Origin of the sequence: Mycobacterium colombiense, assembly GCF_001665835.1 — a bacterium.
Taxonomy (GTDB): domain Bacteria; phylum Actinomycetota; class Actinomycetes; order Mycobacteriales; family Mycobacteriaceae; genus Mycobacterium; species Mycobacterium colombiense_A.
Genome location: NZ_LZSX01000008.1, coordinates 1 through 56507, shown reverse-complemented (window position 1 = coordinate 56507; position 56507 = coordinate 1). Strand labels below are relative to the sequence as shown.

Genomic DNA, 56507 nt, shown 5'->3' with positions numbered 1-56507 from the left:
GTTTTCGGAATGTGGCCGCGGACTGGTCGTTGATCAGGTGGACAGCGACATGCTCGCTGTGCTGCGCCGGGCGGTTCCCGCCACCACGGGCCGAACCTGCCGACTGGCGTCGTTGGGACCGTTGCTGAACGGTATGCAGGCCCGCATTGTTGATGAGGACGGCGTCGTCCAGCCGATCCGCGGAGTGGGACTCATTGAGTTGCGCGGAGATCCGGTGACATCCGGATATATCACCACGGCCGGTTTTGTCACGGCCCAAGACGATCAGGGCTGGTTGAACACCGGGGACCTGGGCTATCTCACCGAGCAGGGCCACGTCGTGGTCTGCGGCCGGGCCAAGGACGTCATCATCATGGCCGGACGCAACATCTACCCCGCGGATGTTGAACGTGCTGCCGGACGGGTCGCCGGAGTGCGCCCCGGGTGTGTGGCAGCCGTGCGCCTCGATGCCGGCCGTTCGCGAGAATCGTTTGCCGTTGCTGTGGAGTCGAACAACGCCGACGACCCCGCGCAGGTGCGGCGCATCAAACACGAGGTTGCGCACGAAGTCGTCACCGAAGTCGCGGCGCGGCCATGCAACGTGGTGGTGCTGGCCCCGGGTGCGATTCCCAAAACGCCGTCGGGCAAGCTGCGCCGCGGCTACGCGCTGTCGCTGGTCACCTGACCGCTTCGGTGTCGAGTCCAACACGCCCCGTCGATGCCGCCACCCAACTGTCGTCCCACAAGGGGCGGCCGAGATTGGCCGTCAGCTGGTCTGGCTGGCGACGTAGACGGCGACGTACCCGATCGGGATGCCGGTCCAGGTCGCGATGCATTCGCGTGCCGCCAGCTCCACGGTGGCCCGGCTGCCGGCGCGGGTGGCCTTGCCGATCTCGGGGATCCGGATCATCCATCCGTCCGAGTCGCGAGTGATTTCGACATCGAAGCACTGGCCGACCATCGGATACTTCACGCGGGGAGCGACCCGCTGACGGCGGGCGCTGCGCAACGATTGACGGCGCAGCAGAGTGGGCTGAACAGACATGGCTGCTTTCCTGAGTCGCGAACGAACCGCGGGCAGACTAACTCCGCTTCGAGGCGAAAACCTAATCGGCGGTCTCAGCCGGATAACGGTGAACTGTCGCTCACCGCGGGCGGCGTCTCGCTACCCGCCGCGGGGCTCGACTTCCTTGTTGCGCCGCACCTCCCGATGATGGCGCGGGCCGAGGGCGCTCGGGTCAATCTTGCGCGGCTCGAACCGATTTCGGCGGTTGGATTTGGAGAGATAGACGGCGTGAGCGGGATGCTTCACCAACCCGCCGATGGGTCATTCGCAGTGCCGATCGCGTAGCCGACAGGGCAAGTGACCGTTATCGAACGTTCGCCGAATTGGGCGGAGAGATTCGCCTGCGTCGCTGAACGCGCTCGGGCATGGCGGGCCACGTCCTCCGATTCAGCGTCGAAACGGCTACCGGCTGGCATAATGTGATGTAGACCACATATAGGCATGGCATGTTGCGGGCGTCACACCGAAGGAGATTTCATGGTTGGCGTGGATCGCTCCAGAAAGGCCGTCATCGCGCCCCGTACCGGCGCGGCGGTCAATTCACATCGTCTGCTCGTCGCCTTCCTGACTGTCACGGTGTTTATCTGCGCGATCGTGGGCGTCATCGCGGCCGCGCTGATGGGACAAACCACCGCCGCGCTCCTCATCGCGCTCGTGGCCGGTGGGTGGTTCTCGGCCGCCGTCTTCTGCTGACCACGAGCATTGCGGAAGCCGGCGCAGTGCGCCGGGATCGCTGTGCACCCGCAGGCGGCGTCGTCCGTCCTCTTCGGTGTCAAGGCCGACGGGTAGCTCGTCGCCGCGCGCGCCGGCCGGATCGACGAGAAGCTGCAGTTCGTTGGAGTCGACGAACAACACGGCATCATCTTCCGACAGCCTCCACGGGTGGCCATCGGTGGGCCATCGGCCACCGATGACCCGAATGCCGTCGCCATCACCTTCCTCACCGGCGTCCGCATCGGCCATGACGCAATCAATCCACAACTTCGCCGGCACCGGACGGAAGTACACGGCGAGGCGTTGGCGGTTGAGGTCCAGGTGGACCGGCATACCGATCGGAGGAAGCGATGTGCCCTCGGGTTGGTCGTTCAGCGATTTCTTGACCTGACGAGAACCGATGCCGGTGCCGAACCAGTCGACGGTCAGGACGGTGGTGATGTACTGCGCGATCGCGAGGGTCAACAATCCGCCCGCCCCGGCGGCTCCCACCCCGGCAGCTCCCGCTACCCAGGTCACCGGTAGCGCAAGCAGACCGACGACAGCCGCCGCACCTGCAGCTGTGGCCACTTTGCCGGCGGCGGTCAGGCTGAAGTCCGCATTCACGTCCGGCTCAGAGTTCTGCGCCGGGCGCACCCCCACGGTTCGCGGTAGCCGATCGAATCGCTCGCTCACTCGCTTGACTTCCGCCTCGTATTCCTCGGTGCTGAGGTGACCGGCGCGCTTCTTCTGACCGGCCAGGCTCAGCGTCTGTTCGAGGAGTTCGATGCTGTCTACGTCCTCTCGCAGCAACTCCTTGCCCTTCGGGTCGCGCGGGATCCCACCGAGGCCCATTTCGTACGTCACCTTGAAGGTGGCCTTGAAATCGTAGAGCGTGGTGTCGGCGCTCACGGTGCCGTCGACGACCAATCGGCCGTCCTCGGTCCGCGGCACAATATCGGCGTCGAGAGCGTCGAGACTGCGGTCCTGGCCGCCGATGCTGATGGTCTTCGGGCCCGCCAACGCGCACGGCGCATCAGGGTCGAAGTCGCTCTCGTCGAGATCGAAACTGCTCATCACGGTGTCACGGACCTGCCGCAGAATACTCCACCCGGTGACGGCCAAAGCTGCTCTCTCACGAGGGTTTTCGGCGAGGACGGATGCCGGTAGTTCCTCCCCTGGTGGCAATTCGCGCAGTGTCTGCAGCTGCACCACCATGGACTCCTCAGTGGCCTCGCCGATCTCGAAGCGCTGCACGACGGCGTCGAGTTCCTTGACCGTGCTGTCGTCTCGGGCCTCGGGATCGACGTCCACCGGAGACGGAAGCAGCGCCTGAATCCCGTTTTCTCCCATCGCCTCCAGCTGCGGGCGGACCGCATCGGCGATTTGGGCGGCAAGCGAGTCGAGCACCCTGGTCCTGACTTCCTCGTCGGGCAGGCTGGGGTGCTGCAATTTCTCCAGGTTCACCATCAGCTCCCCGGCGATGCTGTGGGTTATCCAGTACGCCTCGGCATAATCGAGTTCCCAGCTGATCCGCGGGTCTTGGCCGCTAAGAACCGTGATCCCGTCCTCACGACGCTGGATGTGCGGACCGAACAGCCACCCGGCCTGCTGGTCCGCCAACGGCGTGGCCACCAGTGCGGGAGCATCCTGGGAGGTGAAGTTCAGTGCGATCGTCTGCTTGCCCGGCTCGATCTGGTGCGGCTCGAGCTGGTCGTGAATTGTCAACCGTCCGAACAAGGGAATCTCGTTGTACGCAATCTCGCGCGATTCTCCGGCACGCGGACCATCCGGGATCGTGATGGTCGCCGGGGGCAACGAGACCAACGGGATGCAGGTAACCGAATCGATAACGATCTTGGAATCGAAAATCACCAGGTCTATTGCGAAGTGCCGCAGCGGTTCCCGACGTTCACCGTCGGCTTCCTCCTGCCACAGCCGCTGATGCGAGTCGAGGATGAACCAGACGCGATCCAGGGTGAGGTCAAGGGCCGCCGTTGCGGAATAGCCGGTGCCGTCGACGGACTGCGTGTACTTGTCGCCGCTGAACATCCCGACCGTCTGATCCTGCACGCGTTCGCGATGAATTTCGATGATCGTGTCGGGGCGATGCATGTGGATGCTGTACCCAAAAAGGCGTGTCTTGAGTCGAGTCCGCCTTCGCTAATCCGGTCGGCTCGGTGGGAATTCGGCGCGCTTCTCGATGGCCTCCCGATAGGCATGGACCCGGCCCGGGATCGTACCGAGCACCGCGATGGTGCGGCCGCCCCGCCCGTAAGCGCCGATGAACCCCCCGGCGTCCGGATTGCCTTCGATGATCTCGACGGCATCGTAATCCGTTGGCACACCAAGCATCTGCAACTTGACATCGTATTGGTCGGACCAGAAATACGGCACCGCGTCGAAGGCCTCGGCGTGCTCGGGCCCGGCCAGCAGTGTGCGGGCCGCGGCCTCGCCCTGACGTGCCGCGTCGTCCCAGTGTTCGGTACGCAGATGGCGCTCGTACAGCGGGTGCCACCAGCGCGCCACATCCCCGGCGGCGACCACATTGCCGTCGCCGGTGTTGCCCTCGGCGGCGCCGGTGGCATCACAGACCACCCCGTCATCCAGATGCAGACCCGAGCCCTCCAGCCAGGCGGTGGCAGGAGTAACACCGAGCCCGACGATGACGACATCAGCCGGCACCTGCGAACCGTCGGTGAGTCGAACCGCTTCCACCCGCCCATTGCCGACGAACCCGTCGACACCCACGCCGACGCGCAGGTCCACACCATGTTCGCGATGCAACGTCGCCCAACAATGCGCCAGCTCCGCACCTAACGCCTGAACCAGCGGCCCGGCGGCCTTCTCCACGAGCGTCACATCCAGCCCGAGCAATCGGCAGGTCGCAGCCACCTCGCTGCCGATGAACCCGCCCCCTACCACGAGGACACGAGGACGCGAACCGAGTCGCTTTCGAATCGCCATGCAGTCATCGACCGTCCGCAGCAGCAGCACCCCGTCTAAAGTCGGTCCGCCCGGCCATTCGCGCGGTTCAGCGCCACTGGCGATGACAAGCCCGTCGAAGCCTAAGGACAGGTTCTGGCCGTCGTCGCGGACCTGGACGGTACGTGCGGACATGTCGAGGCTGACCGCAGAAGCCCCTCTGAGCACCCGCGCATCCATGTCGAACTGCGGCGCCATGTCAACGCCTGCCCGGTGCACCTGACCGCTGAGCAGCTTCTTCGACAGAGGTGGCCGATGGTAGGGGGCCTGCCGTTCGGCTCCAACGATGGTGAGGGCACCGTCGTAGCCGTCCTGTCGCAGCGCCTCCGCCGCCCGCGTTCCTGCCACCCCGGCACCAACCACGACGACCTGCTGTAACTGACGATTCGGGCGCATTCGCGTTAATCCTCCACCACAATCGCCTGGGTCGGGCAGGACACTTCGGCGGCCCTCAACGGCCCGCGCAACTCTCGCGGCGGTTGCTCATCGAGCAGGTGCAGTCCGTCTTCTCGTAGGTCAAAAACCTCACGGCACAGGCTCATACACACACCGTTGCCGTCGCAGGTGTCAAGATCGACTGAGACTTTCATCGGACTGCGGCCTTCCGGTCTTGCTGAGCTCGTTCGCGGGCGGCCTTGGCAGCGGGCGACTTTTTGATGTACTCGACCGCCATCTCCGTGACCGCTTCGGGACCCGGATGATGATGGGGCCGCATATACCTGGCGGGTTGGGTCACCATGAGCTGCCAGGGACCGGGCAACTTGTACTCGCGCGCCGCACGCAGCCAATCCCGCCAGCGCCATTTCTGATCGATGGTCGGGTCGTGGGCCATGAGGTATTTCGCTCCGGCGATCCACCACCCATAAAACAGCGGGGTGGTCATCAACATCGAGAAGGCTCTGATGAAGTAGTTGCCGCACACGTGCTGGTAGACGTCGAACACCAGTGAGCGGTGCTCGACCTCCTCGGCGCCGTGCCAGCGCAGTAGATCCAGCATTGTCGGGTCGGTGCCGGCGTAATCCAGACCGCGGTTCTGCAGCACCCATTGGCCCAACATTGCGGTGTAATGTTCCAGCGCTGCCACGTCGGCCAGGCGCCGATAGAGCCACCACCGCTTCATCGGCGGCGGAAACCACTTGGGCGGATCACCCAGCGCCACCGACAGCATCTTCCGGAGTCGCGAGGTGTACGGCTTGGTGTCGATGCCTTGTTCGGCCAAATGGTCGAGCACCACCTGATGCGCCCAGGCATGCCAGGACTCCTGCTGGATGAACGGCTTGATCGACGCCTCCAGCTCCGGGTCATCGACCAGCGACGACGCCTCGAGAACAGCCTTGATGAAGTGCCGCTCCCCTTCGGGTAGCAGCAGATGCAAGACGTTCATCATGTGCGTTGAAAACGGGTCGTCGGGCACCCAGTGCAGCGGCGTCTCGGACCAGTCGAATCGGACCATCCGCCGATAGCGCGGGTGTCCCTCGTGGTGAAGTTGGATCTCCGGCATCAGAAGCTCCTCCCGCAGACCGTTGCTTAGTCGGTCGATCCTCTGTTCTTCGAAGGAAACGAGCCGACCCGCAACCAACCGGAATGCAGGACGCCGTTTCACTGCGAACAACCGTTCACCCAGCCGCGTACCCGCGCAGGTGGCCGGTCATGCGTGCCAGCGGTACCAGGAAGCTGAGAATTCTCTGCTGTGGTCTGAACACGCGAGACGATGCGCGGCCCTCACGCCGGAATACGGGTGGAAACCCTGATGCGGGACCCGAACTGCGTCTAAAGAGTGGAGCTAAGGGGACTCGAACCCTGCCTCGACCAGGCAATATACGGATTCGCTACGTCTTGTTCCAATTCGTTCCCGCTTACGCGCCACGGTCAAACAAGGTTGCGGGCTGGCGAAAATCGCTCAAGCTGGGCGGGCGGCCCGCCTGCTAGCAGCGGTGGCATGAGTCGAGCGACACCGTCGATCACGCTAGTGACCGCCCGGCTTTCACGATCAAAGTTCAGGGTGCCGTGTTGAAAGTTCTGGACGACCCACTTGGGCTCCTGGATTTCGGCGCTGGTCGGCAACCCCAGCGCACTGTGCTCGTAGCCGAGAGTGCCCCACGCGGTGTAGATGGCACCGGTGACGGGCTGGGCCCCGCTGGCCGGTGACCAGTACATCGCTCCCTTCTCGAAGATGACGTATCGGATGGCTCCCGCTCCTTGCGATTCCGGCGATGTCGGTGCGCCCAGTGCGCTGTTGATGCCGCCCATCGCCTGCCACCGGTCATAGATAGCACTACCTTGTAGCGACTGCGCTAGATCCTGGGCGCTGGGGCGTTTGTTGAACCGCGCGGCAATGTCGCGAATCTGGTTCATCAAGGCATATCCAAGGTGGCCGGGGCAATCCGTATCGCTGACGTCGCGGTGGGCGAAAATGCACGGCAGGTTCACGGCGGCGCCGTGGGGGACCCGCGTGTAGGGGCCCCCGTCCGAGGTCAACGCGACACTGCCCTGCGGGTCGACGCCGTCCATGGCCAGCCGCCACCCGAGCAAGCGCCCGACGGTGCGCACCTGAACCGGGGTGGGGCCCACCGCGTCAAACTCGCCGATCATGCACACCGCCCACGTGTTGCGGTTGAACCCGCCCGTATGGGTGCCCTGAACCGATCTGGTCATCCCGCCGAATCGGCCCTCGAATACCTGACCGTACTTGTCGACCAGGGCGTTGTAAGCGATGTCCGGCCACCCCAGGGTGCGGGTGTGGTAGCCATAGATCGACCGCACAATCGCCGCCGAATCCTGCTGCGCGTAGTCATTTACGCCGGCAGTATGGTGCACGACGCCCGCCCTGATTCCGTTGTCATACACCGGTGCTCGGCTACGAATCGACTCGTCAGCGCCCCACTGGGCACGACTGATGATATTGGGCGACTGCCCGGGCGCTTCGACCGCCGCAACCAAGACCGGATCCGCGCCCGCACTCGGGGGTTGGGCCAGCCCTGATGCGGCGGTGCCCAAACCCAGCACGATCGGCGCGGCCGCAACGTATTTCAGGACATCACGGCGCGAAACAGACGGTGACGCTGAGCAGCCGCACCAATCACGCACGGCAACACGGTAACCCGCGGCAACAACATTCGTGATGCGACCCGCCGCAGCCGAATACGGTTGAACGCGGCGGGTTCGCAACCCTGCCAACAGGGGTCCAGCACACACAAATCAACGCGCGTCTGTGGCCGGGCAGCCGGGACCGCGATGACCCAGCGTCGATTCGACCGCGGCGGTTGCCAATATATATCGTATTTGTTTGTCCACCAACCGATTACGTTGCTCGGTGGCCTTCGGCGCGATGCGGGTGGACGGTGCCGTCGAATCGACCGGGTCAGCGAACAGCATCGCCACTGCGAATTTCGCCGCTACAGGAGGGTGGCGACAATTCCCAGTTCTCATGAGGACCACCCTCGACCACCCATCCACAACGGCGCCTCCTGGCCGTTGTACATGCTCTTGGGCCGCCATCGGTGTCTGCGCAACTGCCGACCGGCGTGGTGTTCGGCGACGCCCTTCAAGTACTCGACGTCGTCGTTCCGGGCCCAGGTCCTCTCAGGCCCCTTTCCAAACTCGCCGACGGGCCAGCCGTCGGAGACAGCCGTCGATGGCGGCGCGAGAAGGGCTGGAGTAATCCGGCCGGAAGCGGGTAGCCCTGCCACAGAACCTGCTACTCAGGCGGGAGGCCGCGGATGCCTGTTACGGCCGGCCACGTTCCCGGCTTGACATCGGGATTACGCAGAATCCCCATGGATCCCGTGCGTTTCCATAGCGGGCGCTGGTTCCTGCTGGCCGAGGGCGTGCTGGTGAGCACGTTCGGCATTGCCGGGTTGATCTCCGCCGCCCTGCACCCGCATGCCGGGCCCACCGGCGCCCCAGTTCTCGGCCTGGCGACGACTCCGGCCCACAGTGCGATCCTGCTGGCATTCGGCGTGGCGGGCATTGCTGCTATCGGCACCCGTCGCGCAGCAATAACCGTTACCGCACTGAGTGCGATCGCCTACTTCATGTTGTTGTTTTTCAGCAGTGTCGCCACGGCACGCGCAAAACCGACGCCGCTGGGTTTTCACGCTGCTGACATCGTGCTGCACGGTGTGCTTGGGGTAGTCAACCTCGCGCTGCTGATGTGGCTGATTCCCGACGAATTGGGAGACGAGGCTTGGGGGCCACGACGGGGCCGCAGCCGCAATCGGCGGCAGCTTTCGGCCTTCGAAGCGGTCACCGAGCCGGCGGCCGGATCCATGAGCGCGGCTTCTGCGACGAAACCGGGACCACCATCCGCAGCAGCAGCAGCGTCCGCTCAGGAGTCGGGCGCTCACGGGCGCCCACCCCCACATCAAGTGGTTGAACAGCCGCGGCAGCGTGGGCCCACCAAGCCACCGGTCAGCATTCGGCCCGCACAGCTCACCGTTCTCGAGCAGTCGACGAGTTACGAAGCGAACGAGCCCTCGACCCACAACGTCGAGAACTCAACGCAGCCGAAGCACTCCGCCACCCGGACGGCAGATGCGGTGCTATCACACGCTTTCGCGCCTGTGGCCGTGGCTGTCGTGGCAGCTGTCGTCATCGTCATCTGGATGCGCCGCCGTCGCTGACACTGCCAGATCTTCCGAAGTTCGCCTTCCTAATCAGCGTTCACCGGTGTATGGGTCCACATCTGTTGTGTCGCATGCAGATATGACGGGCGATCGTTTAAGAGGAGCGGCTTTGTTGGTCTTGCGTACGTGGATGACGGCCGTCTAGGTGCTGGGCGTAAACGTGTAGGTCTCGCCATGAGCGAGGTACACAAATTTTGTATTAGTGGTCGAGGACTCAGCGGCCTTCTTGAAATCGCCGAGTCCGGACATAAATACCGAAAAGTCGTTGTAGTGGATCGGGATCGCGGTGCGAGGTTTGGTGATCTCAACAGCTCTGACTGCTTGCTCGCCCGTCATCGTGACAACCGTGACAAGGAAAGTCGTGCCGCCGGCGTGGATCAGACCGAGGTCGATGTCGGGGTAGCGACGGGGAATGTCCTCGAGGCTATCGACCAGCATCGTGTCCCCAGTGATGTAAAGCCGGTATTGCTGCTCGCCGTTCCGGATGAAGTCGAGCAAGTGCCCGTTGACGGGCATGAGGAGCTCGTTGACCGCGTCGTCGGTGGCGTGCTTGGCCGGCATCGCGGTGATCTTCAGCGTCGCGTCACCTTTGTGGACCTCGAGAGATTCCCAGGTGTCCAAGGGGTGGCCCCGGTCGAAGCCCAGAACGCTGAGCTTGTCCACCGCATCAGCCGTCGAGACGATCGGCAGTTCCTTGTCGAGCTGTTGGGCGGCGACATCATCGAAATGGTCGCCGTGGTAATGCGACAGGATGATCAGATCTATCGGCGGCAGGTCAGCGATCTGGCACGCCGGCTCGACCTCGCGCCGCGCCCAAATCCCATGACCCAAAAAGACGTGCTCACCCTTGTGCAGGAAGGCGGGATCCGTCAGGATTGTCAGTCCGCCGAACCGGACCAAGGTGGTGGCGTTACCAATAAAATAGAGCTCGCCCTGGCTGAAATCCGCAGTGTCACTGCTAGTTAGATCCAACGACCTCATCGCGGTTCCTCTCCTTTAGGTCCAGCACGGTCACTGCGCTTGCGGCGGTAACGCCGCAGCGGCGTGTGGCGCGCGCGGGTTTTCAGTTGCCATGGCCGCGACCGCCTCGGCCGTAGATGGAACGGCATGTGCGAGGAATGCGTAGTTGACCAAGGCGGCCCGGTAGCCGTCTCCACGGGTCGGGTGCCGGGGGCCGGCTGTAGCATCGCGGACCACGGCTACTTCGAATCCTTGCTCAAGTAAATCCCGCAAGTGCGACTCCACACAGATGTTGGCGAGCATGCCGCACAGGACCACCTTGGTGATCCGCCGCTTGCGCAGTTGCAGCACCAAGTCGTTGGTCTGCGGTCCCCATACTTTGTGCGGGCTGGCGACGACGGTCGCCGGGTCCGCGATGAACGGCTTCAACTCGTCAAGCCAATCAGCACCAGAGTCAGCGAAGCCGTCAAGGCTGAGGGGGCCAACGCGTGCAAACGTGTTGGTGCGCAGTTCATCCGCCTCCAGCGGCCCATTGAACAACCAACGGTGGTCGGTTGGGTAGAAGTAGTGCGGAGAGATAAACACCGCATAGCCGCCCGCCGCGGCGGCTGTGAAGATTTGGACGAGGTTCTCGACTGTCCTGTTCTCAGTCACACTTGCGCTTAAAACATCCCAGCTCCTGCCCGAAGGAGAAAGAACGTCGTTCTGCGGGTCGATGACGACGACTGCGGTGTCGGCGGGGTCGTACTTCACGGTATGGCTCCTAGGGTGGTGGGCTTTCAGTAGGAAAAACCCATGCGGACGGTTGTGCAGCTTCCTTCGTCGCGCTGAAAAACCATTGAGTACAGAATGCGGTGCCGCGCCGATCGGATAAAGAGCCAATGTCGGATTGCTGTGATCGTCGCCGCCGACTAATCGGGGCCGTTCGCTTCCGGCGTAGTTAGTGTTGCGGATGTCGACTACGCCGCCGCAGCTGACTAACGTACTCTCACGCGATCTACGCCTACGGGAGGCGGCTCCTGACCGGTGATGCGGTTGATCTTGCCCAGGGCCAGGTGCTCGATCGATGTAAGCCTGTGCCTTGCAATTATTCGGTGGAGCTAAGGGGACCGAACCCCTGCGTTGAGCAGGGGAACGTGGCCTTAGCTGCACGTTCACTCCGTCTCGTTCCGATTCAGTCCCGTTCGTTACGTGCGGTTTTGTTTTCGCGTCTTGACGGCGTCAAGATAGGTTCCAGCCCTCTCCGCCCATGAGACCGCAAATCCCCGCCATGAGACCGCAAATCGACTTGCACGTTTGGCCGCCTGGGCCGGCGGCGATATCGGACGACGAGTCGTCACCGCCGACCGTTGGTGGACCATTTACGGCTGAGATTTTGGTGACGTGGAGGACCGCTCGTGGGAGCGCCAGCGTGGGGCGTAGATCATCATGCCGGTTGGGTCTCCGTGGACTGCTGGTGCGACGGTTGTGGCCATGGTTGGGGAAGGGGTCGGGGACGTACGCGGTTTGGCCACCAGAACCAACGCCCCAGTAGGGCCGCCAGAGACGGTGTCATCAACGAGCGCACCACCAGGGTGTCGAATAGCAGGCCTAAACCGATTGTGGTGCCGACTTGGCCGATCACGATCAGTTTGCTGACCGCCATGGACATCATGGTGAAGGCGAACACCAGTCCGGCGGAGGTGACCACGGAGCCGGTGCCGACCATGGCGCGGATGGTGCCGGTATTCAGCCCGGCGTGGATCTCCTCTTTCATCCGCGATACCAACAGCAAGTTGTAGTCCGATCCGACCGCCAACAAGATGATGACCGACATCGGCAGCACCATCCAGTGCAGCGGGATCCCGATGATGTGTTGCCAGAGCAGCACTGAGAGCCCGAAGGAGGCCGACAGGCTGAGCACCACCGTTCCCACGATGACCGCTGCGGCCGCTACCGCCCGGGTCAGGACCACCATGATGATGAAGATCAAGATGAGTGCGGCGACCGCGACGATCAATAGGTCGTAGTTAGCGCCTTGCTGCATGTCGGTGTACATGGCCGCGCTGCCACCAAGGTAGAGGGTCGATCCCTCGAGCGGTGTTCCTTTGACGGCGTCTGTGGCCGCGACTTTGAGCGGCTCGGTGCGTGATGTGCCTTCCTGTGTTAGCGGGTCGCCTTGGTGAAAGATGGTGAACCGCACGGCATGGCCGTCGGGGGACAAGAACAACTTGATGCCGCGTTTGAAATCGGCGTTGTTGAAGGCTTCCGGGGGCAGGTAGAACGAGTCGTCGTTTTTGGCCTCGTCGAATGCTTGGCCCATCGCCGTGGCGTTGTCCTGCAGGGCCATGGTTTGGTCTTGCTGTGCTTTTTGGGCCTGATACTGGTTGAGCATCATTTGTTTTTGGTTTTTCATCGATTCGATCATCGGTGGCATCAGGGCGACCATCTGCGGCATCAGCGCGGCCATGCGATCGAGGTCTGGCACCAGATCGCTGAGGTCATCACTCATGGTGGAGATGCCGTCCAGGGCGTCGAACACCGAACGCAACGCCCAGCACACCGGGATATCGAAGCAGTGTTTCTCCCAATAGAAGTAGCTGCGGATCGGTCGGAAGAAGTCGTCGAAATCGGCGATGTGGTCGCGCAACTCCTGCACATCCGCGCTGGTTTTGCTCATCTTGGCGGCCATGCTGTGAGTGACCTGGGCCAGCTGCTGGGTGACGTTCTGCATCTTTTCCATCGAGTCGATGGTGACCTGCATGTCGGCGGCCTGTTGCAGCGTGTTTTTCAACATTGTCTGCTGGTAGTCGTTGTTCATCACCTGGCCGGTGCTGTTCTGGCTGATGTTGTAGGGGATCGAGGTGTGTTGGATCGGATGTCCCTCTGGCCGGGTAATGGTCTGCACTTGGGCGATGCCATGCACGTGGACAAGGGCTTTGGCGATTTTGTCGATTACCAGGAAATCGGCGGGGTTGCGCAGATCGTGATCGGCTTCGACCATCAACAAATCGGGATTCATTTTCGCTTGGGAGAAATGCCGATCGGCTGCGGCGTAGCCGACGTTCGCTGCGACGTCGGCGGGTAGATAAATGCGGTCGTTGTAGGTGGTGTGGTAGCCGGGCAGGGTCAACATGCCGACCAGGGCCACCAGGATCGCGGAGACCAGGATCGCGCCGGGCCAGCGCACGGTGGCGGCGCCGATGCGGCCCCATCCGCGCGGCTGGGTCATACGTTTGGGGTCAAGCACTCGGCCAAAGCGACTGGCGACCGCGATCAGCGCCGGACCTAGGGTCAAGGCCGCAGCGACCACGATCGCCATGCCGACCGCCAAGGGAATTCCCATTGTCTGGAAGTAGGGCAGCCGGGTAAAGCGCAAGCACAAGGATGCCCCGGCGATGGTCAGTCCCGACGCCAGCACGACGTGCGCCGTGCCGTGGAACATGGTGTAGTAGGCAGCTTCTCGGTCTTGGCCCAACCGGCGCGCCTCTTGGTATCGGCCGATCAGGAAGATCGCATAGTCGGTGGCCGCGGCGATCGCCAGCGTCACCACCAAATTCGTTGCGAACGTTGTGAGGCCAAAGACGTTGTGGTAACCGAGGAATGCCACCAGTCCGCGGGCGCCGAGAAGCTCAAGCACCACCATCACCAGCACAACGCACACCGTGACCAGCGATCGGTAGACCAGCAACAGCATCACGATGATGACGGCGAAGGTGAGCAGCTCAATGACCTGCATGCTCTTGTCGCCGGTCTCGCCTTGATCCGCACTGATTGCCGCGGGCCCGGTTACATAGGCTGTGACCCCCGCAGGCGCCGGCACGCTGGCGATGACATGGCGCACCGCCTCCACCGACTCGTTAGCCAGCGTCTCTCCTTGATCACCGGCGATATAAGCCTGGACGTAGGCGGCCTTACCGTCGACGCTTTGTGCCGCCGCTGCGGTCAGCGAATCGCTCCAGAAATCCTGCACATGCTGGATATGCTTTGTGTCACCCTGCAGCTCGTGTACCACGCGGTCATAAAACTGGTGGGCATCTGCACCCAACGGCTGGTTGCCTTCGAGCACGATCATCACCGAGCTACTCGTGTCGTACTCGCGGAACACCTTGCCTACCCGCTTGGTGGCGATCATTGACGGCGCATCGTTGGGACTCATCGACACTGCGCGCATCTTGCCGACCGCTTCCAGTTGCGGCACAACGGTGTTGAGGATCGCGACCACGGCGATCCAACCGAGGATGATCGGCACCGCCAGCGCGCGGATCGTGCGCGGTATCCAGGGGCGGGCCGCGCGCCGGGCAACCGGAATGGGAACGGTCTGGACAGCGTCGTGCACAGTTGCGCTCATGCTGACTTCACCAAGCAGAAGGTCTCGGCATTCACACCGGTGGCAGATCTTTCATCCTTGACCTCGCGGTCGACGGTGATCCGGCAGGCGATGGCCTGACCGTCGCCCTGCGCAAGGATGTTGGGTGTGGCCGCCGGTGCGGTGGTGCGCAGCGTCAACGACCACGGCAATACGGCGTCCGGGGCCCGTTGAGGCTTCCCGTCCAGGTCGAGGTAATTGATGACCGCCCTGGCCGCAGTGCCGAACACCTCATAGGTGACGACCTTGGGGTTGAAGTCCGCCGCGCTGTCAGAACTGTTGGGTGCCACCAAAATGGCATTGGAGCCAAAAACTGCACGCAACTTCATCACCGCGACACCGCCGACCGCGACAGCCACCACGATGAGCAACGGAAGCCACACCCGCCGCACCAGCCCGATCACCCCGGTCATCGCGGCCGCCCAGCGCTAATCGCTTTCGCGTTCGGGTAGTCACACCAATCGTGGCGCATCGAGGCAGGATCCTCGGAGCCAAAGATCCCGTGCAGCCGGTCGACGGCCAACCCGCAGACCGCTAGCACGACCACCGGGACCAAGGGTATCCACCCTCGATTGAGCACATGAGTAATGGGAATCATGCTCGCTTCGAATACCTTTCGCTCACCGGGCCGGGTCGCCCTGCAACACCGAACATCGCTGTCTGGATGGCGTCACTGATGACGTGGGACGCCTGCTGCGGCAGCATGTGTCCGGCGCCAGGAACGTGCACGTGTACGGCGTCGGGAATACAGGCGGCCAGATCGTGGGAATGCGCCGGCGGAGTCAATAGGTCGGCGCCGGCACTGACAACGACGGTGTGGGCGCCGATTTCGCCGAGGGTGCGGTACTGGTTGTAGCTGCTAAATGCGGGCAGGAATCCGACCGCGGTGGAGACCGGGGTGGTTGCCAGCGCCGCGGCGATGACCGCCGTCAGGGTTGCGGGTTGGGGACTGCCGTGGGCGTACCAGTGGCCCAGCGTCGCAGACAGCGGTCGGCTCAACACCCGCAGTGCCTGATCGGGGGTGCGGTTGATCAGCCGGATCAGCGCCGCGATGCGCGGTGTTGCCAACAGCCGGCCCAGACCGCGCTCGGCGATCCGGCCGGCCGCCGTCGCGACCAGCACCAATCCGTCGGGGTCGACCGGGCGATCGGCTGCGGACCGGCCGAGGTAAGCCAACGCCGTCATCCCGCCCATCGAGTGCCCGACCAGAGTGAGTGGGCCGGCTACATCAAGCCCGACAAGCACATCGGCCAAGTCGGCGGCGAGCTGCTCGATCCGGTAGGTGGTCATCGGCGCGCTGCCCGACCTGCCATGACCGCGGTGGTCGTAGCTGATCACCCGGATGCGATCACCGTAACGGCGCAGCAGGTAATCGATTTGGCGCGTCCACGTGTCACCGGTGAGGCAAAACCCATGCAGGAACACGACGGTGCTCTCAGCACGGCGCGCACCACCATCGCGCACCGACAACCGCACACCGTCGCGCGTCATCACGCACAAGTCCCTGCGTCGGCGGTAGACCGGCTGGACTCCGAGCGCAGGAAAGGGGCTGCGTTGTATCACCGGACCACCCAACGGCACTGCGGCGAGCTCGGCTCTCAGACCGGCACTCGTGGTCGACGGCCCAGGTCGACGGTGGGGCACGCGGCTATCGGTCTGCGTAAACATACCGGCCTCCTTGTCATGATGTCACTCTGTAGTGACATGTTGCCACTATAGGATGGCGTAAGTCAACTGTATAGTGACCTTGGATACGGAGGAGCGATGGAAACCGCGAAAGCCGAACAATCAGGTCGCCCGCAACGGAGCGGCTTGCAGCAACGCAAACGTCAACTAACTGTCGATGCCATCGTGCGCGCGGCGCAGCAGGGCATGCGTGAGCATGGCCTTGACGTGACTATGGATACGATCGCGGCGCTGGCGGAGGTGGATCGGCGCACGGTGTTCCGCCACTTCCCCACCCGCGAAGACATCATGAGCACCGCCTTCGTCGCCATGCATGCCGATTACCTGGGCGACGTACCGCCCTACGCCGGTGAGGATTGGCAAAACTGGCTTGTCGAGGTGGCACGCTGGGAGCACCGCACGTCGGCCCAGTTTGGCCGGCTCCTGTTGGACTTCCAGACGCGGCACTTATCGACACGGATGGCCGCGGTCTTCGACAAGGAGCGACAGGCACATAAAGACGCTTGGGCCATGATCACGTCGACCCTGTGGCAGGCAGCCGGTGGCGACGGGCCTTCGCCAGAACTGTTGCGCCAAATCGTGAATACGCACCTCAGTCCTATGTTCACCCAGGCGGTGCTGCGCGACGCAGAAGGAACTGCCGACCTTGCCGCCCAATGGGCGACCACCACGATCGCATCCACGCTGCGTCAGCTCCTCGGGGCCCAGGGTGTGGAGGCATGACTGAGACCGGGATGCGATCCGGCAAGGTCGCGCTCGTCACCGGGGCAAGCGCGGCATCGGGACAGCGGCGGCTCGCCTGTTCGCCAGCGAGGGCGCGACCGTCGTGCTCGCCGCCCGCACCGAGAGCGCGGTGAACGCCGTCACCGCGGACATCCCCGGCGCCTGGTCACCGATCTCGGCGAAGTGGCGAGTATCGAGCGCGCGGTGTCCACCGTTGTTGAGCGGCACGGGTGGCTCGATCTCGCGTTAACAACGGCGCGGTCGCGGTGCCGCCCCACCCGGTCGCGGACTTGCCCGAAGACGACTTCGACTTGGTCATTCAGATCAACCTCAAGGGCGTCTTTTACGCAGTGTCGGCCGCCTGGCCGCTCAGCGATCGCGCGTCGTATGTGACTGGCGTGGCGCTACCGGTCACCGGGGGCGCTGCAGTCTGACCAGTCTGCCGCATACCCCAGCCTGGGGAATCCGACGACGATGTCATCCGAAGTGCGACTGGCAAGATCTACCGGATTACCTGGGCGATTCCGCTCACTGGCACGTTGACTTAGAAAACTGACATCTCAATTTGGAACGGACACTCAGAAACGCGAAAAATGCTGGGAGAGTGGATAGTACGGCGTCTACCGGTAAGGCTGCATATTCGTTTCCGTCGTATTCAGTCAGTGGTACTGGGCGTGCGACGGCAGGAGTCAAGTCCGGAGCACCGTCGACAGCATGGCCGTCTCAGAACTCTGGGGTTTTGCGCGACAACGAAAAGTCCCGTCGCTTATGTCGATACCTCGATGAGTTGTCGGGCGCTGTCGACCGATGTCCGATTGAGGTAGGTCTGAATGTCCAGGGCGGCGAGACCACGCCATGCGCGGATCGCTTGGCGCGTTAGTTCCACGATCGGGGTTGCCGTGGCGCCCTCCGTCGCAAGCACGTGGGCCTGCAGGGCGTTTCCGGTTACAGCATCCAGCGTTGCCCCGCGGCCGGTACTGACAACTGCGGTCGAATGATATGCGGCCCTTAGGGCGTACAGGCCGGCGACGTGTAGGTTCGGTTTGCTGGCGCGGCAGGCGGTGCGAGCGGCCCGATCGGCGGCGTCCCAGGCAGCAATGGGTGGCATGCCGCCGGCGGCGACCGCGCGGTGCAGTTCAGCGATGTTCAGGACCGCCTTGTCCGCACTGCTCTTCGCGTAGCGAGCGGCGCGCTTCGCGTAGCAAACGACGCCCCATGTGGGGCTGGTCAGCAGTTCGGCCACCCAGGCGTGAATGACAGTGTCGTCGACATCGGCGGTTCCCACGGTCTGCCAGCCGAGTTCGAGTGCCAGCAGGCTGTTTTCCGGCGACAAGTAGCCGTCGGGCCCTGCCAGCAGATCGTTACATAGTTGAACGAACGCGGACAGTGGACGAGCCGAACAGTCCGGGAAGTCGCTGATATGGGTGTCGCCGTTGATGTAGGAAATAACGTTCATCGCACACCCTTTACCCGATCCCGGCTGGTGTGATCCTTTGGCCAACCTCAATGGGTGGGTGATCCTGTCGAAGTCCATGTGCGTGTCCTATCTGTAAGCACCGGAACGGTGACGGTGCGGCTCGGGCGGCGCGGCGGCCATAGTGCCACTCATTAGTGACACTATGTCACTGTTGAGTGACATAAGTCAACTGGGTAGTGGCGGTGACAACGGAGGTGCGGGATGCACACCGCGATGGCTCAACAACCAGGCCGCCCGCGACGGAGCGGCCTGCAGCGACGCAAACGTCAACTGGCTATCGATGCCCGCGTCCGCTGCGGCGCAGCAGGGCATGCGTGAGCATGGCCTTGATCCCAGTCAGCGGTAATGTCGACCCGGCCGTGCCGCTTGGGGTATGCGGGTGGTGTTGATCAGTCGTCCGTGTGCGATGAGAGATGCGGATTGCTTGAGGCGTTGCGTGCGAAGCGGATGTCATAGGTCTGGATCAGCGACGGCCACGGCATTGGAGCCAAAGACCGCGCGCAACTTCATCACCGCGACACCACCGATGACAACAGCCACCACGATCAGCAGCGACAGCCACACCCGCCGCACGACCCCCACTATCGCGGTCATCGCGGCCGCCCAGCGCTAATCGATTTAGCGTTCGGGAAGTCACGCCAATCGTGATGCAAGCCAACGACATAGGCCACTCCTGGGCGGCGGCTGCCGGGGTCTAGCTACGTAACCTAGTGGACAAAGTGGATATAGGTAATCCGTTTTTGGCGTGGGCGTCGTTACACTTGGGTTCCGTGAGCGCTTGCAAGACGACACGTCGCCCGCTGCGAAAGGATGCCGAGCGCAATCGGCAGCGGGTCATCGAGGCCGCCCGCGACCTGTTTGCGTCCAGGGGCATGGAGGCCACCCTCAACGACGTAGCCCACCATGCCGGTCTCGGGGTGGGGACCGTTTACCGACGGTTTCCCACGAAAGAAGAACTGCTCGAGGCGGTCTTCGAAGATGGCATGAACGAGCTCACCGGCCTGGCCGAATCGGCGTTGCGCCATAACAACTCGTGGGATGTGTTCGTGTGGTTCGTTGAACAAATGTGTGAAATCACCGCGACCGACCGCGGGATGCGGGAGATCGCCTTCAGCAAGGCCTATGGCGGGGATCGGGTGGATGCCGCCCGCGCACGGCTGGTGCCGGCGCTTTCGAAACTCGTCGAGCGAGCTCAGGATGACGGGTACCTACGCGCGGAACTATCGCCCACCGATATGCCTATCTTCGGGCTGCTGGCGGGAACGGTCAGCGAATACGCCGGGCATGTCGATGGCGATCTGTGGCGGCGCTATGTAGCCATCCTCCTCGACGGAATGTGTTATCGCAGCGACCAGCCACGGTTAAAGGCCAACGCGCTCGACGACGAACAACTCGACGCGGTGATGCAAACCTGGGATCCCGCCGGCCGACACTGACCACACCCGAATCAGAGCCGACTGGGGCGAAACCCCCGCTGCAAGAAGAATTTTCAACCCGCGCCGCAGGACGCACCGTCGCCGACGTTGGGGAGCAGCTCGCCGGGGCGTGGCACGGTCGTAGACCTCTTGGGACTGGATGGCGATGGCGTGCTCGCGAATCGCCTCGAGTGCCTCGGCCCACAGATCGAGGGACTTCGCGTAGTGCAGTTGCAGCGACTCGTGTGGTCATGCCACCGTCCGTGGCGTTCCAGGCCGGCGGAAGGTGAGGGCCAGCGAGCGCATTCGCCTCTTGGGCGTCGGCAGGAACTGGACCCGCATGTGGGGATCGGCGGCCTTTCCCAAACCGGTGAAGGCCGAGGGGCTGTAGGCGCGCAGGGCGCTGATATAAGCGTCGTGCATGACGGCGCCTGCTGCGGCCAGCGGGCGCACCCTCAATGCGATGGTTGGCATGATCAGCGGCAGCAGCGCCAGGACCGGTGAAGGCATGCGCTTGAGGTCGACGATGAGGAAGGTTTTGCCGACCCGGGTGGCGTCGGCGATGGCCTTGACCGCGACGGGTGGCGGGAGGTGATGGAACGCATTGGCGAATACCACCAGGTCGTAGCTGTCGTCTGGATCGTCGATGTTGGTGGCGTCGACGACCTTGGTTCTCACTCGCGGGTGGCGGCCCAGTGGGCCGCTGGCGACGTTGCGCACTGAATGGGGGTCTAAGTCGGAGATGGTGAGCTCGGCGGTGGGGTGCAGGTGCAGGATGTGGTCGGAGAGGCGGCCGTGGCCGGCGCCCAATTCCAGGATGCGGGGGGTGTCGATCCCGGCAACGAGGTCAACAGCGAGTTGAGCGGTGGACGCGTGCGTCCCCTGCCGGGTGCCCATGTTATCGAGTGCGGTGACGACGTATTGCTTGATCTGGTCGGGAATGTCGTAGCGGTCGGTGTACTCGAGGACGTCGGTTTGCAGGCAGCGGCTTAGCCACGACGCATCGTGGCCACCGCGCGGCATCGAGTCAATGGGCGAGGTGTGGGTCGTAGACGTGGTCATCACAAGGCCTTTCTTTCCTGTTGGTCGGATCGTGAGAAGTGGAAGCCGTAGCATCGCGGCGGGGGTGCATCGGTCTGGGTCGCGGCATGCAGTTGTTGCCTCGTCAGTGCCGGCGGTGCGTCGAGGCCGACTGGTAGGTGTGAGTCGTCCGCATGCCACCGATGGTCAGCCGAAACAGGCGCTGCCATAGCTCGGGGTTTTGGCTGCCGACGAAGTCGCTGACGGCACCGATAGCTATCAGGATCAGTGGAAATCGGTGGCCGAGCGTCACGGCGCGGCGACCGCGACGCAACATCGGCTTGGACCGTGATCACGAGCTGGAACTCCTAACCGGATAACTTTTATCCGCTTATGAAGAACCATACGCCCCCAATGTGGACGCCGCCATTCCAGTCAAAGACCGCCGTAATCCCTAGGTGGCAACGCCATGCGCTGCCCCCGACGTGCGGCGGTTTCGACCACAGCGGGCGGGACTGCGGCCGTAGAGGCTAGCGAGCGCCTCGGCCGCCGGTCGAATCCCTGCAGGATTGCGTTGGTGGTCAAGGCTTTTGATGCCGCCAATTCTCTGCGGTGACCCATGTCGGCCGTCAACGCCGACACCCTCGCGTCGACGTCGCCCGGGACTGTGAAGCACCGATCCAGCTAGGACGCTCGATCTCATGTCTGATCCGGAAGCGACCTACACCGACGGCACCAATGAGATCCGCCGGAATCTCAACGAGACTTTCTACCAGCGGATCTTCCTCGACGAACACGGTGTTCAGGCAAGCGACTTGAATCCGCCCTTCGACGAATTCCACCCGGCGCTTGCGATGTCGAGGAAAACCTCAGCGAACGCCACGGCCGTCACAACGAAACAAGGCCCCCTCGCGGGAGCCTCGGATCGAGCAGGTCATTATTCGTCTTCTGGATTGGCTCTTACTCTCGCCGACATCCTTTCGGGCGCGGGTTCGAGTAAGACCTCTTTAGTGGAGCTAAGGGGACTCGAACCCCTGACCCCCACACTGCCAGTGTGGTGCGCTACCAGCTGCGCCATAGCCCCATGAAGTCGTGCCCATCGAAGTTACACCACGGGTAACTGACCTTCAAAGTTGCTGCTCATACCGGCTCGACGTCCGACTCGGATGCGAGCAGATCTGCCTCCAGATCGACCGCCGTCCGCGTCTCCGGCGCCACCACCCAGCCGACGGCGGCGATCAGCAGGACGATCCCGCTGATGACGAAGCCCCACGTGTAGCTGAACTGCTCGGCGGTCCAGCCGACCGCCATCGATCCGACGATGGCACCCAGGTCCGACATCATCTGCACCGTCGCCACCGGTAGGCCCGCGCGGGCTTCATTGCCCAGGATGTCGGCGACGGCGGCCTGCAGCGGCGACATGTAGATCCCCGTCATCGCCCCGACCACGCCGGCCGCCACCATGAACACCGGCAGCGACGACACGAAGCCCAGCCAGACGGTCGCCACCCCGGACGTCACCAGCCCGATGATCAACAAGGTGCGCCGCCCCATCCGGTCCGACAGGTAGCCGCTCGGGATGACGGCCAGCGCATTGCCGCCCGCGAACGCCGCGAGCACCACGCCGATGATGCCGATGCCGCGGCCCATGACGTCGGAGATGAACAGCGGGACCAGGGCGACGCGCAGGCCGAACGCCGACCATCCCGTCGCGAAATTGGACAGCAGCGCCGACCGGTACGCCCGCACCCGCAGCGCCTCGCGCAGCGTCACCGTGGATCGGCTCGGCGGCGGCGGTGCGGCCAGGGCCGAGTTCCGCAGGCTGTAGAACAGCACCACCGCGACACCCAGCATGGCGACGCCGTAGACGACGAATGGTGCGGTCAGTCCCCATCCCGCCGCCAGGCCGCCGACCGCCGGACCGCCGACGGCGCCGACCATGAACGAAGTGGTGAACAGCCCCGCGATCCGCCCGCGCGCGTCGGGAGGGCTGATGTGGATCATCAGTCCCAGCGCCGAGACATAAAACATCGTGGACCCGATGCCGCTGAAGACCCGGAAAAGCATTAACTGCCAGTAAGCCTGGGAAAACGCACACGCGGCGGTCGACACCGCCACGATCAGCAAACCCGCGATATAGATCCGCCGCTCACCCAACCGCTCGGTGAGCAGGCCACTGACCGGTGCGAAACACAACCGGCTCAACGAAAAGACGGTGACCAAGAATGTCACCGCCTTGATGCTGACCCCGAAGGTACGTGCAAAGGTTGGCAGCGCCGGCGAGATCACCCCGTAGCCCAGGGCGATCATGATATTCGCCCAGCTCAGAATCCAGACTTCACGCGGCAGCCGGCCAGAACGGGACGCACGCCCCCCCGAGCGGGCAAGACGGAGGGAAAAAGTCACCCAATGACTTTATTAACTACCTCGCGCGCGGTTTCTTGCACCTCCGCCAAATGCTCAGGCCCGTTGAAGGATTCCGCGTAAATCTTGTACACGTCCTCGGTTCCCGACGGACGCGCGGCAAACCATGCATTGGTCGTCGTCACCTTCAATCCGCCCAGTGGTGCGCCATTGCCCGGCGCCGCGGTCAGCTTCGCGGTGATCGGCTCCCCCGCCAATTCCGTCGCGGTCACCTGGTCGGCGGAGAGCTTTGAGAGCCGGGCCTTTTGGTCACGGTCGGCGGGCGCGTCGACCCGCGCGTAGTACGGCGTGCCGTACTCGGCGGTCAGCCGCTGATAGCGCTGCGACGGGCTCGCACCGGTGACCGCGAGAATCTCCGAGGCCAGCAGCGCCAGGATGATGCCGTCCTTGTCGGTGGTCCACACCGAGCCGTCCCGCCGCAGGAACGACGCCCCGGCCGACTCCTCGCCGCCGAAGCCGATGGTGCCCCCGATCAGGCCGTCGACGAACCACTTGAATCCGACCGGCACTTCGATCAGTTTGCGGCCGATGCCGGCGACCACCCGGTCGATCATCGATGAACTGACGGCGGTCTTGCCGACGGCGATGCCGCCCGGCCACGACGGCCGCTGGGTGTAGAGGTATTCGATGGCCACCGCGAGATAGTGGTTCGGGTTGAGCAGGCCCTCGTCGGGCGTGACGATGCCGTGCCGGTCGGAGTCGGCGTCGTTGCCGGTGGCGATCTGGTAGCGGCCGGGGTTGTCGGACATCGTTCGGATAAGCCCCGCCATCGCGTCCGGCGAGCTGCAGTCCATCCGGATCTTGCCGTCGTGGTCGAGCGTCATGAATCGCCATGTCGCGTCGACCAACGGATTGACCACGGTCAGGTCCAGGCGATGCCGCTGGGCGATCTCCGCCCAATAGTCCACGCTGGCCCCGCCCAGCGGGTCGGCGCCGATACGCACCCCGGCCGCGCGGATGGCGTCGATGTCGACCACGTTGGGCAGGTCGTCGACATAGTTGCCGAGGTAATCGTGGCGTTGCGCGGTTTGCAGCGCCCGGGCCAGCGGGATGCGGTTGACGCCCGACCCGTCGCGCAGGATCTCGTTGGCGCGCTTGGCAATCGCGTTGGTGGCGTCGGTATCGGCCGGGCCACCGTTGGGCGGGTTGTATTTGAAGCCACCGTCGGAGGGCGGGTTGTGCGACGGCGTCACGACGATTCCGTCGGCCAGCGCCTCGGTGCGGCCGCGGTTGTAGCTGAGGATGGCGTGGCTGACCGCAGGTGTCGGGGTGTATCGGTCGCGGGAGTCGATCATGGCGACGACGTCGTTGGCGGCCAGCACCTCCAGCGCCGACACCCACGCCGGCTCCGACAGGCCGTGCGTGTCCCGGCCGATGAACAACGGGCCCGTGGTGCCGTGCGCGGCGCGGTACTCGACGATGGCCTGGGTGATCGCCAGGATGTGAGCCTCGTTGAACGCCCCGTTGAGCGCCGATCCGCGGTGCCCCGACGTGCCGAAGGCGACCTGTTGAGCGACGTCACCGGGGTCGGGCGCAGTCGAGTAATACGCCGTCACCAGGTGGGGCAGATCGACGAGGTCTTGGGGCTGGGCCGGCTGACCGGCGCGGGGGTTGGCGACCATGGTTACCAATTCTGCCTGTGTCCGCGTCCCCCCGGGCTGCGCCGGTCTGGACTTCGGCCATACGCTGCGTAGCGCACCGGCGAACGAAGGGAATCGACCCAGTGGCTCAACGGGACTATCGCGAATTGGCCGCGGTATTCGCCGGTGGGGCGTTGGGCTCCCTGGCACGTGCGGCGCTGGGCACCCTGGCCGGCGGTGACCCGACGAGCTGGCCATGGCCCACCTTCACGGTCAACATCGTCGGCGCATTCCTGGTGGGCTACTTCACCACCCGACTGCTGGAGCGGTTGCCGACGTCGAGCTATCGGCGGCCCCTGCTCGGCACCGGATTGTGCGGCGGTTTAACCACTTTCTCGACGATGCAGGTCGAAACGCTGAGGATGATCGAACACGGCCACTGGGGGCTGGCCGTCGGCTACACCGTGACCAGCATCGTGCTGGGCCTGCTGGCGGTGCACCTTGCTACCAAGTTGGTGCGCCGGGTCCGGGTGCGCCGATGACCGCCGCTGCGGCGACGACGACTCTGGTCTGGGTCGGCGTCGTGCTCATCGGCGGCATCGGGTCAGTGCTGCGTTTCGTCATCGACCGCACGGTGGCGCGCCGGCTATCACGGCCGTTTCCGTTCGGCACGCTTGCCGTGAACCTCAGTGGCGCAGCGCTTTTGGGCTTCCTCGGTGGTATGGCGCTGAACAAGGACGTGGCCATGCTGGCCGGTACCGCCTTCGTCGGTGCCTACACCACGTTTTCCACCTGGATGCTCGAAACGCAGCGGCTCGGCGAGGAACGCCAACTCCGCGCGGCATTGGCCAACATCGTCGTGAGCCTCTTGCTCGGTGAAGCGGCGGCCTTCATCGGACAGCAGCTGGCACAGCAGCTTTGATGCGGGCGCGCGGCGCCATCAGGTGTCGCGCTGACGGGGGACGTCTTCGGGAGTTCGGGGCAGCACGTACAGCGCCATCCGCCGGTTCGACATGTCATGCTCGCCGAGAAATGCGCAGCCGCCTCGTTCACAGAACTTGCGCGCCAACGCATTGCGGTGATCGGGGTCGAACATGATGCGGCGACACCGCGGATCGCGGGTGAAGATGCCGATGACCAAATACGGCAGCAGGTAACTGACGTGGCCGCGTTCGATGTAGTCCAAATCAGCGACAGCGACGTGCAGGCCCAGATCGTAGGGGTCATGCTCGTATCGCCGAGCAATGGAATCCTTTGCCGCTCTGTATATTTCGATGTATCCGCGGTCAACCTCGTCCAGGGTGGCGATGAGCGGGCGTGAGAAGCCGCCTTCCAATTGCGCCTTCAGGTAGCGGTGCCACCGCGCCGCCGGCCAGTTGGACTCCCACGCCTCGACCAGATGCGGTCGGCTCATCCACTCCGCGACCATCTCGGCGTCGGCATCCGGGTCGGCGACGCGCAGACCGTAGGGCGCAGGCAATTCCGGGATGGGCGGCGGCGCGACGCCGCGGATCGCCTCGGGAAGGTCGGTCAGTTCCCGCGGGAGGATCGGGTCGGGGGTGGTCATGTCAACGGGACGAGCCTACGACGTTGCCGGTTCGAAGCAGGTTCAGCGAGGTTTGAGCAGCTTGGCCAGGACTGCGGCCTGGCTGATGTCGAGCTCGCGGGTTGCCGTCACCAGCGTGATGGAACCGCGTTTGGCGAGCTTGCGCAGCTCGTCCAGGGCGCCGCTGTCGCGCAACTCGCTCTTGTAGCGCGACGCGAATTCGTCGAAGCGGTCCGAGTCGTGGTGGTACCACTCGCGGAGATCCTTCGACGGGGCGACGTCCTTGCACCAGATGCCCACGCGCGGATCGTCTTTGCGCACCCCTCGTGGCCAGACGCGGTCGACCAGCACGCGCTGGCCCTCGTCGGGGCTGACGTTGTCGTAGACCCGCGCCACCCGGATCCGGCCCTTGGCGCTCACCACATCAGCGTAATCGCGGACGTGCAGGCGTCCACTGGCTCAGTAGTGGTAGGTATCCGACGGCGCGGGCGAGTGATCGCGCTCTTCCTCGTCGATGTCCAACGCCTCGATGCCGTACGCGCGGGCCAGCTCCAGAATCTTGGTGGCCCGGGCGATGCGGGGCAGGTCGGAGCCGTTGCGGATCTCTCCCCCGTCACGTTCGAACTCGACGAAGAACTCTTTCGCCCACGAGATTTCATCCTGCGACGGCGAGAGTCCCTCGTTGACGACGGCACATTGATCGGGCGTCAGGCAGATCTTGCCGGTCATCCCGAACTGGGTGGACACCGCGGTGGCCTCGATCAGTTTCAGCGGATTGGAGCCGATGGTCGGCCCGTCGATCGCGCTGGGCAGGTTGGCGGCCTTGGAGGCGATGGTGAAACGTGATCGCGTGTAGGCCAGGGTGGCCGGGTCGTCGCCGAAACCGGTGTCGCGGCGGAAGTCGCCGATGCCGAAAGCGAGCCGGAAGGTGCCCTTGGTCGCGGCGATCTCGGTGATGCGTTCCAGGCCCCGGGCCGTTTCCACCAGGGCCACGATCGGCACATCGGGCAGCCGCTTGGCGGTCTCGGTCACATGGTCGACCGATTCGACCATCGCCAGCATCACCCCGCCGACCGGGGTGGTGGCCAGGGCGGCCAGGTCGTCGGCCCACCAGGGGGTCCCGAAGCCGTTGACGCGGACCCAGTCGATGTTGCCGGCGCCCAGCCAGCTCACCACGTTGTCGCGGGCGGCGTTCTTGTCCTTGGGCGCCACCGCGTCCTCGATGTCGAAGACGACGATGTCAGCGCGCGAGTTCACCGCGGATTGGAACCGGTCGGCGTGCGTGCCGTTGACCAGGAGCCAACTCCGGGCAAGGACCGGGTCGATGCGAGAGCCGATGTCTTCGGGCTCGGCGGCGGTGGTGTTGACCGGTTCGTACATGTCGGCTGATCTGTCGTCTCTGTGTGTCGGGCGGGTGCGTTGCCCCTAACCGTAACCCGACCGGGTGAGAACTCAGTCCGGACGGTCGTGCGACGTCTCGCTTTTGCGCCGGGTTTCCCGCCGGAGCCTCCGCTTGCCGCGGCCAGCAAACGAAAAGCCCGCGGCATCGAGTTTCGACGTTGCTGGCCGGGGTAAGCCATCCCTCGCGACGTTACGGCCATCGGTCGGCGTCGCTTTCTGCGGAGACTAGAGCACCCTGGTCCCGAAACGCGTGTCGATCGGCCATCTGGGCTCGACCGAGCAAACCCATTAGGAGTAGAAATGCGTAGGACCATTGCAATCGTTTCGGCCACCGGAGCACTGCTGTTCGGCGGAGCTGGTGTCGCCAATGCCGCCAGTCCGAGTGCTCCCACGCCGTCGTCCACCACAACGACGTTGGCGGACAACAACAATGACCAGCACAACGATAAGACCGGGCTGTGGGGCCTCGTGGGCCTCCTGGGCCTGGGCGGACTCGCCGGATTGATGCGCCGGAAGGACGCGGCCGCTGGCACCGGCGTCGGGCCCACCACCACTCGGAACCGCGGCGTCTAAGCCGCTCGCCCTACCCCCCAGATCCCCGTCGGACGCTGCGCAGCTGACGGGGATCTGGCTGGGCGGTCGACGCAGAGGTACGAATACGTTGTGCCGCAAGGGGTCCTGATTCCAGGACTGGGCGCCTCAGAGCGTCGTGTGCAGCGAGGCGCCGTTTGGCCATTTGTGCAGCGGGTATGACTCGGACAAGCCGCACTCAGCCCACAGTGCGCAGTCCCAATTCCTGAAGTCATTGGAGGTATCGGCGATGGCAGACCTCATTGTCGAATCACCCGACGAAGTTGTCGCATTCCTGAAAGCGCAGCACAACCTCATCGAGGACATGTTCGACCAAGTGCTGCACGCGACGGATCCGAAGGCGCGTGAAGAGCCGTTCGCGACGTTGCGTCAGCTGCTGGCCGTCCACGAGACGGCCGAGGAAATGGTGGTGCATCCGCGCGTGCGGCGGGAGGACGGTGAGGCCGGCGACGCCATCGTCGACGCCCGCCTCCAAGAGGAGCATGAAGCCAAGGAGTTGCTGTCGGCGATCGAGAAGCTCGACATCACCTCGAACAAATTCATCGCAGAGCTCAGCAAGCTGCGCGAAGCCGTGCTCGAGCACGCCCGGCAGGAGGAGGACGAAGAGTTCCCCATCCTGAAGCGCAAGGTCGACACCGACGACCTCAAGCGAATGGGGACGGCAGTGCGCGCCGCCGAGGCCATCGCTCCGACGCGCCCCCACCCCGGTGTGGAGTCGGCGAAGCTGAACTTCGCGCTTGGGCCGTTCGCGTCGATGCTCGACCGCGCCCGCGACCTCATCGGCAAAGCCCTCGGATAGCGCCTTCGGGTTTCCGTAGGCTCGATGAGATGAGCGTTGCCCCGGATACCACGGTTGCTCTCCAAGACCGGTTCTCCCGCGAGTTACCGGAGATGGCGGTCCGCTGGCAGGCGGAGACGTTCCCCGACCTGCAGCTGCTGATGCTCAACGAGCCGCTGGCCGAGTCGCTGGGCCTCGACGCGGCCTGGCTGCGCGGACCCGACGGGCTGCGCTTCCTGGTCGGCAACTCGGTGCCCGACGGGGCCACCCCGGTGGCCCAGGCCTACGCCGGTCACCAGTTCGGCGGCTTCGTTCCGCGATTGGGCGACGGGCGTGCCCTGCTGCTCGGCGAACTCGCCGACGGCGACGGGCGGCTGCGGGACATCCACCTCAAGGGTTCCGGTGCCACGCCGTTCGCCCGCGGCGGTGACGGCCTGGCCGCGGTGGGGCCGATGCTGCGCGAATACATCGTCAGCGAGGCGATGCACGCGCTGGGCGTGCCGACGACACGATCGTTGGCCGTGGTGGGCACCGGCCGCCCGGTCCATCGCGAAGAAACGCTGCCGGGTGCCGTGCTCACTCGCGTGGCCAGCAGTCATCTGCGGGTGGGCAGCTTCCAGTTCGCCGCGGCCACCGGAAACGAGGACCTGCTGCGCCGCCTCGCCGACCACGCGATCGCCCGCCATCACCCCGGCGCCGCCGAGGCGGACAACCCATACCTCGCCCTGTTCGAAGCGGTGGTTGCCGTCCAGGCGTCGCTGATCGCGCAATGGATGCTGATCGGATTCGTCCACGGCGTGATGAACACCGACAACACGACCATCTCGGGTGAAACGATCGACTACGGGCCGTGCGCCTTCATGGAGGCCTACGACCCCGACACCGTCTTCAGTTCGATCGACTTCTGGGGACGCTACGCCTACGGCAACCAACCGGTCGTCGCCGGATGGAACCTCGCCCGCTTCGCCGAGACGCTGCTGCCGTTGTTCTCGGAGAACACCGAGGAGGCCATCGCGCTCGCGGAGCAGTCGTTCGGTGTTTTCCAGACCCGCTACGACGCCGTGTGGGGCTCCGGGATGCGCGCCAAACTCGGCCTACCCGACGGCGTCGACGCCGAATTCGCCACGGTGCTGGTCGAGGAACTGCTTCTGCTGCTCAAGCAGAACCACGTCGACTACACCTCCTTCTTCCGCGGGCTCGGCCAGGCGGCGCGTGGACATGCCAAATCCGATGCCGAACCCGTGCGCGGATTGTTCGTGGACCTCGCCGGCTTTGACGCGTGGCTGACGCGTTGGCGGGCGCTGGGTCCCGACGCCGAAACGATGGATCGCACCAACCCTATCTACATTCCTCGCAACCATCTGGTCGAGGAGGCGCTGGCCGCCGCGACGGCCGGCGAGCTCGGCCCATTGGAGCAACTGCTCGCCGCGGTGATGGACCCCTATACGGAGCGGGCCGGCCTCGAACGCTACGCCACGCCCGCCCCGGAGGACTTCGGCAAGTATCAGACCTTCTGCGGCACTTGAGCTTACGACAGCTTGGCGAGCTCGGTCCGCAAGCCGTCGAGGCGTTGTAGCGTCTGATCGCGAGGCTCGGTCGGCAGGTCCACCAACAGGTGCTGCACACCCAGCTCGCGATAACCCTCGAGTTCTTTGGCCGTCGGCTTGCCGCCGTGGAAGTGGATCACCGGCACGTCCCGGCCGGCCACCTCACGCAATTGCTCGAGCGGAGAAGACAACTCCTCTGCCGACCCCGTCATCGACAGCCAGCCCGCGTTCAGCCGGGCGATGCGCTTGAAGCCGGCCGGTCCGCCGCCGAGGTAGAGCGGCGGATAAGGCTTCTGGACCGGCTTGGGCCAACTGTAGATCGGGTCGAAGTTCACGAATTCGCCGTGATATTCCGCCTTTTCGTGCGTCCAGATCTCGATCATCGCGTCGAGCCGCTCGTCGACGACGCGCCCGCGAACCGAGGGTTTCACGCCATGGTTGGCGATCTCCTCACGCAGCCAGCCGATTCCCACGCCGAATCGAAATCGCCCCTGCGACACCAGATCCAGCGACGCCACCTCCTTGGCCGTGTGGATCGGATCGCGCTGGGGCACCAGGGCGATCCCGGTGCCCAGGACGAGCCGCTCGGTGGCGACCGCCGCGGCGGTCAGTGCCACGAAGGGATCCAGCGTGCGGTAGTACTTCGGCGGAATCGGGCCGCCGCTCGGATACGGAGTCTTCGCGTCGACCGGGATGTGCGAGTGCTCGGCGAGAAAGACCGATTCAAAACCGCGCTGCTCGAGCGCCTCCCCCAACTCCGCGGGACCAATGCCGTCGTCGGTAACAAATGTCAGCACACCGAAACCCATGACGCTCAGTCAACAGCATCACCGCTGGCCTGTCACCGCGAGCTTGGTCCGGCGGCCACCTCGGGCCGGATACCTCAGCTCAAGGCGTTGGTTCTTCGGTCACCGCCCGGGGTGCGCGGCGCTTGGCCGGACGTACCGCGCCCCAGAGGCCCGCGGCGACACCGACAGCGGCACCACCCAGGCCGATGATCTGCTGGGAGGGCTTCATCTCGCTGTGCACGCTCATCCCGCCGACCAGGTCGGCCACGTCGGCACCCGCGGAGGCCAGGAACCAGCCGCGCGTGTTCTTCCCGCGCAGCGCCGCCGACGCGAGCAGGACACCGATCAGCGCGTCGCGGTAGCCCATCGACCGCAACAACAATTGCGCCGTCGGTGCCGGCTCGTCCGGGTCTCCCCACAACTTGTTCGCCCGTAGCGGGTCGACGAGGAAGGAAACGCCAGAGGCAAGTCGGATGGTGCCCGCAAGAAGGCCGAACCGGTCGATGGACATGGTCTGAGAGCCTAGGAGCAAACCGTCCGATCGTGCACGCATTCCACCCCAGAGTCGCTCACGGCGCCGGGCAGGAATCTGCGATCTGCAGCGAAGCCGGCCACAGCACAGTGGCCACCCCGAAGGCCATGGCGTCGGCGCCGGTGGGCGCCACGGCCTCTATCCGCGCCTGAATTCGCTGGGTCTGCTCGGGGTGAAAAGCTGTCCACGCGAACCCGATACACAGGTATGGGATCAACAACCACAATCCCAGCTCGATCAGCCCGCCGACGCTGATCTTGCGCCCGAGAACGCGCCGGACCGGGCCCATCGCGTGTTCGATTCCGCCCATAACCGCACTCCCTACCGCAGCACCAGTTTCAGCGCGTAGTCGACGACAACATCGAGATCAGTGCCCAGATGGCCGGCGAGCCACTGCTGCGCGAGCTCGGCCATGGCGCCCGTGTACAGGGCGGCCGCGACCTCGGCGGCCACCGGATCGGAATCGGGGTTGAGGCGCCAGCCTTCGGTGAGCACGCCCGCGCGCAGCATGTCCTGCGTCGCGCGGCGCCGGGCGGCCAGCACCGGGTTGGTGCGCGCGTCGGTGAACAGCACCCGGCCGCGGCGCGGATCGGCGGACGAGAAGCCCAGCACCGCCGCGATGCCGGCCCGGGTCCGGGCACCGAGCGAATCCCCGGCCTGCTCGATGGCGGACTCGATCACTTCGCCGAGCTGATCACTCACCCGGTCGTAGACCGCACCGAGCAGATCGTCGGTGTCACCGAAACTTTCGTAGAAGTACCGCGTGTTCAGCCCGCATTCGCGGCACACCGAACGCACCGAGACGGCCGCCTCACCGCCACTGCCGAACAGTCGATAGGCGGCCTCGACCAGCAGCGCACGACGCTCGGCGCGGCGGTCCTTGAGCGGTATACCGGCCCACCGGGTGGGACTCGACATCCCTACAGCGTAAGTCGCGATCGCGCGGGTCTTGTCACACCTGTAGCCAAAACTTATTCTGGTTACAGCCGTGACCAGAAGTTTCGAGGGAGTACGCCGTGTTTCTGCCACACCAGATCGTCGGGCAGCTGATCAACAAACGGTTGGACGACAACATGCGGCGGTACTTTTTCCGCGGCATGGAGTTCGCCGCGCCCGTCGGCGACCCGGGCTGGTTCGGCCCCGACAGCGCCGTGTGGCGCGTGCACTCGCACTTGCCCGCGCTGATCTTCGGCCTGCAGTGCGCCGCCTTCATGGAGACCCTGGACCCGTCGATCTACTGGATGGGCATGCACCACTCGCGACTGATCAAGCGGGACAGCAACGGAAACCCGATATCGCAAGTGCCCCAGATCGATCCCGAAGGCGCCGCGACACGTCTCGGCCACTCGGTGGCGTTCTTCATCGGCACGGCATATGGGTCAACGGAAACCGCTGAGCGCCTGGCGAAATCGGTGCGCGCGATGCACCACACCATCAAGGGCACTCGTCCCGACGGCGCCCGCTACGACGCCGACGACCCCGACTGGCTGCGCTGGAACTATGCGACCGTCGTCTGGGGCCTGGCCACCGCGCACGAGCTCTATCACCCAATGCCGTTGCGCGGCAAGAAACTAGACCGCTACTACGGTGAGTTCGTCCGGGTGGGGCACGCGCTGGGAGGCACCGACCTGCCGACCACCAAGGCCGAGACGCTCGAGTGCCTGGAGTCCTACTTGCCGAAACTCGCTGTCACCCATGGCAAAGCGATGGGCACCGGCCCCAACGTCCCCATGCCGCAGGCTGCAGTCGACTGGGCCATCCGCGACACCATGCCGAAATGGGCGAAACAGATGCTGCAGCACCGCGACTGCAACATCGTCGAACGCACCGCCCGTCGCACCGCGGTGTGGTCGATCATCAACGGGATCAACGCCGCATCCGGCCCCGCGCCGGAATTCCGGCAGGCCCAGGCCAGGGTCAAGGGCGGCACCACGGTCCCCCACACCCTGCCGACCTACGTGCTCGGCACCGATCGGGTTCGCAGCCGCTCCGAGGTGGAGCGCAGCTTCCAGTCCGTCTAGTCGCTCCACCCGCCGGTGTTCGACACTGGGGACATCTCACAAACTTTCCCGGCGAAACGTCTACACAGCGTGACAGCCAAACGACCGTTCGAGGCGGTGGTCGCCGACCACGGCCCCGCCGTACTGCGGGTATGCCGCGCCATCATCGGGCCGGTCGACGCCGACGACGCCTGGTCGGAGACCTTTCTGTCCGCGTTGCGCGGCTACCCCGACCTGCCCGCCGACGCCAACGTCGAGGCCTGGCTGGTCACCATCGCGCACCGCAAAGCCATCGACCTGACCCGGGCCCGGGCGCGACGCGCGGTTCCGACCGACGACGTGCCCGAGACCGCCGGCCCGGCAGAGCCCGACAGGGACGACGACCTGGCCGACGCGCTGGCCCGGCTGCCCGCCAAGCAGAAGCAGGCGGTGGCCTACCACTATCTGGCCGGCCTGCCCTATTCCGAGATCGCCGCCATCCTCGGCGGCAGTACCGACGCCGCCCGGCGCGCCGCCGCCGACGGCATCGCCACCCTCAGACGCACATACCCCGGCGTCGCCGCCGGCACGACCGGGACAGGAGAACACCGATGAGCAACGAACACGAATTGACCCGCGAGCTGGCGCAGATCACCGACGCCACCGCCAACGACCTGGGCGCACTGCACGCCCGGCTCGCCACCGCCGCGCAAGCCGAGGGCCTCCTCGACATCGCCTACCGCATCGTCGACAGCCCGGTCGGCGCCTTGCTCATCGCGGCCACCGAACTCGGCCTCGTTCGGGTCGCCTACGCCAGCGAGGGGCACGACACCGTCCTGCAAAGCCTCGCCAACAGGATCAGCCCGCGCATCCTGCTCGCACCCGGCCGCCTCGACACTGCCGCAAGGCAACTCGACGAGTACTTCGCCGGTAAGCGCCGGGACTTCGGCGTGCCGCTGGACTGGCGGCTCTCGGGCGGATTCCGCAACACGGTGCTTCGTCACCTAGCCGAGATCGGCTACGGCCACACCGCGAGCTATGCGGCGGTGGCCAAGCTGGCCGGCAATCCCAACGCGGTTCGCGCCGTCGGCAGTGCGTGTGCCACCAATCCGCTACCGGTCGTGGTGCCCTGCCACCGCGTGGTGCGCAGCGACGGCGCGATGGGCGGCTACCTCGGGGGCGTGGAAGCCAAACGCATCCTGCTCACCCTCGAGGCCGCGGCCTAACGGGCGAATCCCGTTGCAGCACAACCCGACCGCGGCCCGTACCGGCCGCTAGGCGGCGCCCGGCGTGAAGATGGGAATGTCGATGACCGGCAATGGTTGCTGCGTCGGCGCGGGCTGCGGTGCCTGGTTGACGTGCTGCCCCAGATGCTGGGGACAGTAGGCGCTCGCCGCGATCATGGTGAACTGGGCGGCGCCGTCCACCGTGAACCCCGGATTACTCGACGACACGCTCTTGATCACGTCGACCTGGGGACTGCCCTCGTCCATCAGTTGGCACGCCCGTTTACCCACTCCTACGGCCGCAGCCGGGTCCTGATAGGTGATGCCCGCCTGGTTGAGCGCGGCGATGAAGCTCGCATCGGGTCCCGAAGTGCCGACCGGGTCGGCGTACGCGGGCGCGGCCACACCGGCGAGGGCGACGCAGCCCGCAAGCACTAGCAGCATTCGCATCGCTTCATCCTCATATAAGTCGGCGCCCTTGTCCTGCCGAGCCCCTCCGGCAGTGCATAACGACGGCAAACGCGCACGTTGTGCCGCCGGGCGCCGGTTCCGCACGAATCCTGACACTCCGGCCCTACGTGGTACACAGTGGCTATGTCCGCGCTGTCCCAGCAGCATCGTTGAGAGCCCCCGCGTGCACGACGATCGACTCCTGACTCCCGGCCAGACCTGCTGGCGCACGGCACGGGCCGACCGGTTCGCCGCCATCATCGACGCGGCCGACTACTTCAAGCACGCCAAGGCCGCGATGCTGCGCGCCCGCCATCGGATCATGCTGATCGGCTGGGACTTCGATACCAGGGTGACGTTCGAGCGGGGCGAGAAGACACTTCCCGGACCAAACCAGCTGGGCGCGTTCCTTTATTGGATGCTGTGGAAACGGCCGGGCCTGGACATCTACCTGCTGAAGTCCAATCTGCGTCTGCTGCCGGCCTTCGACGGCATCTGGTTCGGCCTCACCCCGGTGTCGCTGCTGAACCAGATCAGCAGCAGGCGAATGCATCTCGCCATTGACGGCGCCCACCCGATCGGCTCTGTGCATCATCAGAAGATCGTGGTCGTCGACGATGCGGCGGCGTTCTGCGGCGGCATCGATCTGACGCTCGAACGGTGGGACACCCGTGCGCACACGCATGACAACCATCACCGCCGCACGGCGGGGCGCAGCTATGGGCCACGACACGACGTCGGCCTGGCCGTCGACGGTGCGGCAGCTCGGGCCCTTGGCGAGCAGGCCCTGACCAGGTGGCAGACCGCGACGAAACGCTCGTTGCCGCCGGTTGAGGCCAAGCACAGCACCTGGCCCAGCAAGCTGGAACCGAACCTGCGCAACGTCGACGTCGGAATCGCGCGCACCGTGCCCGAGCTCGAAGGCCGCTCCGAGGTCAGGGAGGTGGAGGCGCTCAACCTGGCCGCCATCGCGGCGGCGCGTCACACCATCTATGTGGAGAACCAATACCTGGCATCCCGAACCATCGCCAGGGCGCTGGCCGCGCGGCTGGGCGAGGAAGACGGTCCTGAGATCGTCATCGTGCTGGCCCGCAGAGGCAACAACCCGCTCGAGCGCGGAACGATGGACAGCGCCCGCCACCGCCTCATCCGGCTGCTATGGGAAGCCGACGATCATGGCCGGCTGGGCGTCTATTGGCCGGCGACCGACGGGGGCACGCCGATCTACGTCCATTCCAAGGTGCTGGTGGTCGACGATCGGCTGCTTCGCATCGGCTCCTCGAACTTCAACAACCGCTCGATGGGGTTCGACAGCGAGTGCGACGTCGCGATCGAGGCGCAGCCGGCCAATTCCGAACATGACGACCTGCGCCGCGAAATCGCCGCGGTGCGAAGCGAATTGATGGCAGAGCACCTCGGCGTTTCGCTGGGCGAGTTCGAAGACGCGATCGGCGAACACCGGTCGGTGCTCAAGGCGATCGAGGCACTTCGCGGAGAAGGCAAGACGTTGCGGCCCTTCACCGAGCGGACCGTCGCCAACGAGGCGGGCCCGCTGGCCGAGAACGACCTGATGGATCCCGACCACGTCCCACGGTCGCTGACCCGCAGTGTGCAACGGTTCATCACCGGCCTTCGGGGTTGACCGGTCGGTGATTTGGGTGTGGGTTGAGCCGAACTCGGCCTAGTGTGGGCAGAAGTGCCAGTGGACTAAGGACGAGCACCGATGAGCATCGACGACGACGCCTTCACCACGCTGGAGGACCTGCGGGGCGACCTGGCGCAGCGGTACAAGCGGACGCCGACCGGTGGAAGTGCGGTGGACAGCGCGGTCGTCGAGGCCGACATGGCCGCACTCGATCGTGACGGCTACGTCATCTGGGAGAACCTGCTGACCGCCGAGCAGTGCTCGCAGATCCGAAAGGTCGTGCGCCCTTCGCTGCGGCACACGGGACGCAATTCGTTCGAGGGCCTGCGCACCCAGCGCATCTACAGCGTGCTGAGTAGGACCCGGGCGTGCGATCGGCTGGTCGATGACCCGCGGGTGCTGGCGGTACTCGATCGGCTGCTGATGCCCAACTACCTGCTTTCGGCGTTGCAGGCCATCAACATTCAGCCCGGCGAGGCCGCGCAGCTGGCGCACCACGACGACGGCTTCTACCCGATTCCGCGCCCCCGGGAACCGCTGGCTGCAGCGACGATCTGGGCGATCGACGACTTCACCGCCGACAACGGCGCCACAATCGTCTACCCGGGTAGCCACCGCTGGGGCAAGCGCCGGCCGGGCCCCGACGATCAGGCGCTACCCGTCGTGATGCCCGCCGGCAGTTGCGTCTTTTTCGTCGGCACCCTCTGGCACGGCGGGGGTGTCAACGACACCGACCGCGAGCGCCTCGCCGTCACCGCCCAGTACTGCCAACCGTGGCTGCGGCCGATGGAGGCCTACACCCTGTCGATATCGCGCGACATCGCGCGGGCGGTGTCCGATGACATTCGCCGGATGCTGGGGTACAGCATCCATCCGCCGTTCGTCGGTAACGTCGACGGTCTGCATCCGTTGCGGCTGTTGGAAAGTTGAGCCGCGGCCATAGCAGGCGTCCGATCAACCGACGATGCGCTCGGGCAGTCCCGGTTTGAAGCGCCGCTACCTGGCTATTCTTGGTTCTGTCATGACGCGTCGAGCGGGCCCGCCCGGCGAAGAAGCAGATTCACCGACGGCCGGGCCCCGGAATCGCTTGCACCGCAACCACAGGATGGTGGCCGGTGCCAAGGTGGTGGCCGCGTTGATATCCCTGGTGGTGGTCGCCGTCATCGGCATCGCTTGGCACGCCTACCTCAGCGCGTCGGCGGGCATCACCAAATCCGAGGCATTGGCCGGTGAACCCGCATCGACCGGAAGCGACCAGAACATCCTGATCATCGGCCTGGATAGCCGCCGTGACCAGCACGGGCAGCCGCTGCCGCCCGACATCTATGACGCGCTGCATGCGGGCAACGAGGATTCCGCTGACGGCGATTCCGACGCGCTCATCGTGGTGCACCTGCCGGCCGGCGGCGGTGCGGCCACGGCGATCTCGATCCCTCGCGACGATTACGTCGATCTGGCCGGATGCCCAACCTCGGATTGCCACGGCAAGATCAAGGAGGCCTACAGCTACGCCTACCAGCGGGTGATGTCCGGCCACGGCTCCGCAGGCTCGCAGCCGAATCCGACGCCGCTGCAAGGGCAAGACGCGACGGCGAAAGAACAGGCGGCGCGAGAGGCGGGCCGCAAAGCCGAAATCAGCACCGTCAAAAGTCTTCTGCAGATTCCGATCGATCACTTCATCGAAGTCACCCTGGCCGGCTTCTTCCAACTCGCCCGGGTGGTCGAACCGATCACGGTGTGCCTCAGTGCGGATACGTCGGACCGGTACTACTCCGGTGCGGACTTTCATAAAGGCGTCCAACAGATCAGCGCAACTCAGGCGTTGGCCTTTGTCCGGCAACGCCGCGACCCCAACGACGCGGCGTTTACCGACCTCGATCGAAGCCGGCGCCAGCAGGCCTTCATCGTCTCGGTGGTCAGCGCGATGCGCCGCGGCGGAACGTTGTCGGACCCCACCAAACTGCATGCCCTGTTGGGGGTCGCCAAGCAGAACGTCGCCGTCGACGCCGGTTTCGACTTTGACGAATTCATTCGTAATGCGTTGGCATTCCCCAATAGACCGGTGGTGCTGTACACAATGCCGGTCACCAGCTTCGGTCAACTCTCAGACGGCGCCTACGTGAACTTCATCGACATACCCACCATCCGCTCCATCGTGCACAACCTGGTGGGCGCCGATTCGTCTACCGCACCCTCGACCAGCAGCCCCACCACGGCAGCGGAACCGGAGAGCGGCACGCAGAACACCTCCGGCAGCGTCGCGCTCGACGTCGTCAATGCCTCGGGCCGCCAAGGTGAGGCGGCAACTGTCCAAATGCTTTTGGCGACCGGGAAATTCAGTGAAGGCAAGGTCAGCACGGCCGACTCCACCACCGAGACGAGCACTATCACCTACGGGGCCGGCGCGAAGGTGGCGGCCACCGAGCTCGCCGACCAGTACGACATAACGGCGACCGCATCCGACAGCGTCGCCCGCAACACGGTGCGGCTGACCGTCGGGACCGATTTCTCCCGGTTCGACCAGACCCGCAATTCCACGTCGGAATCGCCGACCGCTACCGCCACGGCACCCGTCACCACCGTGCCCGCCACCGGCGCCGGCACGCAGCAACCCGCCGTTACCAACCTCTCGCGCATGACCGCCGACGGCATTCCCTGCGTGAAATGACAAGGCGCTACGGTGTTTTCCGTGGGGCAGGCGTCGAGATCGGTGGCGCCGCGCCGTAAAGCTGCAAAGCCTGCGCCGCGGCCGTGGCCACCGCACCCCGGAGGTGCGAGATCGGCGGGCTGCCCCGTAGGTGGATCGAGTTCGAGAGCAGAATGACGTAGGTATTCGAACCTGGGTCCATCCACAGCGTGGTTCCGGTAAATCCGGTGTTGCCAAAGCTGCCGACGGGAAAGACCGTCCCGCGCGGCCTGGAGAAGGCCGTGTCGATGTCCCAGCCAAAACCAAACAGGCTTTGCCCTTCGATCGCCGGATAGGTCGGAGTGTGAGCCCGTTGAGCAGCACGGTTTGCCGCTACAACTTGTTCGGCGGTATGGCCGGGCTGCTGAGGAGTCGTCATCAGCTCGAGAGTTTCTGGCCGCAAAGGAAACTCACTCGGGCGGTCGGCCAGCCGGTCAAGCAGCGCCTGCGCAAAGATGCTGACATCGTGCGCCGTCGAGAACATGCCGGCATTGCCCGCCACTCCGCCCATCCGGCGTGCCGTCGGGTCATGCACCGTACCCCGAAGCAGGGCAAAGAAATCCGGATTCTTGCCGGGGTCGTCCCTGCTTTCCTCGTCGCGCGCCGTGGGTGCGATGCGTGGCAGCAGGCTGGTGCTCCAGGTCCCCGCGGGACAAGTCATCGGCTCGCCTCCCGCCGGCGCGGGGGCCCAGGCAACCGCCGCTCCTCTAGTCGTATGGGGCCCGCAGGCATTGGCCACGGGAAGGTAGCGGGTGTCTCGCAGGCCAAGCGGCGCAAACACATTGCGTTGGACGTAGGTGTCTTCGGGCTCGCCCGTGGTCTTCTCGAGCAGCGCGCCCAGCAGGATGTAGTTGATGTCGGAGTATCGGAAAAGCTCACCCGGACCCGACTGCAGCGGCGTGGTGAGCGCGCGATGAATGCCTTCCGCCTTGTCGGGTCCGCCCAGTCCCCACGGGTCCGCCAGGCTTACGTCGATTCCCTCGCCGGACATGTTGGTCAGCAGCATGCGCACCGTGACCTGCGCCCGCCGTGGATCGTTCGTCGTATTGAAGTCGGGCAGATATTTCTGCACCGGATCGTCGAACGCCACCTTGCCCTGTTCGTAGAGCTGCATGATGGCGACCGCCGTTGCGAGGCACTTGGTCAATGACGCCATGTCGAAGATGGTGTCCTCGGTCATCGGCTCCGCGGGTGCGGGCGATCCGTCCAGCCCCGGTTCGCCCGCGAGCTTGCGCGACCCGTACGCCTGGCGGAAGACGACGTTGCCGCCGTGGCCGACCATCACCACGCCGCCCGGCAATCCGCCTGCCGCGATCGCGTCGTTCATCAGCTTGGAGATGGTCGCGAACTCGGGTGCGGGAGCCGCAGCAGGCGCCGCAACGGGCGCCGGCGTCGGCGCGGGCGTCTGCGCGGGCAGCTGTGGACGGTCGGCTACCGGTGTGCGTGCCGTGAAGGTCCACGGAGAAACCGCGATGAGGGCGAGCAATACGATTGCGACCACGACCGACTTGCGTAGCCAGGATGGCCAGAACTTCCACCCGCCACTGACTACCGGCATATGGCAAGAGTAAGTCGGCGGCCCGGCCGCATCCAGTAGGCTTTCGGCTTCTCCGCAAACGGACTGCTGCGCACAAGATTAGGAGCGGCCTGCAGTAGCGTTGGCGCCGGACCTGTCTCGCGACACCCGGTCGCGACGGTCTTGTCGCGATGGAGCAAGCGGTGAGGACCCATCCCCAGTGACCTCCGGCAGGCGGTGGGTCGCCGTGCTGGCGGGCACGATGGCGGCCGGGGCCACGTTGACGCAATGCACCGCCGCGCCGGCACCCCCTGCGGCCAGGCCATCGTCCACCGCGTCATCGGCGGCCGGCCCGTCGTCGGCGCCCACCGCTGGCAACGTTCGCTCGGTCACCGCCGCGGAGCTCGGTACGAGCTGGCGGCCGGGCTGTCCGGTGGACCCCGCGCAGCTACGACGAGTCGAGGTTGACCACGTCGGTTTCGACGGCCGGACCCATCGCGGCGAGCTGATCGTGCACCAGGACCTGGTGCCGGAGGTCATCACGGTCTTCGCGCAGCTCTACCGAGTGGGATTTCCCATCGAGAAGATCCGTACGGCGGACCGCTACCCGGCCGCCGACGACGAGCTCTCGATGGAGGACGACAACACGTCGGCGTTCAACTGCCGAGGCATCCCGGGGAGCGAGCACTGGTCGCAACACGCCTACGGTCGGGCCATCGATCTGAACCCACGTCTCAACCCGTGCATGTACGCCGACGGCACTTTCCAACCGCACAACGCGGCGGAGTATCTGGACCGCAGCCGCAGCGACCCGGGGCTCTTGCACGGCGAGGACCCCGGCGTGCGCATTTTCACGGACCGCGGGTGGCGGTGGGGCGGCCACTGGACGTCGCCCGTCGACTACCAGCACTTTGAGCGACCGTGAGCCGGGCCTCTGCAAGAATGGGCGGATATGTCGCGCTCATTCGACGTCTCGACCGAGTCATCCGCCACCGTCGAGCAAATTCATGCCGCGTTCGGTCGCGAGGACTACTGGCTGGCGCGCATCGCGGCCGGCTCCGCCGACGCCACGTTGGATTCGCTGGTGACCGACGCCGATGGCACCGTGACGGTGCGCACGACCCAGCACCTGGGCCGTCAACTCCTCCCCGGGCTGGTCGCCAAATTCGTCACCGGTGACGTCAAGATCGTGCAGACCGAGACGTGGCGACCGAACGGCGACGGCCAGGTGCGCGGGGACATCAACGTCTCGGCGTCCGGCGGGTTGGGGTCGGGCCGTGCGGAAACCCGGCTGGCGCCGACGCATGACGGCGGTTCACAACTGCACTCCACCCTGAAGGTGGAGGTCAAGATCCCGCTGGTAGGCGGCAAGCTCGAGAAAACCATCGGATCCGATTTGTCCAAGGGCATCCCCGAGATGCTGCGCTTCACCACCACGTGGATCACGGACAACATCTGAACCGTCACCGACGTCGTTGGCGCATGACACTGACGTTTGACCAACAGCGTCTGCGATGTCAGGCGCAAGCGGCGTAAGCCGTCGGGCGTGGGGACCTCGTCTCACCAAGTACCGCTTGCGCGGCTGACCCCACGCCCGACGGCGGATCACAGGATGTAGAGCATTTCCTGGTAGGTGGGCAGCGGCCACAAGTCATCGGCTACCACGCTTTCCAACCCGTCAGCGGCGGTACGCACCGCTCCCATCGCCGGCAACAGCGCCTCCTGTGCGTGCTTCGCCTCGTCGACCACCGCCGAGTGATCGGACAGCGCCGTCTGCAGCGTCGTCAGCGCCGCGGCGAGATCGGCGAGGGGGGCCGAAACCGTCTCGAGTGCAGCCATGCTCGGCTCCATGCCGGCCGCCTTCAAAGCCGCGACGTTCTGCGCGAGCTCGGTCTGGTAGCGGATCGCGGCCGGCAGGATGACCGTGGTACCGATCTCCAGAGTCAGATTGGCCTCGACCGCGATGGTCAGGGCGTACTGCTCCAAGCGGACCTCGTAGCGGCTATGCAGCTCGCGCTCGCTGAAAACGCCGTATTTCGCAAAGACCTCAACCGTTGCCGGCTTGATCAGCTCCGGAATTGCGTCCAGTGTGGTCTTCAGGTTCGGCAGACCGCGCTCGGCCGCCTCGATCTGCCACTTCTCTGCGTACCCGTCGCCGTTGTACACCACGTCGCCGTGTTCGGTAATGATCTCGGTGAGCAGCTTCTGCACTGCCACATCGAAGTCCTCGTCGTTTTCGGCGGCCTTCTCCAGAATCGTTGCCATGTAGTCGAGCGAGTCGGCCATGATCGTGTTGAGGACGATCAGCGGCACGGCCACCGTCTGCCCGGAGCCGGGCGCTCGGAACTCGAACCGGTTTCCGGTGAACGCGAATGGGCTGGTGCGATTGCGGTCACCCGGATCGGTTGGCAGTGGTGGCAACGTGTCTACACCAATGATCATGGTGCCCTTGGCTTTTGATGATGTGGCGGCGCCCTTGGCGATCTGCTCGAACACGTCGGCGAGCTGTTCGCCGAGGAAGATCGAGATGATGGCCGGCGGCGCCTCGTTGGCGCCCAAGCGGTGGTCGTTGGTGGCCGATGCGACCGACACCCGAAGCAGCCCGGCGAACTTGTGTACGGCGCGGATCACCGCGGCGCAGAACACCAGGAACTGGGCGTTCTCGTGCGGGGTATCGCCCGGGACCAGCAGCGAGCCCAGCTCGGAATTGCCCATCGAGAAGTTGACGTGCTTGCCGGACCCGTTGACGCCGGCGAACGGCTTCTCGTGGAACAAACATTCCATACCGTGCTTTTTGGCAACCGTCTTGAAGATCGTCATCAACAGCTGCTGGTGGTCGGAGGAGATGTTCGCCCGTTCGAACATCGGCGCAATCTCGAACTGGCCGGGCGCCACCTCGTTGTGACGGGTCTTGGCGGGAATACCGAGTTTGAACAGCTCCCGCTCGGTGTCCATCATGAAGCCGAGGACACGCTCGGGTACCGCGCCGAAGTAGTGGTCGTCAAATTCCTGGCCTTTCGGCGGCTTCGCGCCGAACAGGGTGCGACCGGCATTGACCAGATCCGGACGCGCGAGGAAGAAGTGCCGGTCGACCAGGAAGTACTCCTGCTCCGGACCGCAGAACGATACGACCTTGTTCAGGTCCTGGTGACCGAACAGCGTCAGGATGCGCTCGGCGTGCATGCCCATGGCCTGCTGACTGCGCAACAATGGCGTCTTGTAGTCCAGTGCCTCTCCGGTCATCGAAACGAAAACCGTTGGGATGCATAGCGTGTTACCGTTCGGGTTCTCCAGGACGTAGGCCGGGCTGGTCACGTCCCAGCCGGTATACCCGCGCGCCTCGAAGGTGCTCCGCAATCCGCCGGACGGGAAGCTGGAAGCGTCGGGCTCGCCCTGGATTAGGGTCTTGCCGGCGAACTCGGCGAGTGTCTGCCCGTCGGAAACGGGTTCCAAGAAACTGTCGTGCTTTTCGGCGGTCAGGCCGGTCATCGGATAGAACACGTGAGCGTAGTGGGTGGCGCCTTTCTCCAGCGCCCAGTCTTTCATCGCTACCGCGACCGTGTCGGCGACCGCGGGGTCCAGCTTGGTGCCCTTGTCGATGGTCGCCACGATGGACTTGTACACCGACTTGGGCAGCCGTGCCTGCATTTCGGCCTTGGTGAAGACGTTGGAGCCGAATACTTCGCCGGGAGTCTCGCCGGCTACGAAGCTGATGGCTGGGGGGATGTATGCCTCGACATTGTTGATCGCCTGCAGGCGCACGGCGTTTCCGCTCAATTTGAGTTCCTATCGGTGAGGGGTCCGCGGCTTGCGCCTCGCAAGACGGACGGCCTCACCTTAGGTACGTTCCATGGCGGATTTATTGCGGCGACGTCAAAGGTAGGGTCTCAACGGTTGCGAATGTGAGACGCTGAGCCCACCGCGCCGCCGGCTCGTCGCTGCGGGGTGAGAGCGGTCAGTTTCGGCTCGCGTGGACGGTCAGCTCAAAAGCGGAGAGAATCACTCGGGAAGCGAACTCCCGCTCCCCCGCCGACCGAAGGTCGAATGAGCGACGAACGCACCAGGCCGCACCTCTTAGCGCGGACGATCCATCGACTTTCGGTACCCATCGTCCTGGCTTGGTTGGCGATCACCGTGACCGTGAGCATCGCTGTCCCCCCGCTTGAGCAGGTCGAGAAAGAACATCAAGTATCGGTGAATCCCAAAGACGCGCCGGCGATCCAGGCGATGAAGCGCATGGGTGAGGACTTCAAGGAATCGGATTCCGACAGTGTGGCGATGATCGTGTTGGAGGGACAGCAACCACTCGGCGACGATGCTCACACGTACTACGATCATTTGGTTCGTGAACTGGAAAACGATCCGAACCATGTGCGGCATGTTCAGAACTTCTGGGGCGACCCATTCACAGCGGGCGGTGCGCAAAGCGCCGATGGCCGAGCCGCATACGTCCAGTTGAGCCTCGCCGGTAACCAGAGCTCAACCTTGGCGAATGAATCCGTGAAAGCGGTCCGAGACATTGTCGGCAGAGCACCGGCGCCGAATGCGGTCAAGGTCTATGTCACGGGCCCCGCGGCGCTCATTGCGGATGTGACCGACAGCGGCGACAAGACCATAATGAAAGTCACCGTTACGAGCCTCCTGATGATCTTCACCATGCTGCTGTTCGTCTACCGATCAATTATCACTGTGCTTCTGCTGTTGCTGATGGTCGGGATTGAATTGCAGGCGGCCCGAGCGATCGTCGCGTTTCTCGGATTCCACGGAATTATCAATCTTTCGACTTTCGCCGTCAATTTGCTCGTATCTCTCGGGATCGCGGCTGGAACGGACTACGGCATTTTCTTCATCGGGCGGTATCAAGAGGCGCGTCAGGCCGGCGAAGATCGGAAAACGGCTTACTACACCACTTATCACGGCGTGGCGAAGGTTGTCCTGGCCTCCGGTTTGACGATCGCTGGAGCGGCTTTCTGCCTCAGCTTCACCCGCATGCCGTACTTCCAAACCGTGGGGGTACCTTGCGCGGTGGGCATGCTCGTTGTGGTTGCAATTGCGCTCACCTTGGTTCCGGCGGTTCTTGCAATCGGCGGACGCTTCGGCCTGTTCGAGCCCAAACGGATAATAAGCGGCCGCGGGTGGCGACGCGTAGGGGCGGCGATCACCCGTTGGCCCGCGCCAATTCTCGCCGCGAGCTGCGCGGTCGCCCTTATCGGCCTGCTAGCCCTGACAGAATACAAAACCAACTACCACGACCGGGAATACGTGCCCAAAGACATCTCCGCCAATATGGGGTATGCAGCCGCGGCCCGACATTTTTCCGTGGCCCGGTTGTTGCCCGAAGTCTTGTTGATCGACGCCGACCACGATATGCGTAATCCGGCGGACTTTCTCGTACTGGACAAACTGGCCAGGGGCGTCCTCGCAGTTCCGGGCATTTCCAGGGTGCAGTCCGTGACCCGGCCCGCCGGAACGCCTCTGGCGCACACGTCGATACCGTCTCTGATCAGCATGGCGAACGCCGCGCAGCTCCAAGATATGGGCTTCCAAAAGAAGCGCATGGACGACCTGCTCAAGCAGGCCGAAGAAATGGCGAAAATGATCAGCGTCATGCAGCGTATGTATGGCATGATGCAACAACTCGTGAGCGCGACTCATCACTTGACCGGCGAAACGCATGACATGCAGGAGATCACCAGTGAGCTCCGCAACCATATTGCGGATTTCGAAGATTTTTGGAGGCCGGTCCGCAGTTATCTGTACTGGGAAAAGCACTGCTACGACATTCCCATCTGCTGGTCGGTACGATCGATCTTCGATTCGATCGACGGGGTCGACGCTATCAGCGATAAGCTGGGTGATCTCGTCAAAGATCTCGACCAGATCGACATGGTAATGCCGCAACTGGTCGCCCAATTGCCGCAAATGATCTCGGCGATGCAGGGCATGCAAACGATGATGGTGACCATGCATAGCACCATGTCCGGGGTTTTCGGCCAGATAGAAGCGAGCGGGAGCAATGGGTCAGCCATGGGGCAGGCGTTCGATGCCGCCAAAAATGATGATTCTTTCTACTTACCGCCGGCAGTGTTAAAAACCCCGAACTTCCAACGAGTCATGAAAGTATTCATGTCAGCGGATGGGAATGCGGCACGTATGATCATCTCGGACAGAGGAGATCCTGCGACGCCCGAAGGCATTTCGCGTATCGCCCCGTTGAGGAACGCGGCCGAGGAGGCGTTGAAGTCGACGCCACTCGAGAACGCCAGGATTTACATTGGTGGCGCGTCGGCGACCTACAAGGACCTGGGCGACGGCAACAAATACGATCAATTGATCGTGGGAATTTCTTCGCTGTGCCTTATTTTCATCATCATGTTGATTGTTACGCGCAGTTTGGTCGCCGCTCTGGTTATCGTGGGTACGGTATTGCTTTCACTCGGTGTGTCCTTCGGGCTATCCGTGCTGGTCTGGAAGTATATCGTGGGAATAGAATTACACTGGCTCGTACCCGCGATGTCCGTGATCATACTTTTGGCGGTGGGGTCCGACTATAATTTGCTATTAGTCTCCCGGATGAAACAGGAAATAAGAGCCGGGATAAACACGGGCATCATTCGCGCGATGGGCGGTACCGGCAAGATCGTGACCAACGCGGGCCTGGTATTCGCGTTCACCATGGCCTCGATGGTGGTCAGCGACCTGCGAGTCATCGGGCAGGTAGGGACCACCATCGGCTTGGGCTTGCTGTTCGACACGCTGGTGGTGCGTGCATTCATGACCCCGGCGATCGCGACGCTTCTCGGGCGCTGGTTCTGGTGGCCGGAAAGGGTGCGCCCCCGGCCCGCCAGCGCGTTGCTTCGCGCCAATGGGCCGCGGCCCCTGGTTCGTGCACTGCTACTCCGGGATGGCCAGGCGACCCCGGCCTTTATGAGCTCGGCTCCGACGCAGAAGCCGAACGGTAGCCATAGCGGTCAATGACTTCGCCCAAACGCTCGGTGACGATCTTGCACTGCTCTGAAGTCAGGTCGTAGCTGTTCGTCTCGTAGTCCGCGTGGTCGGCAAGGTACTGGCGCAGGCGCGGCCGGTATTGCTCGAAGCGCCCCAACCCCAAATGCTCGTACAGGCGACACAACTGCCCTTCGGGATCAGCGACCAGATCCTCATAGCGCAGCTCGTAAAAGCGTGCCGGGCCAACGAGTTCTCGCCCTTCGTCCACTTTGCGATAAAGGTCGACGTAGGTCGCGAGAACTCTCTCGTCCAGCCCTTCGAAGGTCGGTCGCTGCAGGCTGTGCACACGAGACAACGACTTCACGAGATGAATGCTGGACGGATAAACGACATATGGATCCCGGATGATGTGGATGAACTTCGCTTCCGGAAAGATGTCCAGGAGGACCTTGATTCGGAAGCTGTGGTTCGGGTTCTTGAGCACGACGGTCTTGCGGTGGCGGAAGAACAACCGCTGAACAAACTGGAACAGGAGCCGTTTCCATGCCTCTAGTTCTCGCGGCGACAAGTGCTCCAAATCAAGGTACCGCTCATGCTCAGGCGGCCGGTTCGGGAACGCCAGCGTCAGATACGGCGACGGCTGTCCCTGCATGATCCATACGAACTCGTCTTCCTGCGGGTGATGCAAGCTCGAATCCATGTTGTCCATCGCCCGATGCTTCGACACCATGAATCCCGCCAACGGCGCCAACCGCTCGGTCAGCAGAAAATGCTGCGGCGCAACGCATTCGAAACCCGTCGGGCCAACGTAGCGATCGTCGAGCACCAACAGTTCGTGCAGCAATGTGGTGCCGGTACGCCAGTGCCCGATGATGAAGATCGGCGGATCGGTGATCACCGTTTCGGCCACTCGCCTGTCGAATACGATCTTCTGCAACAAACCCAGACAGGAGTTGACCACGCTGACTAGCGTGTAAAGGACGGCGTAGTGCCAGCGGCTCCAGTGCACGGCGAAACGGTTACGGATCAGCAGGCGCGTCCACGCCGAGAAATTGCAGCCTATCCACACCGGCGCGGCCCACTCGTGCCACCAGGAAAGTCGAGATGTCGCGCGGGGGCTCTTCATCGCAGGTGGACAAGCTCTACGCGGTTGCCCGGGGCGTAACGGCTACGCGTAACCGGACCAGGCCGCGCAGGTTGGCGTTTGTCGTCCACGTCGGCGGCTCGACCACCTCTATCCGGTCGAGGTTGGTGACGATCTCGCGCAGGACCGCCTGGCCCTCCATCCGCGCCAAATGAGTCCCGGGACACGAGTGGATGCCGGAGCCGAACGCGAGATGACCGGCCGGGTTACGTTCGGCGCGAAAGACATCCGGATCATCGTATTGACGCGGGTCACGATTCGCTGCACCCCACAGCAGCAGCACACGGGAGCCCGCCGGTATGACGGCGCGACCGACGCGGTAGTCGACGCGCGTTGTACGGCACATGTTTTGGACCGGAGGCAGGAAGCGAAGTTGCTCCTCAATCGCGGACGGGATCAGCTCCGGTCGCTGCGCAAGGAGCCTGAGCTGTTCTGGATATTCGGCCAGCGTGAGGAACAAGGTGCCGATCATATTCGCGGTGGTCTCGTGGCCCGCAACCACCAGTAAAACGGCGAACAAGAACAACTCATCATCGCTGAGCCGGCCACGGTCGGCATGTCCGGCGAGCCGTCCGAGAACAGTGCACTCCCCCAGCTGCCCGTTATCGCGCATGTGGGTGAAGAGTGCACGCAATCGCCGAAATCCGGTGAAGCCGTGCACCAGCGACCCCAGCCCCGAAACCGACAAGTTGACGTCGGTGATACGAGCCGCCTGGTTCGACAACCGGATGAAAGCGGCCTCGTCCGGTCCAGCAATGCCGAGAACATTGGTGATGGTGCGCATGGGCATCGGTGCGGCCACAAGAGAGACGACGTCCGCGGTTCTCTGTGGCTTGAGGCCGCCGACCAACTCTCGGGCTAGTTCGTCGACCATCGGACGCCAGGATTCCAATGCGCCACGCGCCATACCCGGCGCCAGCTGCTTGCGCATCCGCGTGTGTGCCGGCGGATCAGACGTGGGAAGGAAAGGTGCCGCGCCCCGGGAAAAGGTGACTCCCTGTGCGCTGGACAACATCTCGTGGTTACGTGCAGCCTCGCGGACGTCGGAATATCTGCTCAAGATGTAGACATCGCGCTTGGCGTTGTACTGCACCCGCTCGCCCGCCAAGAGCTCTCGATAGTGCGGGTACGGATCCCGGGCGATCGCGGGGCTCATCGGGTCGAATTCGGTGATCTGCACATGCTCTGGGGCGTGGCGGCCGGCCAGCCTGGTGCGGACTTTCCTGGCCGCGGTGAGCGCCAGTACTTTTGCCAGCATCGGCGCGCACGCCCGCGCGAGCTGGGCGTCGCGCCTCATAGTTGCCGCGAGCGTCGGGACGCGCCGAGCCGCGACCTCGCCGATCGGCAGCGGCAAGTCTCGCGTGGCCGGCACAGAGTACGAGCCACCGCGCCCAAAGGGACACCCGCCGCCTTGCGGCACCCAACCTTCTGCTTCTTCGGCACCGGATAGCGTCGCCGTCATCGGCCCCCGATCACAGGAAGGTCAGTCAGGTTGCGGAATGATGCAAGAGTAACGGCACCATGGTAATCACGCAGGTCGGGAAGAGCCGTTGGGTTCGTCGACGTGGCCGACGCAGTTTCCCATGCCGTTGACGGCTGTTAACCTCATCGGCCGGCGTCGCACTGCTTCGACTCCTGCGAAAGGCGGCGTTCATGAATCACATCCGAGTCGGCATCAGCAGTCAGCTTCTCAATTCTCGCTGGTCCCCGACCATGCTCGCGCGCACCAACTTGCGAATGGCCGCGGCCAGCGGTGTCGACTCCTACTGGGCGGCCGACCATCTGAATTCGCTGTTCCCACGCTCGATCGCCACGCCGGGCCACCTCGGTGTCGCCAAACTGATCCCAAAAGTCGACGCTCAACTCGAACCGTGGACGATGCTCGGACATCTTGCTTCCCGCAACCGCTTTGGACGTCTACGGCTTGGTGTTGGCGTGACGGATACCAATCGACGTCATCCGGCGGTCACCGCACAGGCCGCCGCCACGTTGCACTTGATCAGCCGTGGCCGCGCCATTCTGGGCATCGGTGTGGGAGAGCGGGAGGGCAATGAGCCTTATGGGGTGGACTGGACCAAACCCGTGGCGCGCTTTGAAGAGGCGGTCGCCACCATCCGTGCGCTGTGGAACTCCCGTGGCGAACCCATCTCGCGTGAGTCGCCATACTTCCCCTTGCGTAACGCGGTGTTCGACCTGCCCGCCTACCGCGGCAAATGGCCCGAGATCTGGATCGCCGCCAAGGGGCCGCGGATGCTGCGGGCCACCGGGCGCTACGCCGACGCCTGGTTCCCCGGCCTCGTCTCGGGACCCAAAGACTACGCATCGGGTCTGGAAGCAGTGCGAACTGCGGCATCCGATGCCGGCCGCGTCCCTGGTTCGATCATCCCGGCCATCTCAGCCTTTGTCGTCACCGGACGACGCCCCGACGACGTCGAGCAGGCCCTTAACTCAGATGCTGCAAAGGCTTTCGCGCTCATCATCCCGGGCCAGATGTGGGCCAACCACGGCGTACAGCATCCGCTGGGACGTGAATTCACCGGCGCGCAAGATCTAGTCCCACAAACGTTGGACGAGCAGACCGTGTTGTCCTACACCAAGAACGTCCCGGTATCACTGCTCAAAGACGCGCTTCTGGCCGGGACGCCCGATGAGGTCGTCGAACAGGCTGCGCAGTGGCGTGACCACGGTGTGCGCTATTTGGTGGTCAATAATCTCAGCTACCTTCAGCCGACCTTGCGGAAAGGCCTTGCATCCAGCGCGCCATTTTTCAAGATTCTGCGCGGTCTCAAGAAACTATGAAGTCGGCCGTGCGACAGTCGACTGCTCGGAGGCAAAACGTTCGGTCTCGAGGGCGTTGATCTTGCGTGGCGTGAACGCGCGAGAGAGCAAGCTGCGGTGGATGTGGTGTACGGGTGGATCTTCGAAAATGAATACTCCCGGCCCGATTTCGATGCCCCCTTGATGATCTCCAGCACGACGCCACGTGCGGAGCTGAAGGTCTGATGGTCGACCAGGGCCCGGTTGACGTCATCGAACCGGCTCAGGGCATAGAAGTCGTGGTCGGCGTTGTAGTACGGCGGCGCGTTCTCGCGGATGTGCCGGAACATCGGATACGGATCGGCGTTGAGGTCGACGTCCCACGGGTCGTTAGTACAGGTCGTCGGCAGTCCCGATGGTCACGGGATTCCTGTCTACTGCGTCTGCGCGTTTGCGCCGAAGGTTTCACGGTGCAGTTCGATCAAGGCGTGGAGTTGCTCGAGATAGTGCTGCAACGAGTGGTGAACGAAGCGGGCCGAAAGGGTCGTGGTGCCGCCGTCGGCCAATTCCCGCAATGTGTCCTGTGTTGCTTCGGGTTTCCCGGCAGGATCCAGGGGTTGCTCCGCGGGCATCACCACCTCGAAATCCGGTGGTAATTCGAAACGCTGCAACCAGTCCGCGGCCGTGTGGATCGACACGTAGTACGGGCACCAACCGTCCGCGAGGGTCACCGCACGCCGCAGCGAACGTCGCGTGCGTCCGCCGACCCAGATCGGCATGTGCGGCTGTACCGCACAGGGGTCGACGGTCAGCCCGCCGAACGAGTAGAACTCACCGTGATATGCCGGCTCATTGCTGGGCAGCGCCGCCCGGAGCGCCCTCAGGGCGTCGTCGCCGCGGGCGCCGCGGTCCTCGAAAGGCGCACCGAGAAGGTCGAACTCCTCCTTGAGCGAACCGACGCCCACACCGAGGATCACCCGTCCATTGCTGACGTGGTCGAGTGTGCCGTAACGCTTTACGATCGCCAGCGGATGGTGGTACCCGAGCACCAACGTCATCGTGGCGAAGCGAATCCGCTTGGTGCGCCCCGAAACGTAACCGAACGTCGCCAGCGGATCCCAGTAGCGAGCTCCGCGCCGACCGGATTCGGTCGAGGGCATGCCGATGTGCTCGCTGCAGGTCATGTGGTGATAGCCGAGCCGATCTGCGACCTCCGCGACCCGGCCGATGTCCTCGATGCCGGCGTCCTTCTCCCATTCCAGGGGCGCTCCAGCGACATTGGTGACGACCGGGGTGGCGATGCCGAGCTTCACCGCAGCGGCTCTTCACCCGCGAGAATCGTTCGGTGCATGAGCCGGCCGCTGTCCACCGCATAGGGCAACACCCGGTGCATGGTCCCGGTGTTGTCCCAAATGAGCAGGTCGCCCGGCTGCCACTGATGCTGATAGACGTACTGCGGCTGGGTGGCCCAATCACGAAGCCGCGCAAGCAGCGCCCGGCTTTCCTCCACCGGCAGGCCGATCACGTAATCCGAGGTCGCGCCCAACAGCAAGGATTTACGGCCGGATTGATGCGTCCACACGATCGGGCACGCCTTCGTTGGCGACTTCTGCCAGAAGGCCACCTCGTCGTAACTCATCTCCGGGGTGACGTAATACTGCGAGCGTTCCGCGCTGTGCACCACGCGCAACTCCGCAATCGCGTCCTTGTCGGCATCGGGCAGGTCGTCGTAGGCCGCGTAGGTGTTGCAGAATTCGGTCTGCCCCCCGATCTCGGAGAGCTGCACCGCGCGCAGCAGCGTGGCCAGGTTGGGCAGCGGCTGCAGCGATCCGTCGAAATGCCAGAACATCGAGCCCTGCAGGTATTTGGCGCGCTGATTGACCTTCTCGTCGAGGGAGATCTTGTTGATGCCGCCCTGGCCCTCGTTGGCGACCAGCGTGCCGAGGGTCTTGGCGATGGCGACCTGCTCCTCGTCACCGATGTCCAGCCCGCGGAAGAACACCACGCCGCGCCGCTCGAGAACGTCACGGATCGTCGACGCCTCCCGGCCGCTCAGCAGCGTGTCGAGATCGGTTCGGATCTCGCTGCCGATTCTCGGGGTGAGGTCGACGATCTCCAGCTGCGCAGAAGTGAGTCCCATGGTTTCAGCTGACTCTCGTGAGAATGGTGTTGGCCGAATGCTTTACCCGCGGCTGCTTCCACAGCTCGACCGCCAACGAGACGGTGATCAGCGAGTAGAGCAGGTTGCGCAGATTGGCGACGTCGTCGGGCAGCGGCTCGGAGTAGTCGAACTTGTCGATGTAGGCGACGGCTTCCTCGGCGCGCGGAAACACCTCGTCGTAGAAGGCCCGGATGTCCTCCATGGAGCTGTTGACGCGTTTGACGTAGCGCTGGTGGCCATCCTCGATCGCCCACTCGGGCACCAGGTGCTCCAGTCGCGAGAACTCTTTCGGCAGAACCGTACTCATCGTTGGACCGCCTTCGCCGCTTCGCCGGCCGCAACGTAATCACCGACCACCTTGTGGAGGTGGCGCAGCAGGATTTCCTCGTCATTCATCGTGAAATGCGTCAGGACACCGCTGTTGAGCATCGCCTGCAGACCCTCGGACGGGCTCGCGTCCTCGAGGATGATGTCGTTGAGGAACGTCACGGTGAGTTCCTGGCCGAGCCGCTCCTTGTGCGTCTTCGGCGGCTGATAGAACATCTCGGCCTCGAACACGTGCGAGTGCGGACCCGTCGGCCAGTGGGTGTGGGTGCTGAATCCGGACGCCCCGAAGATGATGACGAAGTTGGGGAAGAACTGGAACGAGTCGAACCCGTATTTCTCCGACCGCGTGGGATTGATCCCCGGCGGCATCGGCCCCCGATCGACCTTCTTGTTCCAGGGACCCGCCGCGCTGGCTTCCATCACGCATTCAATCGGCTTGGAGTACGGCGTCTTTTGCGAGGGCTCACCGGAGAACGAGAACATCCGATGCGGGCCGCTGAGCTGGTAGGCCAGCGCGTCGGTGAACGGGTTCGGCTGGTCGAACGCGTCTCTGGCCTCCGCGGTGAGAGCGCCGAACGACGATGCGTGCAGGTACGGGCCGTGGTAACTCTCGGCGAAGCTGTCGACGAAAATCTTCCAGTTGCACTGCAACTCGGCCGAGAACTTGTAGACCTGATGCGGTCCGTCGAACGGATAGCCCTCGATGCCATGGGCCAATTCGCCGAGGAAGGACCGTAGCGGCTCGGTGTTGTGCGGGTTGAGGTTGATGAAGATGAAGCCCTCCCACACCTCGCACTGCACCGCCGGCACCTGGCAACTGTCCGCGTCGAAGTCCAGCAGCAGGTCCTTGCGGGTGGCCGAGTGCAGCTTGCCGTCCAGCTTGTAGCGCCACCCGTGGAAACGGCAGTACAGCAACGGGGCGCGGCCGGACACTTCCTGGAACGGGTCGTCCTCCCACAGCATCTTGTTGCCGCGGTGCGGGCAGATGTTGTGGAAGGCGCGGATCACCTGGTCCTTGCCCCGCACGATGATGATCGAGGTGTTCAGGAACCTGAACTCGCGGGTGAAGTAGCTGCCCGAGCGCGGAACCCGTTCGACCCGCCCCACGTAGAGCCAGGTCTTCTTGAAGACGTGCTCGCGTTCCTTCTCGTAGAACTCTTCGGATACACAATCTTCGAGCGACACCGGGCCGCGGCCGAGTTCGGGATATGCGTCGGTCCAGTGCCCGTTTGGGGGCTTGGCGACGGCGATAGGCTGATTCATCCCCGCGTACCTCCTACGTGGTGCGGCCGACGCTAGCAGCTGCAAGAACCCCCAATAAGGTGTACGAACGCAACACCCTGTTGCATACTTGGAACACCGCCCATGGAACAGAATCTGCCCTTTGACCTCGATGCCCTGCTGGTATTCGGCAAGGTGGTGGACTGCCGCAGCAGCTTGATGCCCAGGTCGGATTCCAGCTTGGTCAGCTTCCGGCTCACCGTGGACTTGGGCATGCCGAGCG

At 64.3% G+C, this 56507-nt stretch carries 53 protein-coding genes, 1 tRNA gene and 4 pseudogenes (1 of these 58 running past the window's edge); 20 read left to right on the top strand and 38 right to left on the bottom strand.

Going from position 1 to position 56507, the window contains the following annotated elements:
- On the top strand, positions 1-664 hold the final stretch of the coding sequence (locus tag A5760_RS01550; protein WP_064877458.1) for a fatty acyl-AMP ligase. It extends 971 nt beyond the left edge of the window; only the last 664 of its 1635 coding nucleotides appear in the window; the start codon falls outside the window, past its left edge; the stop codon is at positions 662-664.
- Between the two features lie 81 nt (positions 665-745).
- Here the strand turns inward: A5760_RS01550 and A5760_RS01545 are convergent, their stop codons facing one another.
- From A5760_RS01545 to A5760_RS01520, 6 genes and pseudogenes are all read right to left on the bottom strand, one after another.
- A complete protein-coding gene (locus A5760_RS01545; protein WP_064877457.1) occupies positions 746-940 on the bottom strand; it encodes a hypothetical protein in 195 nt (64 codons plus the stop codon).
- A 645-nt stretch (positions 941-1585) separates the two neighbouring features.
- Positions 1586-3853 carry a hypothetical protein gene (locus A5760_RS26895; protein ID WP_064877330.1) on the bottom strand — a complete coding sequence of 756 codons (2268 nt, stop codon included), beginning with the start codon at positions 3851-3853 and terminating at the stop codon, positions 1586-1588.
- A gap of 48 nt (positions 3854-3901) precedes the next feature.
- The gene (locus A5760_RS01535; protein WP_064877329.1) at positions 3902-5119 is read right to left on the bottom strand and encodes an NAD(P)/FAD-dependent oxidoreductase; all 1218 of its coding nucleotides are present in this window, start codon (positions 5117-5119) and stop codon (positions 3902-3904) included.
- 5 nt (positions 5120-5124) lie between these two features.
- Positions 5125-5313: a ferredoxin gene (locus tag A5760_RS01530; RefSeq protein WP_064877328.1), complete on the bottom strand. Its 189-nt coding sequence runs from the start codon at positions 5311-5313 to the stop codon at positions 5125-5127.
- Entirely contained in the window at positions 5310-6224 is a 915-nt protein-coding gene (locus tag A5760_RS01525) for a metal-dependent hydrolase (protein ID WP_064877327.1), read from the bottom strand. The genes A5760_RS01530 and A5760_RS01525 overlap by 4 nt, the downstream gene beginning before the upstream one ends.
- Positions 6225-6592: 368 nt before the next feature.
- Positions 6593-7756 (bottom strand): annotated as a pseudogene (locus tag A5760_RS01520) (N-acetylmuramoyl-L-alanine amidase); the annotation flags it as partial.
- A 743-nt stretch (positions 7757-8499) separates the two neighbouring features.
- On the opposite strand from A5760_RS01520, the gene A5760_RS01510 reads away from it, so the two are divergent.
- A complete protein-coding gene (locus tag A5760_RS01510) occupies positions 8500-9345 on the top strand; it encodes a DUF4383 domain-containing protein (protein ID WP_064877324.1) in 846 nt (281 codons plus the stop codon).
- 144 nt (positions 9346-9489) lie between these two features.
- Here the strand turns inward: A5760_RS01510 and A5760_RS01505 are convergent, their stop codons facing one another.
- The 6 genes from A5760_RS01505 to A5760_RS01485 all read right to left on the bottom strand — a co-directional run bounded on the left by A5760_RS01505 (position 9490) and on the right by A5760_RS01485 (position 16147).
- Complete coding sequence (locus tag A5760_RS01505) at positions 9490-10329, bottom strand: MBL fold metallo-hydrolase (protein WP_064877323.1); 840 nt, start codon at positions 10327-10329, stop codon at positions 9490-9492.
- Positions 10330-10359: 30 nt separating this feature from the next.
- Positions 10360-11061 (bottom strand): cysteine hydrolase, encoded by a 702-nt coding sequence (locus tag A5760_RS01500; RefSeq protein WP_064877322.1) that lies wholly within the window; start codon positions 11059-11061, stop codon positions 10360-10362.
- A 673-nt stretch (positions 11062-11734) separates the two neighbouring features.
- Complete coding sequence (locus A5760_RS01495; RefSeq protein ID WP_064877321.1) at positions 11735-14638, bottom strand: RND family transporter; 2904 nt, start codon at positions 14636-14638, stop codon at positions 11735-11737.
- Entirely contained in the window at positions 14635-15069 is a 435-nt protein-coding gene (locus A5760_RS01490; RefSeq protein ID WP_082279286.1) for an MmpS family transport accessory protein, read from the bottom strand. Before A5760_RS01490 ends, A5760_RS01495 begins: the two co-directional genes overlap by 4 nt.
- Positions 15066-15254, bottom strand: a complete 189-nt coding sequence (locus A5760_RS27520) for an MmpS family transport accessory protein (RefSeq protein WP_082279285.1) — start codon at positions 15252-15254, stop codon at positions 15066-15068. Before A5760_RS27520 ends, A5760_RS01490 begins: the two co-directional genes overlap by 4 nt.
- A complete protein-coding gene (locus A5760_RS01485) occupies positions 15251-16147 on the bottom strand; it encodes an alpha/beta fold hydrolase (RefSeq protein WP_064877320.1) in 897 nt (298 codons plus the stop codon). Before A5760_RS01485 ends, A5760_RS27520 begins: the two co-directional genes overlap by 4 nt.
- Positions 16148-16420: 273 nt before the next feature.
- Here A5760_RS01485 and A5760_RS01480 point away from each other — a divergent pair, with 273 nt between their 5' ends.
- On the top strand, positions 16421-17065 hold the full coding sequence (locus tag A5760_RS01480) for a TetR/AcrR family transcriptional regulator (RefSeq protein WP_082279283.1): 645 nt from the start codon (positions 16421-16423) through the stop codon (positions 17063-17065).
- A gap of 36 nt (positions 17066-17101) precedes the next feature.
- On the opposite strand, the gene A5760_RS01475 is transcribed toward A5760_RS01480, so the two are convergent.
- On the bottom strand, positions 17102-17293 hold the full coding sequence (locus tag A5760_RS01475; RefSeq protein ID WP_064877318.1) for a hypothetical protein: 192 nt from the start codon (positions 17291-17293) through the stop codon (positions 17102-17104).
- Positions 17294-17295: 2 nt separating this feature from the next.
- Here A5760_RS01475 and A5760_RS01470 point away from each other — a divergent pair, with 2 nt between their 5' ends.
- A complete protein-coding gene (locus tag A5760_RS01470) occupies positions 17296-17499 on the top strand; it encodes an SDR family oxidoreductase (protein ID WP_064877317.1) in 204 nt (67 codons plus the stop codon).
- 332 nt (positions 17500-17831) lie between these two features.
- On the opposite strand, the gene A5760_RS27120 is transcribed toward A5760_RS01470, so the two are convergent.
- On the bottom strand, positions 17832-18599 hold the full coding sequence (locus A5760_RS27120; protein ID WP_064877316.1) for a hypothetical protein: 768 nt from the start codon (positions 18597-18599) through the stop codon (positions 17832-17834).
- A 393-nt stretch (positions 18600-18992) separates the two neighbouring features.
- Positions 18993-19136 carry an MmpS family transport accessory protein gene (locus A5760_RS25870; RefSeq protein ID WP_082279282.1) on the bottom strand — a complete coding sequence of 48 codons (144 nt, stop codon included), beginning with the start codon at positions 19134-19136 and terminating at the stop codon, positions 18993-18995.
- A 176-nt stretch (positions 19137-19312) separates the two neighbouring features.
- On the opposite strand from A5760_RS25870, the gene A5760_RS01460 reads away from it, so the two are divergent.
- Complete coding sequence (locus tag A5760_RS01460) at positions 19313-19978, top strand: TetR/AcrR family transcriptional regulator (RefSeq protein WP_064877315.1); 666 nt, start codon at positions 19313-19315, stop codon at positions 19976-19978.
- 114 nt (positions 19979-20092) lie between these two features.
- On the opposite strand, the pseudogene A5760_RS26495 reads toward A5760_RS01460, so the two are convergent.
- The 6 genes and pseudogenes from A5760_RS26495 to pgm all read right to left on the bottom strand — a co-directional run.
- A pseudogene (locus tag A5760_RS26495) lies at positions 20093-20200 on the bottom strand (class I SAM-dependent methyltransferase); the annotation flags it as partial.
- Positions 20201-20206: 6 nt separating this feature from the next.
- A complete protein-coding gene (locus A5760_RS01455; RefSeq protein WP_064877314.1) occupies positions 20207-21019 on the bottom strand; it encodes a class I SAM-dependent methyltransferase in 813 nt (270 codons plus the stop codon).
- A gap of 103 nt (positions 21020-21122) precedes the next feature.
- On the bottom strand, positions 21123-21314 hold the full coding sequence (locus tag A5760_RS01450) for a hypothetical protein (protein WP_064877313.1): 192 nt from the start codon (positions 21312-21314) through the stop codon (positions 21123-21125).
- Between the two features lie 674 nt (positions 21315-21988).
- A tRNA-Ala gene (locus A5760_RS01445) sits at positions 21989-22061 on the bottom strand.
- Positions 22062-22117: 56 nt separating this feature from the next.
- Positions 22118-23287 carry an MFS transporter gene (locus A5760_RS01440; RefSeq protein WP_064877312.1) on the bottom strand — a complete coding sequence of 390 codons (1170 nt, stop codon included), beginning with the start codon at positions 23285-23287 and terminating at the stop codon, positions 22118-22120.
- 92 nt (positions 23288-23379) lie between these two features.
- Positions 23380-25023 (bottom strand): phosphoglucomutase (alpha-D-glucose-1,6-bisphosphate-dependent), encoded by a 1644-nt coding sequence (gene pgm, locus A5760_RS01435; RefSeq protein ID WP_064877311.1) that lies wholly within the window; start codon positions 25021-25023, stop codon positions 23380-23382.
- A gap of 101 nt (positions 25024-25124) precedes the next feature.
- On the opposite strand from pgm, the gene crcB (A5760_RS01430) reads away from it, so the two are divergent.
- On the top strand, positions 25125-25523 hold the full coding sequence (gene crcB / locus A5760_RS01430; protein WP_064877310.1) for a fluoride efflux transporter CrcB: 399 nt from the start codon (positions 25125-25127) through the stop codon (positions 25521-25523).
- Positions 25520-25903 carry a fluoride efflux transporter CrcB gene (gene crcB, locus A5760_RS01425; protein ID WP_064877309.1) on the top strand — a complete coding sequence of 128 codons (384 nt, stop codon included), beginning with the start codon at positions 25520-25522 and terminating at the stop codon, positions 25901-25903. The genes crcB (A5760_RS01430) and crcB (A5760_RS01425) overlap by 4 nt, the downstream gene beginning before the upstream one ends.
- Positions 25904-25921: 18 nt before the next feature.
- On the opposite strand, the gene A5760_RS01420 is transcribed toward crcB (A5760_RS01425), so the two are convergent.
- Genes A5760_RS01420 through A5760_RS01410 form a run of 3 tightly spaced genes read right to left on the bottom strand, consistent with a single transcriptional unit; the run spans position 25922 to position 27907 of the window.
- Positions 25922-26548, bottom strand: a complete 627-nt coding sequence (locus A5760_RS01420; RefSeq protein WP_064877308.1) for a GNAT family N-acetyltransferase — start codon at positions 26546-26548, stop codon at positions 25922-25924.
- Positions 26549-26590: 42 nt separating this feature from the next.
- On the bottom strand, positions 26591-26947 hold the full coding sequence (locus A5760_RS01415; protein WP_064877455.1) for a DUF488 domain-containing protein: 357 nt from the start codon (positions 26945-26947) through the stop codon (positions 26591-26593).
- Positions 26948-26986: 39 nt separating this feature from the next.
- Positions 26987-27907, bottom strand: a complete 921-nt coding sequence (locus A5760_RS01410; protein ID WP_064877307.1) for an HpcH/HpaI aldolase/citrate lyase family protein — start codon at positions 27905-27907, stop codon at positions 26987-26989.
- Between the two features lie 321 nt (positions 27908-28228).
- Between A5760_RS01410 and A5760_RS01405 the strand changes: the two genes are divergently transcribed.
- The 3 genes from A5760_RS01405 (at position 28229) to A5760_RS01395 (ending at position 30823) form a co-directional block, all read left to right on the top strand.
- Positions 28229-28501, top strand: coding sequence for a WGxxGxxG family protein (locus A5760_RS01405; protein ID WP_064877306.1), 273 nt, complete (start codon positions 28229-28231; stop codon positions 28499-28501).
- Between the two features lie 247 nt (positions 28502-28748).
- On the top strand, positions 28749-29318 hold the full coding sequence (locus A5760_RS01400) for a hemerythrin domain-containing protein (protein WP_064877305.1): 570 nt from the start codon (positions 28749-28751) through the stop codon (positions 29316-29318).
- Between the two features lie 29 nt (positions 29319-29347).
- Complete coding sequence (locus A5760_RS01395; protein ID WP_064877304.1) at positions 29348-30823, top strand: protein adenylyltransferase SelO; 1476 nt, start codon at positions 29348-29350, stop codon at positions 30821-30823.
- A gap of 2 nt (positions 30824-30825) precedes the next feature.
- On the opposite strand, the gene A5760_RS01390 is transcribed toward A5760_RS01395, so the two are convergent.
- From A5760_RS01390 to A5760_RS01375, 4 genes are all read right to left on the bottom strand, one after another.
- Complete coding sequence (locus A5760_RS01390; RefSeq protein ID WP_064877303.1) at positions 30826-31653, bottom strand: LLM class F420-dependent oxidoreductase; 828 nt, start codon at positions 31651-31653, stop codon at positions 30826-30828.
- 79 nt (positions 31654-31732) lie between these two features.
- Entirely contained in the window at positions 31733-32143 is a 411-nt protein-coding gene (locus A5760_RS01385) for a DUF4267 domain-containing protein (protein WP_064877302.1), read from the bottom strand.
- Positions 32144-32201: 58 nt separating this feature from the next.
- Positions 32202-32474 (bottom strand): hypothetical protein, encoded by a 273-nt coding sequence (locus A5760_RS01380; protein WP_064877301.1) that lies wholly within the window; start codon positions 32472-32474, stop codon positions 32202-32204.
- A gap of 11 nt (positions 32475-32485) precedes the next feature.
- On the bottom strand, positions 32486-33082 hold the full coding sequence (locus A5760_RS01375) for a TetR/AcrR family transcriptional regulator (protein WP_064877300.1): 597 nt from the start codon (positions 33080-33082) through the stop codon (positions 32486-32488).
- Positions 33083-33180: 98 nt separating this feature from the next.
- Here A5760_RS01375 and A5760_RS01370 point away from each other — a divergent pair, with 98 nt between their 5' ends.
- From A5760_RS01370 to A5760_RS01360, 3 genes are all read left to right on the top strand, one after another.
- A complete protein-coding gene (locus A5760_RS01370; protein WP_064877299.1) occupies positions 33181-34185 on the top strand; it encodes an oxygenase MpaB family protein in 1005 nt (334 codons plus the stop codon).
- Positions 34186-34254: 69 nt separating this feature from the next.
- A complete protein-coding gene (locus tag A5760_RS01365) occupies positions 34255-34758 on the top strand; it encodes an RNA polymerase sigma factor (protein ID WP_064877298.1) in 504 nt (167 codons plus the stop codon).
- Complete coding sequence (locus A5760_RS01360; protein WP_064877297.1) at positions 34755-35369, top strand: methylated-DNA--[protein]-cysteine S-methyltransferase; 615 nt, start codon at positions 34755-34757, stop codon at positions 35367-35369. The genes A5760_RS01365 and A5760_RS01360 overlap by 4 nt, the downstream gene beginning before the upstream one ends.
- Positions 35370-35417: 48 nt before the next feature.
- On the opposite strand, the gene A5760_RS01355 is transcribed toward A5760_RS01360, so the two are convergent.
- Positions 35418-35819, bottom strand: a complete 402-nt coding sequence (locus A5760_RS01355; RefSeq protein WP_064877296.1) for a DUF732 domain-containing protein — start codon at positions 35817-35819, stop codon at positions 35418-35420.
- A gap of 184 nt (positions 35820-36003) precedes the next feature.
- Here A5760_RS01355 and A5760_RS01350 point away from each other — a divergent pair, with 184 nt between their 5' ends.
- The 3 genes from A5760_RS01350 to A5760_RS01340 all read left to right on the top strand — a co-directional run bounded on the left by A5760_RS01350 (position 36004) and on the right by A5760_RS01340 (position 40132).
- A complete protein-coding gene (locus A5760_RS01350; protein ID WP_064877295.1) occupies positions 36004-37461 on the top strand; it encodes a phospholipase D-like domain-containing protein in 1458 nt (485 codons plus the stop codon).
- Positions 37462-37542: 81 nt separating this feature from the next.
- On the top strand, positions 37543-38394 hold the full coding sequence (locus A5760_RS01345) for a phytanoyl-CoA dioxygenase family protein (protein ID WP_064877294.1): 852 nt from the start codon (positions 37543-37545) through the stop codon (positions 38392-38394).
- 175 nt (positions 38395-38569) lie between these two features.
- The gene (locus tag A5760_RS01340; protein ID WP_064877293.1) at positions 38570-40132 is read left to right on the top strand and encodes an LCP family protein; all 1563 of its coding nucleotides are present in this window, start codon (positions 38570-38572) and stop codon (positions 40130-40132) included.
- A gap of 7 nt (positions 40133-40139) precedes the next feature.
- Here A5760_RS01340 and A5760_RS01335 read toward each other — a convergent pair whose 3' ends face one another.
- A complete protein-coding gene (locus A5760_RS01335; RefSeq protein ID WP_064877292.1) occupies positions 40140-41708 on the bottom strand; it encodes a serine hydrolase domain-containing protein in 1569 nt (522 codons plus the stop codon).
- A gap of 220 nt (positions 41709-41928) precedes the next feature.
- Here A5760_RS01335 and A5760_RS01330 point away from each other — a divergent pair, with 220 nt between their 5' ends.
- Together A5760_RS01330 and A5760_RS01325 are read left to right on the top strand one after the other, a co-directional pair.
- Positions 41929-42591: a M15 family metallopeptidase gene (locus A5760_RS01330; RefSeq protein ID WP_082279295.1), complete on the top strand. Its 663-nt coding sequence runs from the start codon at positions 41929-41931 to the stop codon at positions 42589-42591.
- Between the two features lie 27 nt (positions 42592-42618).
- Positions 42619-43125 (top strand): DUF2505 domain-containing protein, encoded by a 507-nt coding sequence (locus tag A5760_RS01325; protein ID WP_064877290.1) that lies wholly within the window; start codon positions 42619-42621, stop codon positions 43123-43125.
- A 146-nt stretch (positions 43126-43271) separates the two neighbouring features.
- Here A5760_RS01325 and A5760_RS01320 read toward each other — a convergent pair whose 3' ends face one another.
- Complete coding sequence (locus A5760_RS01320; RefSeq protein WP_064877289.1) at positions 43272-45443, bottom strand: glutamine synthetase III; 2172 nt, start codon at positions 45441-45443, stop codon at positions 43272-43274.
- A gap of 267 nt (positions 45444-45710) precedes the next feature.
- On the opposite strand from A5760_RS01320, the gene A5760_RS01315 reads away from it, so the two are divergent.
- On the top strand, positions 45711-48644 hold the full coding sequence (locus A5760_RS01315; protein WP_064877288.1) for an RND family transporter: 2934 nt from the start codon (positions 45711-45713) through the stop codon (positions 48642-48644).
- On the opposite strand, the gene A5760_RS01310 is transcribed toward A5760_RS01315, so the two are convergent.
- Both A5760_RS01310 and A5760_RS01305 read right to left on the bottom strand, forming a co-directional pair.
- Positions 48592-49740: a sulfotransferase family protein gene (locus tag A5760_RS01310; RefSeq protein WP_064877287.1), complete on the bottom strand. Its 1149-nt coding sequence runs from the start codon at positions 49738-49740 to the stop codon at positions 48592-48594. The genes A5760_RS01315 and A5760_RS01310 overlap by 53 nt on opposite strands.
- Before the next feature lie 16 nt (positions 49741-49756).
- Positions 49757-51058, bottom strand: a pseudogene (locus tag A5760_RS01305) (cytochrome P450); the annotation flags it as partial.
- Positions 51059-51411: 353 nt separating this feature from the next.
- Between A5760_RS01305 and A5760_RS01300 the strand changes: the two are divergent.
- Positions 51412-52557: an LLM class flavin-dependent oxidoreductase gene (locus A5760_RS01300; RefSeq protein WP_064877285.1), complete on the top strand. Its 1146-nt coding sequence runs from the start codon at positions 51412-51414 to the stop codon at positions 52555-52557.
- Positions 52558-52602: 45 nt separating this feature from the next.
- Here A5760_RS01300 and A5760_RS27110 read toward each other — a convergent pair.
- The 5 genes and pseudogenes from A5760_RS27110 to A5760_RS01280 all read right to left on the bottom strand — a co-directional run.
- Positions 52603-52938 (bottom strand): annotated as a pseudogene (locus tag A5760_RS27110) (cytochrome P450); the annotation flags it as partial.
- An 11-nt stretch (positions 52939-52949) separates the two neighbouring features.
- On the bottom strand, positions 52950-53828 hold the full coding sequence (locus tag A5760_RS01295; protein WP_064877284.1) for a TIGR03619 family F420-dependent LLM class oxidoreductase: 879 nt from the start codon (positions 53826-53828) through the stop codon (positions 52950-52952).
- Positions 53825-54655 carry a TauD/TfdA dioxygenase family protein gene (locus A5760_RS01290; protein WP_064877283.1) on the bottom strand — a complete coding sequence of 277 codons (831 nt, stop codon included), beginning with the start codon at positions 54653-54655 and terminating at the stop codon, positions 53825-53827. Before A5760_RS01290 ends, A5760_RS01295 begins: the two co-directional genes overlap by 4 nt.
- 4 nt (positions 54656-54659) lie before the next feature.
- Positions 54660-54983, bottom strand: coding sequence for a hypothetical protein (locus A5760_RS01285; RefSeq protein ID WP_064877282.1), 324 nt, complete (start codon positions 54981-54983; stop codon positions 54660-54662).
- Positions 54980-56266 carry an aromatic ring-hydroxylating oxygenase subunit alpha gene (locus A5760_RS01280; protein WP_064877281.1) on the bottom strand — a complete coding sequence of 429 codons (1287 nt, stop codon included), beginning with the start codon at positions 56264-56266 and terminating at the stop codon, positions 54980-54982. The genes A5760_RS01285 and A5760_RS01280 overlap by 4 nt, the downstream gene beginning before the upstream one ends.
- Positions 56267-56507 lie beyond the last annotated feature (241 nt).

Excerpts from the sequence above, each read along its gene's own strand:
- A5760_RS01545 (WP_064877457.1), bottom strand. The coding sequence starts at position 940 with ATGGTCGGCCAGTGCTTCGATGTCGAAATCACTCGCGACTCGGACGGA.
- A5760_RS26895 (WP_064877330.1), bottom strand. The coding sequence starts at position 3,853 with ATGCATCGCCCCGACACGATCATCGAAATTCATCGCGAACGCGTGCAG.
- A5760_RS01535 (WP_064877329.1), bottom strand. The coding sequence starts at position 5,119 with ATGCGCCCGAATCGTCAGTTACAGCAGGTCGTCGTGGTTGGTGCCGGG.
- A5760_RS01530 (WP_064877328.1), bottom strand. The coding sequence starts at position 5,313 with ATGAAAGTCTCAGTCGATCTTGACACCTGCGACGGCAACGGTGTGTGT.
- A5760_RS01525 (WP_064877327.1), bottom strand. The coding sequence starts at position 6,224 with ATGCCGGAGATCCAACTTCACCACGAGGGACACCCGCGCTATCGGCGG.
- A5760_RS01510 (WP_064877324.1), top strand. The coding sequence starts at position 8,500 with ATGGATCCCGTGCGTTTCCATAGCGGGCGCTGGTTCCTGCTGGCCGAG.
- A5760_RS01505 (WP_064877323.1), bottom strand. The coding sequence starts at position 10,329 with ATGAGGTCGTTGGATCTAACTAGCAGTGACACTGCGGATTTCAGCCAG.
- A5760_RS01495 (WP_064877321.1), bottom strand. The coding sequence starts at position 14,638 with ATGAGCGCAACTGTGCACGACGCTGTCCAGACCGTTCCCATTCCGGTT.
- A5760_RS01490 (WP_082279286.1), bottom strand. The coding sequence starts at position 15,069 with ATGACCGGGGTGATCGGGCTGGTGCGGCGGGTGTGGCTTCCGTTGCTC.
- A5760_RS27520 (WP_082279285.1), bottom strand. The coding sequence starts at position 15,254 with ATGATTCCCATTACTCATGTGCTCAATCGAGGGTGGATACCCTTGGTC.
- A5760_RS01485 (WP_064877320.1), bottom strand. The coding sequence starts at position 16,147 with ATGACGCGCGACGGTGTGCGGTTGTCGGTGCGCGATGGTGGTGCGCGC.
- A5760_RS01480 (WP_082279283.1), top strand. The coding sequence starts at position 16,421 with ATGGAAACCGCGAAAGCCGAACAATCAGGTCGCCCGCAACGGAGCGGC.
- A5760_RS27120 (WP_064877316.1), bottom strand. The coding sequence starts at position 18,599 with ATGGACTTCGACAGGATCACCCACCCATTGAGGTTGGCCAAAGGATCA.
- A5760_RS25870 (WP_082279282.1), bottom strand. The coding sequence starts at position 19,136 with ATGACCGCGATAGTGGGGGTCGTGCGGCGGGTGTGGCTGTCGCTGCTG.
- A5760_RS01455 (WP_064877314.1), bottom strand. The coding sequence starts at position 21,019 with ATGACCACGTCTACGACCCACACCTCGCCCATTGACTCGATGCCGCGC.
- A5760_RS01450 (WP_064877313.1), bottom strand. The coding sequence starts at position 21,314 with ATGTTGCGTCGCGGTCGCCGCGCCGTGACGCTCGGCCACCGATTTCCA.
- A5760_RS01440 (WP_064877312.1), bottom strand. The coding sequence starts at position 23,287 with ATGATCGCCCTGGGCTACGGGGTGATCTCGCCGGCGCTGCCAACCTTT.
- pgm (WP_064877311.1), bottom strand. The coding sequence starts at position 25,023 with ATGGTCGCCAACCCCCGCGCCGGTCAGCCGGCCCAGCCCCAAGACCTC.
- crcB (WP_064877309.1), top strand. The coding sequence starts at position 25,520 with ATGACCGCCGCTGCGGCGACGACGACTCTGGTCTGGGTCGGCGTCGTG.
- A5760_RS01420 (WP_064877308.1), bottom strand. The coding sequence starts at position 26,548 with ATGACCACCCCCGACCCGATCCTCCCGCGGGAACTGACCGACCTTCCC.
- A5760_RS01410 (WP_064877307.1), bottom strand. The coding sequence starts at position 27,907 with ATGTACGAACCGGTCAACACCACCGCCGCCGAGCCCGAAGACATCGGC.
- A5760_RS01405 (WP_064877306.1), top strand. The coding sequence starts at position 28,229 with ATGCGTAGGACCATTGCAATCGTTTCGGCCACCGGAGCACTGCTGTTC.
- A5760_RS01400 (WP_064877305.1), top strand. The coding sequence starts at position 28,749 with ATGGCAGACCTCATTGTCGAATCACCCGACGAAGTTGTCGCATTCCTG.
- A5760_RS01395 (WP_064877304.1), top strand. The coding sequence starts at position 29,348 with ATGAGCGTTGCCCCGGATACCACGGTTGCTCTCCAAGACCGGTTCTCC.
- A5760_RS01390 (WP_064877303.1), bottom strand. The coding sequence starts at position 31,653 with ATGGGTTTCGGTGTGCTGACATTTGTTACCGACGACGGCATTGGTCCC.
- A5760_RS01385 (WP_064877302.1), bottom strand. The coding sequence starts at position 32,143 with ATGTCCATCGACCGGTTCGGCCTTCTTGCGGGCACCATCCGACTTGCC.
- A5760_RS01380 (WP_064877301.1), bottom strand. The coding sequence starts at position 32,474 with ATGGGCGGAATCGAACACGCGATGGGCCCGGTCCGGCGCGTTCTCGGG.
- A5760_RS01375 (WP_064877300.1), bottom strand. The coding sequence starts at position 33,082 with ATGTCGAGTCCCACCCGGTGGGCCGGTATACCGCTCAAGGACCGCCGC.
- A5760_RS01360 (WP_064877297.1), top strand. The coding sequence starts at position 34,755 with ATGAGCAACGAACACGAATTGACCCGCGAGCTGGCGCAGATCACCGAC.
- A5760_RS01355 (WP_064877296.1), bottom strand. The coding sequence starts at position 35,819 with ATGCGAATGCTGCTAGTGCTTGCGGGCTGCGTCGCCCTCGCCGGTGTG.
- A5760_RS01345 (WP_064877294.1), top strand. The coding sequence starts at position 37,543 with ATGAGCATCGACGACGACGCCTTCACCACGCTGGAGGACCTGCGGGGC.
- A5760_RS01340 (WP_064877293.1), top strand. The coding sequence starts at position 38,570 with ATGGTGGCCGGTGCCAAGGTGGTGGCCGCGTTGATATCCCTGGTGGTG.
- A5760_RS01335 (WP_064877292.1), bottom strand. The coding sequence starts at position 41,708 with ATGCCGGTAGTCAGTGGCGGGTGGAAGTTCTGGCCATCCTGGCTACGC.
- A5760_RS01330 (WP_082279295.1), top strand. The coding sequence starts at position 41,929 with ATGGCGGCCGGGGCCACGTTGACGCAATGCACCGCCGCGCCGGCACCC.
- A5760_RS01325 (WP_064877290.1), top strand. The coding sequence starts at position 42,619 with ATGTCGCGCTCATTCGACGTCTCGACCGAGTCATCCGCCACCGTCGAG.
- A5760_RS01315 (WP_064877288.1), top strand. The coding sequence starts at position 45,711 with ATGAGCGACGAACGCACCAGGCCGCACCTCTTAGCGCGGACGATCCAT.
- A5760_RS01310 (WP_064877287.1), bottom strand. The coding sequence starts at position 49,740 with ATGAAGAGCCCCCGCGCGACATCTCGACTTTCCTGGTGGCACGAGTGG.
- A5760_RS01300 (WP_064877285.1), top strand. The coding sequence starts at position 51,412 with ATGAATCACATCCGAGTCGGCATCAGCAGTCAGCTTCTCAATTCTCGC.
- A5760_RS01290 (WP_064877283.1), bottom strand. The coding sequence starts at position 54,655 with ATGGGACTCACTTCTGCGCAGCTGGAGATCGTCGACCTCACCCCGAGA.
- A5760_RS01285 (WP_064877282.1), bottom strand. The coding sequence starts at position 54,983 with ATGAGTACGGTTCTGCCGAAAGAGTTCTCGCGACTGGAGCACCTGGTG.
- A5760_RS01280 (WP_064877281.1), bottom strand. The coding sequence starts at position 56,266 with ATGAATCAGCCTATCGCCGTCGCCAAGCCCCCAAACGGGCACTGGACC.